This is a genomic window from Shewanella sp., from assembly GCF_013214165.1.
Lineage (GTDB): Bacteria > Pseudomonadota > Gammaproteobacteria > Enterobacterales > Shewanellaceae > Shewanella.
The window spans coordinates 1-57,671 of the sequence record NZ_JABSSM010000010.1 but is presented as its reverse complement, the minus strand read 5'-3'; the positions used below and the strand labels follow the sequence as shown (position 1 = coordinate 57,671).

Below are 57,671 nucleotides of genomic sequence, written 5' to 3'. Positions count from 1 at the left end.
GCCGTGGGCAATGCCATCATCAAGAATAATCCCAATGCCAAAGTGGTCTACATGCATTCTGAGCGTTTCGTTCAGGATATGGTGAAAGCCCTACAGAATAATGCCATCGAAGAGTTCAAACGCTATTACCGTAGCGTCGATGCATTGTTTATCGATGATATTCAATTCTTTGCCAATAAAGACAGATCCCAGGAAGAGTTCTTCCATACCTTCAATGCGTTATTGGAAGGCAATCATCAGGTGATCTTGACCTCAGATAAGTACCCCAAAGAGATCGATGGTGTAGAAGATCGTCTCAAGTCTCGTTTCGGTTGGGGCTTGACCGTAGCTATCGAGCCGCCTGAATTAGAGACTCGTGTGGCCATCCTGATGCGTAAGGCGCAGGAGAGTGGTGTCAATCTACCCGATGAAGTCGCTTTCTTCATCGCTAAGCGATTACGTTCTAATGTTCGTGAACTCGAAGGGGCATTGAATCGAGTCATAGCGAATGCTAATTTTACCGGTCGCCCAATCACCATAGATTTCGTCCGCGAAGCCTTGCGAGATCTGCTGGCGTTGCAGGAAAAATTAGTCACCATAGATAACATTCAAAAGACGGTTGCCGAATATTATAAGATCAAGATGGCAGATATGCTGTCTAAGCGCCGTTCTCGTAGTGTCGCCAGACCTCGTCAGGTGGCTATGGCGTTATCGAAAGAATTAACCAACCAGAGCTTACCTGAGATAGGGGATGCTTTTGGTGGTCGTGACCATACAACTGTGTTACACGCATGTCGTAAAATTGCACAGTTGCGCGAAGAAAGTCATGACATTAAAGAAGATTATGCTAACTTGATCCGTACGCTATCTTCATAAATCTGGGAAATTGAAACTGATGAAATTTTCAATTGATAGGGATGCCCTATTAAAGCCGCTGCAATTAGTTAATGGAGCGGTGGAGAGAAGACATAACTTGCCTATTCTGGCAAACCTCTTAGTTGAAGTGAGTGGTCACTCACTTAAGATGACCGGTACCGACCTTGAGGTCGAATTAGTCGGTCAGGTTCAGTTAGAAGGCGATGTTCGCGAGGGACGTACTACCGTTCCGGCGAAGAAATTTCTCGATATCGTTAAATCACTCCCCGATCAGGTCGAGATAAAGATTGAGCAACAGGAAAATCGCCTGTTACTCAGGTCCGGTCGCAGTCGCTTTACCTTAGCGACACTGCCGGCGGAAGAGTATCCCAATGTCGAGGCGTTCGAGTCTGATATCGAATTTACCATCAAGCAGGGCATACTCAAGTCGATCATAGATGCGACTCAGTTCTCCATGGCTAACCAGGATGTGCGTTATTACCTCAACGGCCTGCTACTGGAAACCGATGGCAATGTACTGCGTGCCATTGCCACCGACGGTCATCGCTTAGCCTTGAGTCATCGTCAAATTGAGGCGACTCTGCCCGAGAAGCAGGTGATCGTGCCCCGTAAGGGTGTCATCGAGCTGCAACGTCTGTTCGAAGGTGAAGATTTAGATGTGACTATCGCCATAGGCGATAATGCCATACGCGCGACGACATCCAGTGCCGTGTTGACCAGTAAGCTCGTTGACGGGCGTTTCCCCGATTATCGTCGAGTCTTGCCTAAGGGGGGCGATAAAGTGGTTATCGCCAGTAGAAACCAGCTTAAACAGGCTCTGCTGCGCGCCTCTATCCTGTCGAATGAGAAGTTCCGTGGTGTGCGGGTACAGTTAGAAAATAACCTGCTTAAGATCACCGCTAATAACCCTGAGCAGGAAGAAGCCGAGGAGATCATCGATGTGGAATATGATAACACTCCATTGGAAATAGGCTTCAATGTCAGTTATCTGTTGGACGTGCTCAATAACTTACCCTCGGACGATGTGCGTATCACGCTTATCGATGGCAACTCCAGTGCGCTGATCGAGAATCATATCGAAGAAAATTCTATGTATGTGGTCATGCCGATGAGGCTCTAGTCTTCATTCGATGGTATAAACCCAAATTAATATTGAAGAGGCTGCTAACGCAGCCTTTTTTGTGGATGAAATCTGCCCTTTGATGTGGTCTGTGGATATGCTAATCTTCTTGGCTATTTGAATTTTACACCTGATGATTTGCACTGTTTTTATCCGTTAAATTACGCGCATCTTGTTAGTTTGCCCGAATAAGTGATTAATGAGCCATAAATGAGTCTGACGCGTCTTCATATTGAAACTTTTCGGAATATCGCCTCTGCTCAACTGCTTCCGGCCGAAGGGATTAACCTTATTTATGGTCAGAATGGCAGTGGCAAAACCAGTATTTTAGAGGCTATCTATTTTCTTGGTATGGGCCGCTCCTTTCGCAGTCATCTTTCTCAGCGCGTGATCCAACATTCGGATGATAAGTTAACCTTATTCGCTAACTTAAAAGTGCAGGATAAAGAGAGCAAGATAGGCCTGAGACGATTTCGCAGCGGCGAGACCGAGGTCAAGATTGACGGCGACAAGGTCAAACGATTATCGACCCTGGCAGAGTCTTTGCCGATACAAGTGATCACTCCCGAGAGTTTTGCCTTGCTGTTTGAAGGGCCTAAATCGAGGCGTCAGTTTATCGATTGGGGAGCCTTCCATTGTGATAAAACTTTTCATTCGGCTTGGATCAATGTAAAGCGGATTTTAAAGCAACGAAATCAGTTGCTTAAAAATGAAGCTAGCTATGCTCAGATTCAATATTGGGATCGAGAGTTAGTGCGTTATTCTGAAGTCGTGACCGATATCAGAACTCAATATGTAAACTCGTTAAATGAGCTACTAAAGGGTATAATCGAAGAGTTTCTACCTCAGGTCGATGTGAAGATTTCGTTTACGCGAGGTTGGGATAGTAAAACAGATTATGCGCAGCTCTTAGAGGCGCAATATCCCAGAGATATATCTAGCGGTAATACCGCTAGTGGTCCCCATAAAGCTGATTTGAGATTACGTGTAGGCAGCTTGCCGGTTCAGGATGCATTATCCCGGGGACAACTGAAATTGTTAGTCTGTGCACTGCGTATTGCACAGGGAAAGTTACTCAAGCAGCAAATAGATAAGCATAGTATTTATCTGGTGGATGATCTTCCATCGGAATTGGATGCGAGGCACAGGCAATTGTTGCTGCAGCAGTTAATCGATACCGGGGCACAAGTTTTTGTTACCGCCATCGATCCTGCAGCGATACTAGATTCGTTAAACACGCCACCGAGTAAGGTGTTCCATGTGGAACAGGGGCGTGTAACGGTAATTGAACAACCGACGAGAGAATAATATGTCAGAGAATAGTTACGATTCTTCGAGTATTAAGGTCCTTAAAGGCCTTGATGCAGTACGGAAGAGACCAGGGATGTATATCGGTGATACCGACGATGGCTCTGGTCTACATCACATGGTATTCGAAGTGGTCGATAACTCTATCGATGAAGCTTTAGCGGGTCATTGTAGTGAGGTTGTCATCACTATCCATGCCGATGGCTCGGTATCGGTGAAAGATGATGGGCGTGGTATCCCAGTCGAAATGCACGAGGAAGAGGGCATTTCGGCCGCAGAAGTGATCATGACCGTACTCCATGCGGGCGGTAAGTTCGATGATAACTCCTATAAAGTTTCCGGTGGTCTTCATGGCGTCGGGGTGTCGGTGGTAAACGCCCTGTCTGAGAAGTTACAGCTGACGATTCGCCGTAACGGTAAGCTCTACGAGCAGTTCTATACCATGGGCGTGCCCGATGCGCCGATCAAAGAGATTGGCGATGCGACGAGCACGGGTACCGAGCTAAGATTCTGGCCAAGCCATGAGACCTTCACTAATAATATCGAATTTCATTTCGATATTCTGGTTAAGCGCGTCCGTGAGCTGTCATTCCTCAACTCGGGTGTAGGCATCCGCTTGCTCGATGAGCGTGATAACCGTGATGAGTTTTTCCAGTACCAAGGTGGCATCAGCGCCTTCGTCGATTACCTGAACGTGAACAAGACACCGGTCAACAAAGACGTGTTCCACTTCATTCATGAACGCGATGACGGCATCACAGTCGAAGTAGCCATGCAGTGGAACGATGGTTTCCAGGAAAATATCTTCTGTTTCACCAACAACATTCCTCAGCGTGACGGTGGTACTCACCTTGCTGGCTTCCGTGGTGCCTTGACCCGTAACCTCAACACCTACATGGAGCGTGAAGGTTATAACAAGAAGGGCAAGACCAGTGCTACCGGCGATGATGCCCGTGAAGGCCTGACTGCGGTGGTCTCGGTTAAAGTTCCGGATCCTAAGTTCAGCTCCCAGACTAAAGACAAGTTGGTTTCAAGCGAAGTCAAGTCGGCGGTTGAGCAGACCATGGGTGAGAAGTTGGGTGATTATCTGATGGAGCATCCAAACGAAGCCAAGTTGATTGTCGGTAAGATTATCGATGCGGCTCGTGCGCGTGAAGCGGCGCGTAAAGCCCGCGAGATGACGCGTCGTAAGGGTGCATTAGATTTAGGCGGTCTGCCGGGTAAACTGGCTGATTGTCAGGAGAAAGACCCAGCGCTTTCTGAAATATACATAGTGGAAGGTGACTCTGCTGGCGGTAGCGCCAAGCAGGGGCGTAACCGTAAGAACCAAGCGATTCTGCCACTGAAAGGTAAGATTCTAAACGTCGAGAAGGCTAGATTCGATAAGATGTTGTCTTCTCAGGAAGTCGCGACCCTGATCACCGCACTGGGTTGTGGTATCGGTCGTGATGAATACAATCCCGATAAGACCCGTTACCATAACATCGTCATCATGACCGATGCGGACGTCGATGGATCTCACATTCGAACTCTGCTGCTGACCTTCTTCTTCCGTCAGATGCCTGAGCTTATCGAACGTGGTTATATTTACATCGCCCAGCCACCTCTCTATAAGGTGAAGAAGGGCAGACAGGAACAGTATCTGAAAGATGAGCAGGCCCTGACAGAGTTTCTGACTAACTTAGCCCTAGACGGTGGTGAGCTGCATTCTTCTGCTGACGCGCCTGCTATCTCAGGTGCACCGTTAGAGAAGTTGGTGTATCAGTATCGCGAAGTCGAAGCTATTTTTGACCGTTTAGATCTGCGTTATCCGACTCTGTTGACCGAGCGCATGCTTTATCATCCAGCCCTGAGTGCAGATGTATTAGCCGATGAGGCTAAGGTTAAGCAGTGGTGTGAAGAATTTATCGCCGATCTAACCGAGAAAGAGTCTGGCGGTGTTATTTATAGTGCCGAACCGTTTTTGGATCCTGAGCGTAAAGTGTATCTGCCCAATGTGCATATACGTAAGCACGGTATCGATACCAGCTATCTGTTTTCTTATGACTTCCTGAACTCCAGCGACTATGAGCGCATGGCTAAGCTCGCTGAGGCCCTCGAAGGACTGATAGTCGACGGTGGTTATATTAAGCGTGGTGAGCGCATGAAGGAGGTTTCTACCTTCGTCGAGGCGCTTAATTGGCTGATGAACGATTCCAGACGTGGCCTCTATATCCAACGTTATAAGGGATTGGGTGAGATGAACCCTGAGCAGCTTTGGGAAACCACCATGGATCCTGAGTCGCGCCGTATGTTGGTCGTGACCATCGAAGATGCTATCGGCGCCGATCAGTTGTTTACCTGCTTGATGGGTGATCAAGTTGAACCGCGTCGCAAGTTTATCGAAGAGAATGCGCTCAACGTAGCGAACCTTGACGTTTAAATAGGTCGTCTAAATAGATCTGCCGCGCATCTCTATTGATGCCACTGTGTGGCAAAAAGATGTTTGAGCTAACGTTTAGTGCTAAAAGCTAAAAGCTAACAGCAAAAGAGAAAAATAAAAGCCCTAGAGAAATCTGGGGCTTTTTTGTACATGGACCTTTTTTATAGAGTGCTTATCCCCGGAGTACAGGAGGTACTAGGAGGGGGTTTATGTCTGGAAGTATTTATCCCCGAGGACCATGGGTGCCAGATGTTCCCGACATCTGTAGCGCATTTCCACCCTCCTTGGTGGTCATGGTCTAGGAGGGGGTTTATGTCTGGCCATTAATGTTCCCTTTGTTTGAAAGTAAAAGGTATAGGCATTCACGGCATGACCCATAGGGATATAGGTAATGTCTTTCAAGCGTATGGACGCTTAAGACAGGGTTTTATTACTTAAAGCATGTTGAATAATATTTATCTCATTGTTATGCTTGTGCTTCTTAATTGTTGAATGGAATCATTGCAATGAAAAAATCGAGTAAATTAGCCATATTATTTTTCTGTTTTGGTGTATTTAATCCAGCTACTGCTGAGCCTGTAGATTTAGATTGTGTCTGTGATAGCGACACCTGTTACTGTCAAGATAAGTGAGGTTAAACCAATGAAAATAACAATCGCTATCTGTTTGTTAGTCGGCAGCGTTATTGGTGGTGCTATTGCTGCGCCAATGACTTGTGAGTCAAGCAAGTGTGATCGAACTCATGGTGGCTGGATTTGCCCTATAGAAGCTTGTAGATAAATGCCGGAAGCGCAACATATGAAATTATTCTCACCTATTATAACTATAACGTTAGCCTTGGTTATCGGGATTGGTTTTATTTATTTTTATCCTGTTAATGAACTAGATAAAAACCTTGAAGCAGCCAAAAATGATGCTAGTGTTCAAGAGGAAGTTGTAGCTGATATCGTCATTAACTCATTGATAATTTATGAGCCTCACACTGATTTTTATGATGTTGCTTCCGCAGCTGCTAATCATCACCTTGAACCCGATCTTCCCAATGATGAACGGGTAGCTGTAGAACTGAAGTCAATACATTTACCTAGAGTTGTTTTAGGTGATGACAAATACCAGCAGTTATTTGAGATTTATTCCTTGAAAAAAGGCCCATTTTTCCATGATGGGGTGATGTATCTGCCGCGTCATAATAACCAGGGGATTGCCTTTAACGGCATGCCATCGGACGTTGCCAAACTGATACTGTCAGATCCAGATCAGTACCTGGAGCTGGTGGTGAGTAGTTTCACTGAGACCGAGGCGAACTGGGTGTCGAATTGGGGGGGGGGATTTGATGAACTGGATATTAATTATCACTACTGTAAGCCATCATCTTGTCTGATCCGCGCGTATCATAATTCTGTATTTGAAACTATTGATTATGTAGAGGCTTTTAAAGTAAGCAACCCAGATCTCGAAGTTGAAGAGCATATTATGCGCAACGGCTCTATGGTATTGGTGTACAGTAAAATCTAAGGGTTGATTTTTTAGTTAAAGCTCGGGAGTTGTCCTGGGCTTTTTTGTATTTTAACGAGGTAGTCTGTATGCTTGGGCTACTGGTATTCCTGTATTTAAGCTCTGCGTCCACAGTCCTAAAGCTAGTTTCTCATTCGTTTAAGCCTCTGGCTTATCAGCTTGGCAAAGCTGAGTGCATGCTCATTATCCCCGTGTATACAGATGCTATCGGCCTTCAGTCGTAACCAGGCTCCATCGAGTGTCGGTAGCGGTTCATTCGCGAGTAACAGCTCAACCTGTGACATGGCTTGAGCATCGTCCTCTATCACGGCGCCCTTCATCTGTCTGGGAGCCAGGCTGGCGTTGGCTAAATATCGCCGATCGGCGAAGGCTTCTTCGATCACATCGAGTCCTTGGTGTCTTGCCAGTTGCACCAGAGGGCTGGCTGCTAAGATCATCAGTTTTAAACTTGGATCTATGCGTTTTATGGCATTAATCAATACTAGGCCTAAATGCTCGCTGAACGCTGCCTGGTTATAAAGCGCACCGTGAGGTTTCACGTGGAACAATTTAGCGCCTTGGGAGTCACATACGGCTTTTAATGAGCTGATTTGTCGTTCGAGTGTGCTCGATAGTGCTTGGTCAGAAATGTCCATGGGCAGACGGCCAAAGTTTTTACGATCGGGAAAGCTGGGGTGAGCGCCAATGTTAACCCCAGAGGCTAGCGCGAGTTTCACTGTGGTCTGCATACTTGATTGATCGCCGGCATGACCTCCGCAGGCGATATTGGCCGAAGTGATCACTCGCAGCAGGGCCGCATCATTGGCGCCACCTTCACCTAAGTCGGCATTGAGATCTATCGGGTAAGCTCTTGGACTCGATGACATGATTGACCGCCTATTGTTAGTTGTAAGCAAGAGTCCTAAACAATTTTCTGTTGCTGTCATCATGAATTTATTTCAGAATTTAGCTTTTAAACTCGTCACCCTCTAGCTTTTCTTTAGCCCGAAGCTAGTAACTCGAGACCTTCTTAGCTATTAGTATCTATCGCTCTTTGGAGGCGATAAAAATACTGCTGCCATTCATAGTTCGCGTCTTCCGCCTGATTTGGACTCACGTGAATAAATTGCAATTTTTGCCCTGGCCTTGTCTGCGCTAGCTTCCAGAGATCGGCTTCAATCACTGTGGCTATCTTAGGATAGCCACCGGTCGTCTGACCATCGGCTAGCAGGACTATGGGCTGACCCGATGGCGGTACCTGAATGGTGCCAGGCATCACAGCATGTGAGTTTAAGCTTTGTGCTTGCTCTAAGTCTAATGCCTCACCGGATAAACGTGCTCCCATGCGGTTACTGTCGTTAGAGACTTGCCACTGACTAGTCCAGAATACTTTACGTGATTGCTGGGTAAACAGGGCCATTTCGGGCCCTGGTAGGGCGCGTACCTCATTAGAATAAGCTCTGTGCACCGCGCCAATAGGCTTAGAAAGTGAGTGTTTCTCTCCTAAGGGGAGATGATCCCCTGCCTTGAGGGCGCGACCTTGGTGGCCGCCTAGTTCGGCGGCTATGAGTGTCGATCTCGATCCCAAAGCAATAGGCACATCTATGCCGCCATCGACGGCGAGATAGCCGCGCATTCCGGATTTTGGTCCTCTTAAGGTGAGGGTTTCTCCGGCGTTAATCTTGCTGCGCCAGCCATGCCATATTCCCCTAGTGCCTATCTTGATCTCATAGTCGGCTCCCGTCAGGCTAAACCAGGCATCACGGTGAAATTTGAGCTCCAATGTTCCCGCCGTGACCTCGAGGCCTGCAGCGTTATCAGGATTAGCGACTAAACGATTGGCCAGCATCAAGGCTTGTGGATCTAATGCGCCCGAGACTGATACGCCTATGTGACGATAACCTGTGCGTCCCAGATCTTGAACTGTGGTGTGAAATCCGGGAGTGAGTACCTCTATCATCTGGGGGACGCCTTATGGTTGGCTGTAGCTTGGTCCGAATGAGTGTACTTGGGACTAGATTGCTCTGGAATAGCTTGCTCCAAAATCGGCGGCTCTGAAATAGAGAGCACCGAGACAAACTGTACCCTGTCTCCGGGGGCCAGCAGGGCACCATGCTCAGATGCCGAATCGAATAGTGTCAAGGTGCTGCGGCCAATCAGCTGCCAGCCTCCAGGAGACTGAGCCGGATATATACCCGTCTGTTCACCACCAATACCGACAGATCCTGCAGGAATCGATAATCTAGGCGTTGCCAACCTTGGGGTAAAGAGTCGCTTATCCAGCCCATCTAAATAGGGGAAGCCGGGCTGAAAACCCAGGAATAGCACCTTGTATTGAGCCGAGGTATGTATCGCTATGACCTCTTGCGGAGTGAGTTTGTGGTACTCGGCAACAGCATTAAGGTCTGGCCCATATTCCCCACCATATTGGACCGGGATCTGGATGAGCTTACCTGGCTTGTCTTGAACCCGTTCATTGGTCCAAAGCGTGTTGATTTGATTGCTCCAGAAGGGGATTTTTTTACTGTCTTTGAAAAAAAACGTGAGATTATTATTACCCGGCACAATATCGTCAAAGTCAGCACTGATTCTGCAAAGATCCGCTATGTGCCAAATTTTTCTCTGTATCTCCAGCCTGCTGCTTGAGGCCGATAGAGAGGCACAATCCAGTACCAGGGCTTTTTCACCGAGGCGGAATAACTTAGGTCGCAGTATGTCGGTCATGGTGTGTTTTTTATCTATTGCAGTAAAGGATCAGCATAATACTTATCAGCTAGTTTGGCACGCTTGTTAATCGATGCTGATCTAAGCCGAGATGAGTTTGAGGTGTTACACGAGCAGCTGAAAGAGATTTAAAGGAACAAGCCTCAGCAAGAGCCGAGGCTTGTTAAGTTTCTAGTTCCTTATTCTTAGCATTTAAGCGTTAGGAACTAGGCCCTTCTTACTGTAGCAAAGATATATCCGCCGCATGGAGGAACTGCTCGCGTAGACTCGAAAGCAGGGCTAAACGGTTGTTCTTCAATGCTTGGTCATCGACCATCACCATGACGTCTTCGAAGAAGGTATCCACGCTCTCACGTAGATCAGCCAGAAGTGCCAGTGCTTCCTGATAGTTTGCCGAGGCAAACAGTGGCGCCAGTTTAGGCTGAAGCTGCTTGAGCTTCTCTGCCAGTGCCTTCTCTGCGGTCTCAGTCAATAAGCTAGCATCGATACTTGCCGGAATATCACCCTCTACTTTAGCCAGGATATTAGCCACGCGCTTGTTAGCGGCGGCCAATGCCAATGCCTGCTCCAGCGTCCTGAAGTGAGCCACGGCCTTGATACGACTATCGAAGTCGGCGGGTGATGTTGGGCGACGAGCCAGTACGGCTAAGATCACGTCGACGCTAACGCCTTGATCTTGATACCAGGCGCGGAAACGGCCCATGAAGAACTCGAGGACCTGTTCGGCAGTGGTATCATTCGTTAAGTTACTGCCATGTAGTGCCTGTGCCTTAGCGATAAGGTCAACCAGATCCAGTGGCAGGTTATTCTCGACGCAGATACGTAAGATACCGATAGCGGCGCGGCGCAGTGCGAATGGATCGGCTGCGCCCTTAGGTGCTTGGCCAATACCGAAGATACCTACCAGAGTATCCAGCTTCTCAGCTAAAGCGACACAGACAGAAATTGCTGCCGTAGGCACGGTATCGCCGGAAAACTTAGGCTTGTATTGCTCTTGCAGAGCCAGAGCAACGGCATCAGTCTCACCATTTAGGCGTGCGTAATGCATGCCCATGGTGCCTTGAAGATCGGTGAACTCCATGACCATGTTGGTCATAAGGTCTGATTTACACAGCAGGCCTGCACGAGATGCTTCCTCGGCATTGGCATCTAGGCTGTTGGCGATAAACCCCGCCATTGCTGAGATGCGTTCGACACGTTGCTTAATCGTCCCCAGCTGCTGCTGGAATACCACGGTTTCTAAACTCGTCAGGCGAGCCTCTAGAGAGGTCTTCTTATCTGTTTCGAAGAAGAACTCGGCATCGGCAAGGCGGGGACGAACCACCTTCTCGTTGCCGGCAATAATCTGCTGTGGATCTTTAGATTCGATATTGGTGACAAAGATAAAGTGAGGCAGAAGTTGGCCCGCTTTGTCGAATACCGGGAAATACTTCTGATCGCCTTTCATGGTGTACACCAGGGCTTCAGTAGGTACGTCGAGGAATTTCTCTTCGAAATTAGCCGTCAATACCACAGGCCATTCCACCAGAGAACAGACCTCTTCGAGCAGCTCGTCTTCAAGATCGGCAATACCGCCAATCTTAGCCGCAGCCGCCTCGGCATCTGTCTTGATGATGGCCTTACGGACCTCGTAGTCGGCGAGTACCTTGCCTTTTTCTTCCAGGGCTGACAGATAGTTATCGGCGTGATCTAACTCGAAGCTGGCTTGACCCATGAAGCGGTGACCACGAATGACGCGATCTGACTCTATGCCCAGTAGCTCACCGGCAATGATCTCACTGCCAAGTAACATGGTCACAGTATGCACGGGACGGATAAACTGAGTGCTGTTGTTACCCCAGCGCATAGGCTTAGGGATAGGTAACTTATCTAAAGAGCGCTGCGCCATGGCGGCAATAAGGCTCTTAGTCTCGACACCAACCACCTTTGCCTGGTGCAGTAACCATTCGCCTTTATCCGTTTTTAAACGGCCGGCTTGTTCAACAGTAATACCGTTACCACGAGCCCAGCCCATGGCTGCTTTGGTTGGGTTTCCGTCGGCATCGAAGGCTTGTGCAACGGCGGGTCCACGTTTTTCAACCACCTTGTCAGCCTGGGCTAAAGCAAGTTGCTTGATGCAGATTGCTAAGCGGCGTGGCGCTGCATGCCAAACTGCAGACTCAAAGTTGAGCTCCGCTTTTTTTAGTTCGTCGGTAAAGTTGCTAAGAAAAGACTCAGCTAACTTACGTAATGATTTTGGAGGCAGTTCTTCTGTGCCTACTTCAATCAGTAAGTTTTCAAAATTCATTTGTTATTCCTCTACTTACACATTGGGAAGCCGAGAGCTTCACGTGATTGATAGTAAGACTCTGCTACACCTTTAGCCATGGTACGAACACGTAAGATATAACGCTGACGTTCAGTAACTGAAATAGCATGGCGCGCATCGAGCAGGTTAAATGCGTGAGAGGCCTTCATGACTTGCTCGTATGCTGGCAGTGCCAGCGGCTTTTCCAGTGTTAGTAGATGCTGGCAAGCTTGCTCACAGTCATCAAAATTTCTGAATAACACTTCAACATTAGCGTGTTCAAAGTTATAAGCTGACTGTTCAACTTCGTTCTGGTGGAAAATATCACCATACATAATCTTGCCCATTGGGCCGTCTGTCCAGACTAGATCGTAGACGTTATCGACTTCCTGAATGTACATAGCGAGGCGCTCAAGACCGTAGGTTATCTCGCCAGTAACAGGCTTACACTCTAATCCACCCACTTGCTGGAAGTAAGTGAACTGTGAGACTTCCATGCCGTTTAACCAGACTTCCCAGCCAAGACCCCAGGCACCTAGAGTCGGTGACTCCCAGTTGTCTTCAACGAAGCGTACGTCATGAATGTTCATGTCGACGCCTGCGGCTGCTAAAGAGCCAATATAAAGCTCTTGAATGTTATCTGGAGACGGCTTTAACACTACTTGAAATTGATAGAAGTGTTGTAGGCGATTCGGGTTGTCACCATAACGGCCATCCGTAGGACGACGACTAGGTTGAACATATGCACAGCTCATTGGCTCCGGGCCTAATGCTCGTAAGAAGGTCATAGGGTGGAAAGTACCCGCGCCTACTTCCATGTCCAATGGTTGAACAATTGCGCAACCTTGCTGCGCCCAGTACTCCTGCAGGGTCATAATGAAACCCTGGAATGTCTTTACGTCATGTTTCGTCGTCATGTCTAGTGTCTACGCCGTCAGGATGATACCAATACCTTGTCTAGATGCTCATTGAGCCACTAGAGCTAGCTTGGAAATATAAAAATGGTTTCGATTATACCTTGTAGAAATACGCATATGTAGGTTATTTTTTATCTGCTAAAGTAAATACCGTGAAAAACTCAAATTAGGAGTAAGTCCATGGACAAGAAGCGCTGCGGCTGGGTCGGCAATGAACAAATTTATCAGGATTATCATGATCATGTTTGGGGCCGGCCCGTGTACGACAGTCAGGAGCTTTTCGCCAAACTCTGCCTCGATGGTCAGCAGGCGGGTCTTGCCTGGATCACCATTCTCAAGAAGCAAAAAAACTATGAAGCGGCATTCGCCAACTTCGATCCTGCTGTGATAGCCACATTCGACGATGCCAAGGTCGAGGAGTTACTCCAGGATAAGGGCATAGTCAGAAACCGGCTCAAGGTTAACTCGATCATCAAGAATGCTCGTGGTTACATGGCCAACTTTTCTGACACCAAGAGTGAGCCGGCTAACGACTTTGCTGAATTTCTCTGGAGCTTTGTCGGCGGCCGGCCGATAGTGAACCACTTCGAGTCCATGGAAGACATTCCTGTGCATACCCCAGAATCTGAAGCCATGTCTAAAGCATTGAAAAAAATGGGTTTTAACTTCGTAGGGCCGACAATCTGTTATGCGTTTATGCAGGCTGTGGGAATGGTCAATGATCATGCAACATTTTGTTTTTGTTATGGTAAATGTAATAAAGAAGGGAGGGTTCCTAGATTCTAGATTCTAAAAAGAGAGTGTTCCACGTGGAACACTCTTTTTCTGTTTTACCTTGGCTGCTTTTTTACATCGCGAAGCGAAATCAAATTATTTTTTAGCTTTTTATGTCAAAAAATAATTTTCATAGAATTAAAGTTTGGCAGTAAAGTTAGCCAGATTTTAAAATTCAAAACAGCAATTAACGTTCAAAGAAGAAAGGTTTTCTCTCCTTGCCTCTGTTTTTGGATCCACCGTTTAGCTGGTTCATGGTTTCGGCATTATAGAGTTTGCCGTTGACCATGGTATAGGTCACTCGATCTGTGACTCGAATATCCGCGAGTGGATCACCATCGATGACGATCAGGTCGGCAAGCTTGCCTGGCTTGATCGAACCTAGTTGATGATCCATGGCGAAGTGCTTAGCCGGATTGATGGTTGCTGTCTTGAGCACCTCGAGATTGCTCATGCCACCCTGGGCAAACATCCACATCTCCCAATGAGCGGCTAAGCCTTCACGTTGACCATGGGCACCTATATTGGGTTTAACACCCAGATCATTCATCTCATTGGCGACACGAGCTACATTGAAATGGTTGTAATGTTCATCCGGTGCGGTGGGGCGTCGCATGGATCTGGCATCCAAGAGGTCGCCTGGTACATACATGGACAGCCTTGGATGTGCCCAAACCTCTGTCTTATCGTACCAATAGTTTTCACCCGAGATCCCGCCATAGGCGACGACCAGAGTCGGGGTGTAACCGACTTCAGTCTGACTCCAGAGTTGCTTAATATCATTGTAGATAGAGGCCGCTGGTAATGAATGTTCGATCCCCGTATGGCCATCGACAATCATGGTCAGGTTATGTTGTAGCAAGCTGCCACCTTCAGGCACTACCATCATCTCGAGTTCACGCGCGGCGGCTATGACTTGTTGACGCTGATCACGACGTGGCTGGTTATAACTCTTCACACTGAATGCGCCGACTTTCTTCAGACGTTCCAGGTGGAATTTGGCATCCTCCAGTGAATCTATGTGAGATGTGTAGCCGGGACCATTGGCGCCATAGAGAATGGTACCGGTCGAGAAGATACGTGGGCCGGCAATATTACCCGCTTTCTGTTGCTCGGAAGCGGCGAATATCTCTGTGGTATCGTTAGACGGATCATGGATTGCCGTGACACCTAAGGACAGGTTCGAGTAGAGTTCCCAGTTTTGCTGAGGGATAATTTCATCTTCACCTTGTGCGCCATGTGCATGGGCATCGAATAGGCCTGGCATCAAGGTCTTGCCCTTGATGTCTATGACTGTCGCTTCACTGGGAATTTCCGTAGATGCGTCCCCGACAGAGATAATCTTATTGTCCTTGACGATCACCACACCATTCTCAATCACCTTGTCATCTTCCATGGTGATGATCTTGCCACCGACGAAGGCAATTGTTCCACGTGGAACATCCGCCTTCTGGGTGAATCCCAGGTCGGTGATCTTAGCTTCGACCTTAGCTATATCTGTTTTAGCTTGCTCATCACCCTTGGTTTTACGCTGATCTTTATATTCTGTATCTACTGGCATCTGATAGAGCTCTGGGCCTAAGGTCCAGTAGAGCTGATCGCTGTTGCCATTCCAGCTAATACTCTCACCGGCACGCACACTCAACTGGCTGACAGGCAAGTTATTTGCCTTGGGACCTATCTCTATGGTCTCGCCGTGCTTAGCGAATGGGGTCACCCAGACCTTGAAGCGTTCGGCGAAAGCGAGCTGTTTACCATCGGGAGATAGGCGAAATTCTGTGCCCAGCTTACTGGTGTAATGAACTCGCTTCTGGAAGCCATCTAGGTTTATCGAGGCGAACTCCGGCGTCTCGCCTTGATCCATAAAATAGACTCGGTCCGAGTCGGCACCAAACTGAGGCTGATAACCGTCTGGGCTGATACGGGTATTTTGTTTGCCCTTGATATCTACCTTATACAGTCCGGTATCCTGGGACCAGGTTTTCGGTGTGATATAACCGCCTCTAGCCTTGCGATAAACCACCAAGGATCCATCGGGAGAGAAGGTGGGTTCTACATATTTACCCGGCTCCTTGGTCAAAGTTTTACTGCGCTTGTTTCTAACGCTGACGACTTTAACCGTGCCTTGGTCCTGATCATCCCAGGTGGTAAATACCACACTTCTGCTGTCACGAGACCACTGGGGATACAGCTCCCTCAGATCTGAATCTAGCCTAGTTAGGCGGCTGTGCTTGTCAGACTTATTAGATAAGTTCTTAATCCACAGCTTGCCCAGGGCCTCATAAACGACTTTGTTACCATCGGGTGAAACCTGAGCCATACGCAGCATCTTGACGTCGAATACATCCTTATCTAGGTCTTGCTTGAAGCGAACCGCAGGTTGAACTGCCAATTCGGTTTTCACCGAGAAGGGGATCTGTTTAACTGATTTGGACTCAATATCCAGTTTGTTAATCTTACCGCCAGCCCAGAAGACTATCTGTTCATTGTCGGCGGTCCAACTCATGGTCGGATAGACACCGTGAATGGCCCAGGTCTCTTGCATGTCTCGGTCTAGATTGCCGTATAGCTTGTCTTTCTTGCCTGACTTGAGGTCGAGCAGGTACAAGGATGACTGGAATCCGTCACGCTTGATATAGGCTAGCTTAGTTCCATCCGGGCTAGGGGTAGGTCTTATGGCGCCACCTGTGCCCTGGACTAATACCTCTATGTCACCGGTTTCGGTATCGTAGCGTTTGATCTTATAGATGCCCTTGACCGAATCTTTCGAGTAGTGGAATGTCTTCCCCGGAGTGGCATCTTGGCTAAAGTAGATGTAGCGGCCATCCGGCGAGTAGGCGGGTTCGCCCAGATCTTTCTGCTCGTTAGGACGCTCGGTGAGCTTAACACCTTCGCCGCCCGCCACATGATATAGCCAGACTTCTCCGGCACCTAGACTGCGAGAACCTGTGTAGTGCTTACGTGCGACCAGGTATTGTGAATCCGGACTCCAGGCTGGACTATTGAGCAGGCGGAATGTTTCGTCGGTGATGGCTCTTGGATTGCCGCCATCGGCATCCATGATCCAGATATTGTCACCACCATTCTCATCCGAGGTGAAGGCGATATACTTACCATCTGGGCTGTATGTTGGTTGCATCTGCCAGGCTATGCCTTTGGCTAATACTTTGGCTTCACCACCTTGCATGGGGATTTGATAGATATCACCTAGCATGTCGAACACGATAGTCTTACCATTGGGGCTGACGCTGATATTCATCCAGGTGCCTTCGGATACATCAATCTTAACCTGTTCAAATGGCGCATTAGCCGGCGCATTGACCTGCCACTTAGGTTCCTTGTCTGAGGTCGATTCGCTCGCCATCATTGGCAAACTTAAGCTAAGTGCGATTGCTGCACATAGCGGGGTTAACGTATGTTTCATCATTTTAATCCCTGATTTATTCTTCTAACCTAAAAACGTTTGGCAATAATTATTCTTGCTTGATTGTGCCGGACTTTTCTTAAAGCGAGATGAGTTGTTATTTTTGTGATGCTGGTGTTTATACCTGTTAATTGCACCTGTCTTTTATCGCATATTTAGGGGACTGATAAAACCAATATCGTGTAGCAAATTGTGAATTTGATTGGATTCAAGGCTTAGTCTACCTAGTATCTTATAGATATATTTTGCGGCGGGTGTGCAGATCGTTTTGAGAGTACGTTTATAGACGAGTTTAATGTATGGGGCTTGCTGCTAGTATGAAGTGATTATGGAGATAACGCTAGGAAGAACAAGAGCAGCAGAGTCGAGCTAACTCGATGCACAGAGCTCAAGCCTGTCATCGAATCTGCTTTTGCCGGTAGGTTTGGTTTAGCTCAGTAGAACGGAATCACCTGCATTGATCACCGCATCGTTCAATACCCGGCAGGTGACGCCGCCGCGCCAATCTGGTCTTAATGCAGCTTCGAGTCCGGCATGGGCTAGTTCCATCTTCTTGCATGGATCTGTCTCGCCGGTGATCTCCAGTTTGAGATCACCTACCTTAAGTATCTTGCCCACATGTGCGGAAGAAAAGCTCAGTCCTTCCACCAGTAGATTAGCTCTACGAGTCGTCCAGGGTAGCAAGGTGTCTAGTTCATCGCAGACGGTTTGCCATTGCTCCTTAGACATTACTGTGACTTGTCGTTTTCCTGGTCGGCCGCAGAAATCCTGTTCGACTCCATGGGAGCAGGTGACACTTGCCTTAGTCACGAGTGTCATAGGCTGCTGTTTAATGGGTTTAAATCCGATGGCAATCAGTTTCGACATAGATGATTCCTTTCTCTAGTTATGGCTGCTGAGTTCAGAGCCCTTTCTGAATTAGATACTGATAAGGCGTTTTATCTGTGTTACTCGAGACTAGCTTATGATCCATAAATTCACAGAAGCTGGGGATGTCCCGTGTAGTGGCAGGATCATCGGCGATGACCAGTAGGGTCTCGCCGGCATCCATCTTGCGGACTGATTTACGTACCATCATAACTGGCTCCGGACATCTCAGCCCAATAGCATCAAGGTGATGGTCGGCCTGGTTCATGCCATCGATAATCGTATCACTCACTCGGTCGCTCATAATTCCTCAACCATATATCTGCCATCAAACCTACTGCGGATCAGAGGTGAGGCGTGCTTGTAAAGAGTGACTAATATTACTCCAGCAAAAAGTTTTATCCAAGCTCTGAGGGAGATTTTGTGAGATTGGATCTAGATGGAACCTATAATCTCGACTCACTCGTGAGGGGAGAGATGTGTGCCTTAGTCATCAGTTGTAACTGCTCTGGTGCTAGTTCGATATCTAAACCTCGTTGACCGCCGCTGACATATATTTGTGGGTGATCTTGTGCACTGATGTCCATGTAGGTCTTGAGAGGTTTCTTCTGCGCTATTGGGCTGACACCTCCCAATTTGTAACCCGTGGATCTCTGCACATCATCGGCATTGGCCATGGTGGCTTTTTTCGCTTTCGCCGCCTTGGCTATGAGTTTCATACTGAGTTTGGAGGCGACGGGAATAATGGCAACCACAAGCTGTTTGCCATCGAGTTGAACGACTAAGGTCTTAAATACCTGTTCGAGTTGCAAACCTAATTTTTCTGCTGCTTCTAAGCCATAGGAGTCACAACCCGGTTGATGGTGATATTCATGAATGGTGAAGTCTATCTTGGCTGTCTTTAGTGCATCGATAGCAGGCGTCATGCTGGTTTTTGCTCTTCGCAAACTTGCTCATTCAGCTTTAATTTCATCACAAGTACATCGACTCCATAAAAATTGGTGAAGCATAGTTTTGACAGATTTTGATTAATTGTTCAAGGGGAGGTCGATCTGTTTGTGGGAAAATTTTCAGGAACTTGCAGTGGAGATGTTCCACGTGGAACAAGTGTTATATAAAAAAGCCTAAGCAAGAGTGCTTAGACTTTTTTAGGTCATCTTGAGCATGTTATCGAGTGCCACAACATTTGATGGCGATTTAATCATTAGTCCAGTTAGCGCATAGGTAATGTTCTCAAGACGATACAATTGTCTTAACTTGTAGCGACTCGCTGTGCTATTGTTGCACCTGTTAATGCTTGCTTGGTTTAGTGGTAAGTCTAGGGAAGGAGTCACCGACATGGATACTTGTACTGCCGAATCAGTTGGCAAGGCTAGTTTTTGGAGTAAATTACAGAGTGTAGCCCTGACTGTGGTCGCAGTCATGTTATCTCTGGGACAATGGAATGATGCTAAGGATGCGCTTAGCTCGGCCTATGCAGCGTTCGTAGCAAATTGGACCAACGATATTGAGTTTAAACAAATATCGACACTACATGTGGGCCAAACCCAAGCTTATGTCACCAGTGTTTTTGGCACTCCCCAGGCATCGAAGAAATCCAAGTCAAACCTAGATGTGAACTTTTTCTACTATGGTCATAAGAAGTACCAACTGACTCTCGCCATCAAGGATGAGCGTTTGTCAGGTTATGCCGTGGTGGGGCTAAGTCCAGATTTCCAAGTCTCCATTCCCTACACAGACAAAGCCCTATTATCGAGCCAGATAGAGAGTCATTTCAGTCAGGTGGAAACCTACTATAGTGATGCAAACAACCTAGAGTATTACGCCGAGTCACACGATTTAGGTAAGAGCGTCATGTTTTATAACCTGATTATAGGCGCGGTAAACTATGGGCATTTTAGCCATAGTGACCAGTCAAAAGTCAGTGATCTTAATGCTGAATTAGACCTAGGTGTTGAAGATGTCAGCGTATCGTTAGCTGCCAGTAGGCAGCTAGAAGCTAATTATTTTGCAATTACTGAGCTTGACCCCCAGGTGATGGTGGAAGGTTTACTGACCCATTTTGAATATAAAACACTGCTAAAAACCCAATAAATTCAAGGATGAAATATGAATCTAAAATTTGTCGCTATGCTCTTGGCGGGCACGCTAGTCGCTGCGTGCCAATCCACCAGTCAAACACCGAATTGGTATCTAAACCCCGACATAACCAAGCCCACGGAATTGGTGGCGGTTGGGCAAGCCATATCTCTCGATAAAGCCAAGCAAAAAGCCATGAGCGCCTTGAACCAGCAGCTGTGGACAGAGGTGAGATCTACCGGTAAAAGCCGAAACATCGCTAATAATATCAATGGTAAAGAACACTACCAGCAAGTGAACGACTTCACCGTGAACACCAAGACGTCAGCACTGGTGCTTAATGGCGTCACGTTCACCAAGGCCCAGCAAGTTGGCGATATCTTCTTTGTTGAGGCTAAGATTGATAAGGCGAATATTAACGCTCAACTTATCGCCGATATTAGCCAATATAATGCACTCGCCCAGTTTGAAATCGATACGCTGGCGCAGACTGACGCCTTAGTCTGGTGGTTACGCAATGCAGATGTGAGTGAGCGAGAAGTGAATATGGCCAGTCGGCAATCTATCTTGTCAGCACTGTCAGGTGCCGAATACGACACGCCGGTTAATGTCATAGTTGAACTCAAAGATAAAGTCGCTCGAGTGCATGCCAGCATTAGGGTGCTCATCTCCGCCGATAAACAAGCACAGTGGATGAAAGAATCAATAACCCGATACCTAACGGAATATCACATTCAGGTTGTCGACAGTAACACTGATGCGTTTACCCATCGATTAATTCTAGACACAGATTGGCGCAACACGCATTTAGCCGATATGTACATCTCTACGGTTCAAGTCAACCTTATCTTGAAGAATAACGCTAACCTGGTTGTTGCCAGTAATGAAATCATTGCCAACGCCAATTCAGTAACCAGTTTTGAACGTGCCAGTGAGGGGGCTTCTCGTCGTTTTTCTACTCTATTGAAGCAGCAGGATTTTTGGAAAGCTTTAGGGCTATAAATTAAATTTTAATATTTGTAATGGATGATATATGTTAAAAAGAATAATTGTTTCGCTGGCCGTGTTAGCCACACTGACCGGCTGTCAGTCAACCGGTCAACATGTTTGTTCTGCGTCTACTAGAGTAGAATTACCTGAAAGTAATCATGTAGTAAATGGCACTTCGAATACAAAAGTTGTGGTGTTTGAGCCTGAGCTAAAATTAGATACCAAGACGGCTAAACGTATTACAGCATCCTTTCATCAAGCATTAATACAGCAGATCGATGTGACCGGTTCTCAAATTGTCGATCGTGACTTAGCCAAGAAATTAAAGACGGAGTTACAAATTGCAGAGGCGAGTGGACGTTACAGCTCAGAGGGTGTACCGATTGCTGACTATGCGATATTTACAGATATTGGTGTGGCAAACTTTTCGCGTGAGTTTCAAGCCGCCCATACCTCCTATGACCCGATAGCAGACAAGCGTATTTACGTCGCTGCGGCATGTGATTTTAAAGCGACCATTGAAGCCAGTACCCGTACCGTATCCTTACCTGACATGATAACAATGGAACAAATACAGTTTGTTGGTGATCAGAGTTTCTCTTTCGACACCACTAACTCTCGTTGCCCTATCTCCCAAGATCAAATCAACAGCATGATCGCTAAGGCAGCCAAGTATGCAGTGACGCGTAACGATGACTTGAAAAACTTGCTCGCACCAAGAGCGAGCGTGGTAGAAATGCGTCAATGTGATACTGGAACCATGGTGCGTATCGATATGGGAAGTAAAAATGGTGTTATGCCTGAGTGGGAGGTGGACTTCATCACCCACGAGAAAGTGACCAACTATGCCGGTGATATAGAAGTCGAGACCAGTGGTTATGGGGAAGGCGTGGTGATCAATAATGCCGAGCACGGTATTAAACCTAATCATGCATGGGTCATTATCGATAACGACATGGCTGGCAAGGTAAAACGTGGTGATACGATAAAAGTTAAGTTTGAGAGTACATGTAACTCAATGGGCTCATTTTTTGCTAGCTTTTGTCATGACGTGGATGAAAAAATCTCGGATATTAGCTTAGGCGACTTCATAAAATTTTAAGGGAATATGATGAAAAAAATATTGATCACAGCAGGTGTAATGGTGGCTCTAGCCGGTTGTCAGAGTAATGACACGGTACAAGATGTTGAGCAACTCGACTGTTTTTATCCGGATGCTGCCACCATGAGTGCGCCGCGTTGGGTGTGTGATGTTATGCCCCATGGCATAGAAATTGGGGCCGTCGGTTATGCAAAAAAGAGTGTGGCAGGCTTGAGTATCATGCGTGACATAGCAACCAATGATGCCCGCGCTAGGTTGGCGCAGCAGTTTGAGTCAAACGTGAATACCTTATTTAAGCAGGCGACCCAGGCTAGCATCATATCGACCACAGACAGGGTGTCTGAAGACGTTAATGAATACTTTGAGTCTGTGACTAAAAACGTGACCAGTCGAACATTATCTAATAGCCGAGTGATAGTGACTCAGCGTAGCCCAGGTGGTGGACTGTACACCTTAGTCGGCATGGATAAAGCGACTTATGATGACAATATCGCCAAGGTTGTGGCTGCTGCAGGTAAGAAGGATCCCGCATTATGGAACAAGTTTAATAACAACAAAGCCGCCGAAGAGTTAGATGCTGTACTGTCTTCATTACAAAAGCTTTAGTACATAGGCAAGAGGGTAAGATCCGCTCTCCCTCTTGCCGAGTTCTGTGGGTGCTATTTTTATGTCATTAAGAAAGGATTCAAAGATGAAGACTCGTTTAACAGGCTTAATGGCCTGCTTATTATTGAGTGTACCCTCAGCGGTTGCTGTCGATAGGTTTTCAGAGCTCGATGCTGAAATAGACAAGGCTAACTTTACCCAAGCGCAAACAGAAAGGGAATATCAGGATTTTGTGTTTGCCTATATGGCAGAATATGAAAGTTGGCGGCTAGAGTATTTACAAGAATTTGATCAATATCGCGCCGAAATCATCGAAAAATGGGGGCTAGGAGATGTCTCTGAACGCCATAAAAACGTAGAGTATTCGGCCGATAAGAGGGTTAAATCTATTATCGATTATGAAAATAATGAAGTCAGGGTATCGATACTCGTCGATCTGAACGTATCGGATGAAGACGCTAAGGCGGAGCTCAGCAAACAGGTGCAGGCGTTAGTCGATAGCGCCGATTCGAATGTTTCTAAGGTGATCACCGCGGTAGAGCCCGAGGCCGTTGCTGAGGTCAAGATCACGCCGGTTACCTTCTCCGTCGACAATGAGCAACAAGCAAAACAACTTATCATTGCGCAAACCAAGGCTCAATTAAGGGAGATTGATAAGGAGTCCGATAAGACCCAGCTGACCAAGACTGACAATCTCTCGATCGACATCATTGAGCAGGTGTCGCTGCAAAAGAAGAAAAAACTGTTAGCGGTCGCAAGAGAACGTCTGGTGACGTTGGGTAAAGATTATGAGCAACAAAGAGCGCAACAAACTGCCCGATTAACCCAGAAGAAGATTGTAGAGTATAAGGTTAACTTGCCCAAAAATGGACTGAGTTCACGCGCGAATGCTGTCATTGGTTTTGCCCAGCAAGAGGGCGAAAAGTGGCACATATCAAGTGCGCTTATTATGGCGGTGATCCACTCAGAGTCGAGTTTTGATCCTAAGGCTAGATCACCCATTCCCGCCTATGGATTGATGCAAATAGTGCCCACGACTGCGGGTTATGATGTCAATAAATTGGTGAGAAAGATTAGCGCGCCGATGTCGTCCAGGGACCTGTATGTTCCGGTTGTTAATGTGGCAACGGGCGCGGCATACCTCAATATCCTCAATAAGCGCTATCTCAAGTCTATTGAAAATGACCAGAGCCGATTTTACTGCATGATTGCGGCGTATAATACCGGTGCCGGTAACGTGGCGAGAGCCTTTAATGATGACGGCGCTCGCAACATCAGAAAAGCGGCTAAGGTGATCAATCAAATGAGTCCGGATGAGGTTTACCAGCATCTCTTAGACCATCTCCCCTATGACGAGACCAAGCACTACCTCGAAAAAGTCAGTGGTCGAATCGAGTTATACCAACACATAATCTGAGTACAGGTATTGAGATAATAAAAAAGCCAGCTTCTGCTGGCTTTTTGTTCTAGCTTAAGAGGTTAAGGTCGTTCGAATATCGTTGCTATGCCTTGGCCTAAACCGATACACATGGTCGCTAGACCATATTTTGCATCCTTGCTTTCCATCAGGTTGATAAGCGTGGTGGAGATACGCGTACCGGAACAACCCAATGGATGACCCAGGGCGATAGCGCCGCCGTTGAGGTTAATCTTCTCATCGACAACATCCATCAGGCCTAGTTCTTTCACACAAGGTAGAGACTGGGCGGCGAAGGCTTCGTTGAGTTCGATAACATCGAGATCATCGATAGTCAGGCCTGCGCGCTCCAGTGCTTTCTTAGTCGCAGGTACCGGACCATAACCCATGATGGCAGCATCACAACCAGCGACAGCCATAGAGCGAATGCGGGCACGGATTGGTAAGCCTAAAGACTTGGCTTTCTCTTCTTCCATCACCAGCATGGCCGAAGCGCCATCGGACAGGGCCGAAGATGTACCGGCCGTTACAGTACCATTGACAGGATCGAAAGCGGGTCTCAGTCCTGACAGAGATTCCATGCTCGTTTCGGGGCGGATAACCTCGTCATGCTCAACCATGATCAAGGCGCCATTGGCATCATGACCTTCGATGGGGTGGATCTCATTGGCGAAGCGACCTTCGATCGTGGCTGCATGAGCACGTTGATGTGAACGTACCGCAAATTCATCTTGCTGCTCACGTGTGATGCCGTGCATCTTCCCTAGCATCTCTGCCGTAAGGCCCATCATGCCCGATGCCTTAGCGATATTACTGGCAAGACCCGGGTGGAAGTCGACACCATGATTCATAGGTACATGACCCATGTGCTCGACACCACCGACGATAAAGGTATCACCTTGGCCTGTCATGATGGCGCGCGCGGCTTGGTGTAGGGCATCCATAGATGAACCACATAAACGGTTAACGGTCACGCCGCCAATCTGCTTAGGCAGACCCGCAAGCAGTGATGCGTTACGGGCGATATTGAAACCTTGCTCCAGAGTCTGTTGCACACAGCCCCAGATCACGTCTTCAATGGTATTAGGATCCAGTTTAGGGTTACGCTCAACTAGGGCCTTCATGAGTTCGGCAGAGAGTGTCTCTGCACGTACATGTCTAAATACTCCAGCCTTAGAGCGGCCCATGGGAGTACGGATGCAATCTACGATAACTGCTTGTTTCATTGTTTTATTCCTTCCCACTTATTTAGACTGGTAGTAGCTGCCATTGTTTGCGGCAAGTTCACGCATGGCATCGGTTACTTGATATAGGCCACCTAGGTGAGCATATTTATCGGCGAGGGCGACGAAGTTTGCTACGCCCATGGTATCTAGGTAACGGAATACACCGCCTCGGAATGGCGGGAAACCTAGACCGTAAACCAGACCCATATCAGCTTCGGCAGGTGAAGCGATAATGCCTTCCTCGAGACAACGCACGGTTTCTATGATCATAGGGATCATAGTACGGGCGATGATCTCATCGGATTCGAATTGCTTAAGCTCACCGAATTCGGCGCCTAGCAGCTCATAGCTAACGGCATCGACATCTTTCTTCGGCTTGCCACGACGGTCGACCGAGTAAGCATAGAAACCCTTGCTATTCTTCTGACCGAAGCGCTTTGCCTCGAACATGATATCGATAGCATCTTTGCCGTCTTTGGCCATGCGATCAGGGAAGCCTTCGGCCATCACAGCCTGGGCGTGATGACCCGTGTCTAAACCGACAACATCGAGCAGGTATGCCGGTCCCATTGGCCAACCGAACTGCTTCTCCATCACCTTATCGATAGCGGCGAAATCAGCGCCGTCGGCGAGTAGGCCGCTGAAGCCTGCAAAGTAAGGGAACAGCACACGGTTAATGAAGAAACCCGGGCAATCATTGACTACGATAGGTGTCTTACCCATCTTGCTGGCGTAGGCAACAACAGTAGCGATAGTCTCTTCCGAGCTATGCTCACCCCGAATAATTTCAACCAGCGGCATCTTATGTACCGGGTTGAAGAAGTGCATGCCACAGAAACGCTCAGGCTTGTTAAGGGCCTTAGCCAGTAGGTTAATCGAGATGGTCGATGTATTCGAGGTGATGATGGCGTCGTCGGCAAGGTGCTGCTCAACTTCGGCCAATACCATAGCCTTGACCTTAGGATGTTCGACAACGGCTTCGACGACGAGATCGACATCTTTGACCGGGGTGTAGTCCAGCGTCGCCGTGATGTTATTAAGCACCTTGGCCATCTTCTCTGGTGTGGAGCGACCACGTTTAATCTGCGCCGCAAGCAGCTTAGATGCCTCACCCAGACCTAACTCCAGCGCTGGCTGTGCAATATCTTTCATGACGATAGGCGTGCCCTTGCTGGCGCTCTGGTAGGCGATGCCGCCACCCATGATGCCCGCACCGAGTACGGCGGCTGTGTCTACTTTCTTAGCCAGTTTACCGGCCTGCTTAGCCTTGCCCTTGACGAGCTGGTCATTGAGGAAGATACCAATCAATGCCTGAGCCACGTCAGTCTTGGCTAGCTTAACAAATGCCTGATGCTCTATCTTGAGGGCTTCATCTCGCTTAAGGTTTGCGGCTTGCTCTATGACGCTGATGGCTGTCATAGGTGCTGGATAATGCTTGCCCGCTATCTTGAACACCATGCCTTTCGCCGTGGCGAATGACATCATGGCTTCTAGCTTAGGCAGTGTAAGTGGTGCCTGCTTGCGAGCACGGCGGTTCTGCCAGTCGAGTTTTTCTGCGACGGCATCTTTAAGCATCTGAATCGCTGCAGCTTGTAAGTTCTCAGGTGCAACGATAGCGTCGATTGCGCCGACGTTAAGTGCCGCTTCGGGACGTTGGTCTTTACCGCTAGTGATCCACTCGAGGGCGTTATCTGTGCCGATTAGACGTGGAAGGCGAACCGTACCACCAAAACCTGGAAGCAGTCCCAGCTTAGACTCGGGTAGTCCCACTCTTGCCGTAGTATCGGCAATACGGAAATCGGTCGCGAGTACGGTTTCGAAACCGCCACCTAGTGCAAAGCCGTTGATGGCTGAGAGTGTTGGAAAGGGAAGATCTTCTAACTTATTAAATACGACATTCGCTGCCGCTATCCAAGGGAGTAGCACGCTATCGTCTTGGGCGAACAAGCCTAAGAATTCAGTGATGTCGGCGCCAACGATGAAGGCGCTTTTCCCTGACGTCAGGACTAAAGCTTGGATGTCTGAATTTTGCTTGATTGCATCGAGTGCAGCGTTAAGAGAGTCAATCGTTTCTCTATCTAGCTTGTTGACTGAGCCCGGTGCGTTAAAGCAGAGCCGAGCGATATTATTTTCAAGTAACTCAACCTGAATCGTAGGACTTTGGTAAATCATTGCTTGCTTCCTTTTGCGTGATACCCGTCTTAACTAGTAGGGGTTATTCTTCTATCTCAGCGCAGGTCATCATCTGACCAGTTACTACTCAGTGTGCGACGATTTTAGATAAATTACAACACCCAATTTAAACACTTGTTTGATTGTTGCTTGGGTGGCGGTATTTTTACGCTTTATGTTAGACTGTTTTTAGATGCTAACCAGGCATAAATAGTCTTGTTAAGTGACGTTAAAAAGCGAGTCAGACACGTATAGCAATCAGAACAACTAATAAAGGAAGTCGCTCATGGATCCGCTAGCTAACCATTATCTTGCTCACATTACAGAACTGAACCGTCGTGTGGCGGACATAGTTACCCGAGAAAATTTATCTGGCCTGGTGATCCATGCGGGCCAACCTCATCGTCAATTTTTAGACGATATGGATTACCCTTTTAAAGTTAATCCGCACTTTAAGGCTTGGTTACCTATTCTGGATAACCCTCACTCCTGGTTGATCGTCAATGGCCGGGATAAGCCGCAATTGATCTTCTTTCGTCCGGTAGACTTCTGGCATAAGGTTGCCGATGTCCCCGACGCATTCTGGAGTGAGCATGTGGAGATCAAACTGCTGACTAAGGCCGATAAGGTTGCCGAGTTACTACCGAAAGATATCGCCAACTGGGCCTATATCGGCGAGCACTTAGATGTAGCCGATGTGCTCGGATTTAAGACTCGAAACCCAGATGCCGTGATGAGTTACCTTCATTACCATAGAGCGACCAAGACCGAATATGAGCTCGAGTGTATGCGCCGCGCTAACGAGATAGCGGTGCGCGGTCATGTCGCGGCTAAAAATGCCTTCTATAATGGCGGCAGCGAGTTTGAGATCCAGCAGGAATATCTGTCTGCTTCTTGTCAGGGCGAAAATGAGGTTCCCTACGGGAATATTATAGCGCTTAACCGCAATGCGTCGATTCTGCATTACACCAAGCTTGAACATGCCAGTCCTCACCCGAGAAAATCTTTTCTTATCGATGCTGGGGCAAATTTTTCGGGTTATGCCGCGGATATTACCCGTACCTATGCCTTCGAGAAAAATATCTTCAGTGAGTTGATCGAGGCGATGAATAAGGCGCAGCTCGAGCTGGTCGATATGATGCGGCCGGGAGTCAAGTATCTTGATTTGCATATTGAGACCCATAAGAAAATTGCGCGGATCATGTTAGATTTCAATATGGCCAGAGGAGATGTCGAGGGCTTAGTCGAGCAGGGCATCACCAGCGTCTTCTTCCCCCATGGACTCGGTCATATGTTAGGGCTGCAAGTCCACGACTTGGGTGGCTATCTTCATGATGAACGCGGCACTCATATTGCCGCACCCGATGCGCATCCCTTCCTGCGCTGCACCCGTACCTTAGCTGTGAACCAAGTGCTGACCATAGAGCCGGGGATCTACATTATCGACTCGCTACTTGATGGCTTGAAACAAGATAAACGTCAGGCGCAGATCAACTGGGACACCATAGATGAGTTACGTCCATTCGGCGGCATTCGTATCGAAGATAATGTCATTGTTCATGCCGATAGAAATGAGAATATGACTCGCGATTGCGGCTTAGGCTAATAGATCTGCTGCGCATCTCTATGTGAGCCACTGCGTGGCGTTTTTTGGGGATCACAGCTAAGCATTTCTATGTGGGCACGGGGTGGTGTTTTTTGGGGATCACAGCTAAGCATTTCTATGTGGGCACGGGGTGGTGGTTTTTTGGGGATCACAGCTAAGCATTTCTATGTGGGCACGGCGTGGACCTGCAATTTGAATTTGTTGGCTTAATAGGTAAGCTATTATTGATGTTTATTTTATGATTGAAGGTGCTCGTATTGATTGATAGTTATCCGATCCCATCTGTCGACTTAATCGTAGCAGAGGAGATAAAGCATAGCCGCTTTATCTCTTTTCTTTTTCACTGCCAGTCTGGCGAAGACATGAAGTGTGCACTTACTAACATTAAGGGCGAGTATCCTGGGGCTAGTCATTATTGCTATGCGTTCGTGAATGCTGCACCGGGTAACAGCATGGCTATCGGTTCCAGTGATGATGGAGAGCCAGCCGGAAGCGCCGGGCGTCCCATGCTAGCCACGTTACAGGGCTCTGGTGTGGGTGAGATAGGTGCCATAGTGGTGCGTTACTTCGGCGGTACTAAGCTCGGAGTGGGTGGTTTAGTCAGGGCCTATAGCTCGGGTATCAGACAAGGCCTGACTCAGTTACAAACTGAGCTTAAACAGATCCGTCATCCTGGTTTATTGGAATGTGATTATGGCCAACTTCAAGATGTGGAGTATCTGCTTAAGCAGTGTGACGGCCTGATATCGGACAGAGACTTTACCGATAGGGTGCTGGTGACCTTCGAGCTTCCTAAGCGGTATCGAGACAAACTCAATACTGATTTGGCCACCATGAGTCAGGGAAAGCTCAAAGCGAATTTTGAGCTCTGAGCCGAGAGCCTTGTTGATGATTGAGCAAGATTATTTGTTCCTGTGCTGAGTTATCGAAATGTGCGAAAATGACAAAATGTGCGTTTTTCTTCGCTCTCATCTTATGGGGAGTGAGTTTCGCTAATGAATAATAGATAGGCCTAGATGCAATATAGAACGATAATAAGAATAACAGGTTTGCTCGTGGGCTTGTTTTCCCTGTCTCTGCTTCCTCCGGCCCTGGTGGCGGTGATCTATAAGGATGGGGGCGGTACTGCCTTCATTCAGGCATTTGTATTGAGTCTATTTCTCGGTTTCATGCTCTGGTATCCCAATCGCAGCCACAAGAAAGATCTTCGCACCCGTGAAGGTTTCCTCTTAGTGGTACTTTTTTGGGCCGTGTTGGGTTCTATCGGTGCTGTGCCTTTTATCTTTTCTAGTCAGCCTGACCTATCCATTACTGACAGCTTCTTCGAGTCTTTCTCGGCCCTAACCACCACAGGTGCCACTGTGATTGTTGGCTTAGACTCTCTACCCAAGGCCATACTCTTTTACCGACATCTGCTGCAATGGCTGGGTGGTATGGGGATCATTGTCTTGGCCGTAGCCATTCTGCCGGTACTTGGTATCGGGGGAATGCAGCTCTATCGCGCCGAGATGCCCGGGCCGGTGAAAGACAGTAAGATGACCCCCAGGATAGCTGAGACGGCTAAGGCTTTATGGTATATATATTTCTTACTGACTGTCGCCTGTGCCTTCGCATACTGGGTGGCCGGAATGAATGTCTTCGATGCTATCTGCCACTCTTTCTCGACTATCGCTATCGGTGGTTTCTCAACCTATGATGCCAGTATCGGCCATTTCGAGAGCACGGCAATCAACATGGTCTGTGTGGTCTTTCTGTTGATCGCAGCGCTTAACTTCAGCCTGCACTTTGCCGCCTTCACTCGTCGAGGTATTAACCTTAGGGTCTACTTCAAGGACGCCGAGTTTAAGGTGCTTATTATCGTGCAACTTGCGTTGACCGCGATCTGCTTCGCGACTCTCTATCACTCGGGGATCTATGATTCTGCGGAAGAGACCTTCGATTACGCCCTATTTCAGGCGGTGTCAATTTCGACAACGGCAGGATTCGGCACCGAGAGCTTCCACATGTGGCCGCTATTCCTGCCTATGTTACTCATCTTCTCCAGCTTTATTGGTGGCTGTGGTGGATCGACTGCCGGCGGTATCAAGGTGATGCGGATGATCTTGTTACTTAAGCAGGGCTCCCGTGAGCTAAAGCGTCTGGTACACCCTAGGGGCATGTTCTCGATACGGATCGGCAATAAAGTCTTACCCGATCGCGTCATCGATGCGGTATGGGGTTTTTTCTCGGCTTACGCCCTGGTTTTTGTTATCTGCATGCTGGCATTAATGGCGATGGGGATGGATAATATCACCGCCTTTAGCGCTACCGCAGCATGCCTGAATAACCTAGGTCCGGGCTTAGGTGAAGTGGCAAGTAACTATGCCAGCATCAATGATGGTTCTAAGTGGGTACTCTTGTTAGCCATGCTGTTTGGTCGACTCGAAGTGTTCACGCTGCTGGTGCTGTTCACGCCTACTTTTTGGCGAAATTAGAGCTTTACCTTATAGCATTATTGGCTACATTTTTATTTAATTAATATAGACTTATGGTCCATGAGTGGCCACTGGTATGTCTACCTTTATTATTCAGGAAATCTGATGAGCAATACGTTAATTATCTACTCAACTGTCGATGGCCAAACAAAAGCAATCTGTGAGCTTGTGCAGGGGATCAGTGAAGGTGCGGGTGATAGTGTGACTTTGGCTTCACTGGAAGAAGCTCAAGGTTTAAACCTGTCTTACTTCGATAAGATCTTGATAGGTGCCAGTATCCGTTACGGTAAGCACAGACCGGAACTGTATCAGTATATCAACCGTCACCAAGCCGTACTCAATGCCAAGAAAAATGCCTTCTTCAGCGTGAATGTGGTTGCCAGAAAGCCGGAGAAGAATACCCCAGAAACCAATCCTTATATGAAGAAGTTTCTATCGCTTTCATTATGGAAACCCCAGCAGCTAGGCGTCTTCGCCGGTAAGATCGATTACCCTAAATATCGATTCTTCGATAAGGCCATGATACGTTTTATCATGTGGATGACCAAGGGACCTACTGATACCAAGGGGACTTATGAGTTTACTGATTGGCAGCAAGTGGAAGAGTTCGGCCAAGCTTTTATTGACAGATAAGGTTAGCGGTTAACAATAAACAGTAGATGACCAAGGGGCGTCAATAGATACCAAGGGCACCTATGAGTGCAAACGAAAATGCCAGTCGAGAGACTGGCATTTTACGTCATAAGCCGACTTAAGCCTGTTCCACCTGACGACTGGGTAGCCACAACTGGACTATCAAGCCAGACACGAACATGGCAATGCCAACAAACCAAAATGGCATTAACAAGTCCTGTGACCACTGGGCCATTATGCCCATAACAAGCGCACCGATGGCATAGCCTGAATCCCGCCAAAAACGATAAATACCCACCAGACTCGCCCGATATTGAGGTGGGGAAAAGTCACCTACCGATGCGCCTAGATTCGGATAAAGCATGGCCATGCCAATGCCGATAAACGCCGCCTCGAGACTCCATAGGCTGATGCCTTGGGTGAAAGGAATGGCGATAATGCCGATGCCGCAAAACCACATGCCCCAGACGATCAGACCCTTGCGTCCAATTTTGTCTGATAATGGCCCTGTGATTAGCTGGGCCGCGCCCCAAACGAGACCGTAAATCGCTATGATAGCGCCCGACTCAATCAGGGTTATCCCTTGGGACATAAAATAAATGGGCAGGAAAATCCACACGATAGCATCGGTAAATTTCTCAACCAAGCCTGCCTGATTCAGCGCAAACAAAGGCTTACTCTCGATGGAAGCCAACTTGAATAATTGACCCAGAGACTTAGTCTCCTCGGTCTTATCAGCGACTCGTGCATTTTGTTGATGTAATTTTGCCCAGGGGAGTGTTTCAACAATCGTCAGCCTGGCCAGAACGAGTCCCAATACGATCACGGTTAAACTGAAATAAAACAGTCCTTCCCTAGGGCCAAACAAGGTCACAATATACGCTGTCACTAATCCTGCAATGCCGACGGCGGCATAACCGGCGAACTCATTCACGCCGTTTACCAGACCTTTTTGGGTGCTTTTTGCCAAGTCTAACTTACTATTAAGTGCCATAGACCAACAGAGTCCCTGGTTAAAACCCAGTAACACCGTGGTAAAAATAATCCAGTTCCAGTTGGGGGCATATAATAGGATGAAAGGGATAGGCAATGCGACTAGCCAGCCCAGGATAAGTATTTTTTTACGACCGTAGGTTTCACTGAGTTTTCCGGCGAACAGGTTCATCACCGCCTTCACGATCCCAAATACCACGACGAAAGAGGCGAGTAAAAAGAATGCCTCGTCTGCCAAACCAAACTCTGACTCAGCCAAACCCGGAATGACAACGCGTGTCATGCCTATGGTTAGGCCCACCAAGAATATCTGTACCAGATTCAGGCTGAACTGTCTTATGTTGGCTTGTATGCCGTGCTCTATAGAAACAGCCTGCTGAGGTTCAAAATGCCCATCGGTGTTTGTTTGACCTAAACTTTGTGGCATGAATTTCTCCAAATGAATAATAGTGTTTGCATAATACCAAACAATATTCTAACATTCAATCAATCAATTGAATGTTTAAAGGTCTGTCTTTATGTTTATGCTACAAAGAGAAATCCCCAGCGATCCTTCTTCTATTTCATATTTATTGGGTTGTGCGAGTCAGGGCAAGGCTATTGCCGTCGATGTACATCTTGATGATATTGAATGGTATATTGCTCAAGCGAAGGAAAAAGAGGTCAATATTCATTATGTGATAGACACCCATGTCCATGCGGACCATTATTCTGGTGGTAAGGCTCTTGCGGCGCTAACGGGCGCCCAATACATGCTGCACGAGTCATCTGAGACCCATTTTGAATTTGTTGCCCTAGCAGACCAACAAATTATCAAGGCTGGTAATGTCGAGGTGAAAGTGTTGCATACACCGGGACACACATTAGATTCGATATGTCTATTAGTGACCGATAGATCCCGTGGTCCGCATCCGTGGTTTTTACTGTCCCAACATACACTTTTTGTCGGCAGTGTTGGTCGACCGGATCTACGCGGTCAAGAGCTAGCAATGGCGGGCCGTCTTTATGACACGATTCATGATAAATTGTTGACGCTGGACAGCCATATCGAAATTCACCCAGGCGCGAAAGCGGGCAGTGCGTGTGGTGCTGGCATTTCAGCTAAACCAGTCTCTACCATAGGATATGAAAAACTCAATAATCCGATATTAAGTTTGTCTAAAGCAGATTTTATTACTGAAGTCATAGCGACTCTACCGCCTCATCCGGAAGATATGACTAAGATTGTAGAGGCTAATATGGTCGGTTAATTTAGATGTTCTGAGTGTCAGCCTCATCGTCGATATTATTTTTGTGGTTATTAGGCTCACATCTCAGAAAATCGATTGTATCTGCAACAGGAATTACTTAACATTCAATTATTATATTGAATATGACTATGAGTATATTTTGAGCGTTATTAAAAAACAATTGTTTGAACAACTTGCCTTGATTGCTCACAGTCTAGGGTCGCCTCAGCGGGTCGAGATGCTTGATTATCTGGCGCAGGCCGAATCTAATGTCGAAGAGTTGAGCCTGTTAGTGGGGCTGACGCTGGCCAATACTTCCAGGCACTTGCATATTCTGAAACAAAATGGCCTGGTGCTGGTGAGGAAAGACGGCAAGAGACGCCTGTATAGGTTAGCCGGTGATGATGTGATTATCTTGATGAGCAGCCTGCGGAAAACGGCCGAGACGCACCTAGCCGAGGTGGATCGTTTAATGCTGCAAATCACCGCTAATACACCCAAAGAACAGACCATATCCAGCAAAGAACTCGTCAGTAAATTTGATGACCAAAAATTATTAATTCTAGATGTGCGCCCCCAAAGGGAATTCTTGCAAGGCCATATCAGAGGGGCAATTAACGTTCAGCCGGAAGAAATTGAGAAGCAGATCCAGGATTTAGCCACCGACAAGATAGTCATTGCTTACTGTCGTGGCCCTTATTGTCTATATTCCTATAAAATGCTTGAATCATTGCGAGAAAAAGGCATCGAGGCGTTCAGGCTAGAAGAAGGATTTCCTGAATGGAAAGCCGCAGGATTACCCTATGTGTGATCTATTTGATTAGTTTGGCTAACTCATTCTGCTGGCCTTCGAATGAAGGCTGATTATATTTTCTGGTTTAGCTTCTGGCTGATTTGGTATTGGGAGGTGTTTTTAGAGGCATACCTTCATGGTTATCTATAGCCTGCAGCGGACTTACGTGCAAATACTTCTACGAGACGCCGCGAGTACTCTGACCTCCATGGACGGAGGAAATGCCAAATTTTGTATGGAACAAAATTGGCCCTGTAAGCTCTGCCAAATCAAACAACGTCCATGTTTAACGGCCAGTTCGGCAAAATATGTCCATATACAAAGGCCAGTTCAGCATCCATGCTTCTCGTTCATAGGCTCGTGGCTATGCCATATTCACCCAGCCTCTCGTTCGGAGAGTATAACTTCGTGATACCTCACCCTGTTTTGGAAGCTCGCAGCCGCATCTACACCTGCTGATTTACAAGATAAGTTGTCTCTTCGATTGAGGTTTTGTGGGCAACTCTAAGCTTGAGTTTGTAACTCATTTTTGCCCTATTCCTCGTTAATACAATTACTCAGTCATTTTTCGTTATCAGAATTCCGCCATAAGAAATCTATCGCTAGAAGCAGTAAATAGCAGGTAACTACAGCTATTTAGCATCGTTTGGAGAATGGATTACTCGATCTCAGCAATCTGTTCCCACCAAGTTCAAGTGCCAAAAATAATATGGGTGTCCACTTATCCATCCACTTACCCAGGCTCATAACCTCACCATATTGATATTTTAATTTAAAATAAATTAATACCTTACAGGCCATTGGGCGATCATAATGTCAGAATAGATATGTGGTGAAATGGCCTGATTTTATGCTAAGTGGCTCGATAAATTTATATGAGATTATCAGTAAAATTGACACATATAGTAAGCCGGTTTACTATATGTGTCATTCATTAACAGGGATTGTACATGATTATCGAAGAAAGCATTGAGGTGAACTCGACTCCACAGCACATATTCTCACTTTATAAAGACGTCGAAAATTGGAATGTGTGGGACAAAGAGGTCAAAAAATCTAGTTTAAATGGTACATTTATAGAGGGAAGTATTGGTAGCCTAACTCCATCAAAAGGCCCGAAATCTAAAATCTTGCTATCAGAAGTAGAAGAAAATAAATCCTTTACTGTCGAGAGTAAATTACCACTTTGTGTTATGTATTTTGAGCATGATTTAATGCCTAAAGGTAATATTGTCTTAGTTACACATAGGGTTAAATTCAAAGGTCCACTTAGTTTTATTTTTGCCCATTTAATAGGTAAGCCGATTAAGCGAGGTTTTCCAATTACACTCAAGGGTCTGAAATATTTAGCGGAGAAATAAGTTATGTTCAAAGCAGATAACCCTACTGCTAGTATCGGATTGCAATTTTGGAATTTATACACCAAATGGAATTATGAAATCACACTAAACCTGAAGCCTTTAGGGTTAACTCATACACAGTTTGTTATTCTAGCAACCACTCTTTGGTGTGAAAAAGAACAAACTAGTCCCTCTCAAACTAAAATATCAGCCTTAACAAGTCTTGATAAGATGACCATTTCTAAGGCATTGAAAAATCTAGTTGAAAAAAACTTGGTAGTAAAAAATAAAGCACCAAATGATTCACGTAGCTTTGTTTTAAATTTGTCTGAAACAGGCCAAAGCTTAACTCTGCAAGCAATCAGTGTTGTTGAAGAGATAGATGACAAAATTTTCGGATCATTAGGATCTGCAAAGAAAGATAAATTCTTATCTTTGATTTTGGAACTTAAAAGCTTAGAAACATAAATTGGCCGCAGTGGGAACTACGGTTTTAAACAAGCTCCGTGTTTAACTGCCAGTTCGCAAATATGTCGCCAGTTTAGCCAATTATTTCCATATAAAAGGCCTGTTCAGCTTCCAGGCTTCTCGCTCATAGGCTTATGGCTATGCTTCTTGTTCGAAGAGCCTCACCCTGAAACTTAAGCTCGCAGCCGCATCTATACTGGCTGATTTATAAAAATAGCGTTTCTTAGATTTAAGTGATGTTAGTTAGCTAATACGGAAATGACACCAAATTATAAACGCAGCTAGCTTGTACTCTGACTCCGATCTATCCGAAAATAATTATGCACAAAACTGCTTATGCATGATCGAGATGATTGCAGTGACCTGCTCATTCTTGAGTGAGTAATAGACCACTTGCGAACTCTTACGTGTAGATACTAGATCTTGAGTTCTTAAGACGGCAAGGTGCTGAGACAGGGCTGATTGGCTCAGCGGGACTGTCGCATTGAGTTGAGTCACACTCAACTCATTATCCAGTAGTAGGCACAAGATCATCAATCGATTCGGATTGGCAATCGCTTTTAACCACTTAGCCGCATTCTCAGCGTTGGTCACCATGGCATTTACATCGATATTGTTTTGCATACCTGTACTCACTTCACTCTTGGATTAGTTTATTCTAATTGAGCCGTTTAGCTAAGACAATGATACTAACTTGGCTACAGATCTCAATTTTGACTTCTATTTATATGAGCTAGCGCTAATTTGTGATCAATTCTTGTGTTTATAAAATGACTTGCTGCAACAATAAGCTCTGAAAATAGTTTTCAATTGGACATATCGATGAAGTCAGTACTGGTACTTTACTATTCCAGAGGTGGTCATACCGCCAGGATCAGCCGCGCCGTCGCCGAACAAATTGAAAGCGGCGGCAACCGATGCACTGTAATGCACATCAGTGAAGCGACGAAAAGCGGCCTGAATTGGTCGCAATATGATTGTGTCGCCTTAGGCGCCTGCGTGCTCTACGGCAGCTATGATAAATCGGTATTCGCCTTTGCCACTGAACATCAAGTAGCCTTAGATAGCCTTCCCAATAGCTTCTATAGCGTCAACGTCGTTGCGCGTAAACCCGAGAAGCGCATCCCGGAGAATAACAAGTATCTGCAGAAGTTCATCGAGCTTTCTCCCTGGAAACCTAAGGACGTCAAAGTGATCGCCGGTAAGGTAGATTACCCCTCATGGCGTTGGTGGGACAGACTCGCTATTCAGATGATCATGAAGATGACAGATGGCCCAACAGACCCTAAGTCGGTGATCGACTACACCGATTGGGATGACGTTAAAGTTTATGCCGATCACTTGGTTAGTCTGGCAAACTAACGTTTAGCTTGGCTTTATTGAGAGTGGGCCTTCAAATGAAGGCCGATTACATTTTCTATGTTGGCTTCATTTGCTAATAGGTAGTTACTTTTCGTCATTCCGGCAGGTATTTTGAGCCGGAATCCAGTGACCTTTGCTGTTGGAATATGTCATTGAAGGTCACTCCTTCGTGGTTATCTATCGCCTGTCCGGCGGGGATTGTGCACTCTTTATTTTGAGAAGGTTCTGCGAGGCGCCGGTTCTTGATTTCATAAGAGTCTTCCCTGTGGGCTCTGCGATTTCCAACAACGTCCATGTTTAAAGGCCAGTTCGGCAAATATGTCCATATACAACTGCCAGTTCAGCCAATTATGTCCCTATAAAAAGGCCAGTTCAGCATCCATGCTTCTCGTTCATAGGCTCATGGCTATGCCATATTCACCCTATCCCTCGCTCAAACAACCAAGACAAACAACCAAGACACCCAGGATTGTCAGATTAAGATCCTTTGACTACGCTTAAGTCAGAGTTGTTGAGGAGGGTTTGTTATGCCAACACCAAGAAAATAATTAGTCAGTTTGGAACTTTTTATTTAACAAGATGATTATTCTACCACTGCGTATCTGGTTGTGTTAGAAAGGTTTTTTTGTGTTTAAAGTCGACTATTGGAACTTGCAGCTGTATTTGCCATTGATATTTGTGCTTACGTCCTCTTAATTCACAAAAATGGGAGTCACCATTTACATCTCGTATTACGTATTGATGTGGAGTATGCCCTGCTTGATGAAGCGGCTGTACAGGCCTGTATGGCCTATGTAGACCACTGTTTATTATAGATAGGGCAATCCGCGCTAAGATGGCGGTTACACCAGAAACCTCAGATTTCACTAGCATCAAACTGCGTATTAAGGCTGCGCTTAACGGTGAGCAGCCCAATACACTATTGCCTTTTGTTGGTAACGAACATAAAGCAATGCCTAAGGGACTCATGTTCAATGCTAAAGATTACCTGCAACTTGTTGATGATACAGGGCGCATCGTTAGAGCTGGCAAGCGAGGCTCTATGAGTCAAGAGTCGGCCAAGATATTAAATAGACTTAATATTCCACCAGAAAACTGGATAAAACTGACCTCAGAATTTACTAAGATTTTCAAAGGTCCCGTAGGTAACACCCAAGAGTTAACAGCGTATTGTGAACACCTTGACCGTAAGCGCCGACAAGGAGCCGCCAACTGTCATCGATGGCTAGATGGCACTTAGTTAAGACCCAGAGATATCCATTTCAAATTATTATATTCAAGCATAACCAAATGGCTGCTTGGTTATTTTTATGTCTGATTTTCAAGTGAATAGTCGAAATTGTACTCATGACAGAATTATTGAGTATTGTATGGCGTGGCAGGAGGGTGGATTTATACAGCAATGAATTTCTCTGGCAATCTGGTTCTAGCTGGCACAGGCCATCTAACAGAGAATAATATTGGGTGTCTTAGTTATTTGGGGTTTAAATTTTTTCTTGGTTTATGTGGCTATAGATATTATGCTACTGTCAAAATAATGGATTTATTCAGTGTAGTGATATGGATGTTAAAGGAATTAATAAAATGTCAAATTTAGTCAGAGTGATTGTACTCAATTTTCTTATAATTACTATTTCCGGCTGTGCTTCTGACACGATAATGCCTTATGTGGAAAATGCTAAAAAAAGCTATCAAGACCGTACGGATTTCTACTATGGTTTGCCTTGTTGTAGTGAAATTAAGGATTTAGTTGTTACTAATTTCGAGAGCGAGTTAACTTTTACGATGGAAGAGAATAAAAGCTTAATAATGCTTAATGGATCGCAAACAAATTACCTTTTATTTGCGTTACCAGAAGAAAAAGGCCTTTATTATTATAACGTTAACAGTTTTGAAGTGGACCATAAATTTTCTTTTATACCAAGGATAAGTTCACTTGATACAGACTTCAATGTAATAAATAGTACCGACCCGAGATTTATCGGATATCGATATGAAAATTTGGTTTGGGATGATACTCATTTTTGGTTATATTTTAAAATTGACACTAGAAAAAACAAAGCAAAGTACTTAATTATTCATCAACAAGAGCATGTAGGCACTAAATTTAAGGCTATATCCAAGATAAGTTATTATGTTGATTCGGTCGTGACTAATGGCATTCCAATCAGCTACGGTGGAACTAGAGCAGCAATTAGTTTGTCTACATTGGTATCACCTTCAGGGGTGTTAAGGCTTAGGAAATTAAATTTTTGGGATAGGCCAATATATGAGAATGTTGTATTCCCGCTTTAGCTTTAATTGTCGTTTTACAAGTGATTTTTGAGCCTATGAATTTCATCTTGGAAGGATTGGTGTGGCTGGGTTTAATATTTTATTGGTTTTTGTGGCTATAGATATTAGTCTACGAAAAGACGGGACAGCCATATCTTTTGTCTTTTCAGTTATCCCCTACTAAGCTTTAAGTTATCTTGATTTAGCTTTTTATGAGGTAGCTTCTATGACTTCAGCTCGACGAACCCTTATCGACCCAGAATCGACTCCGTTTTATCATATAATAAATCGTGTGTTAGAAGAGCTTACCTTTGCGGTGAAGATAAATTGACAGGTAAAAGTTTCGAGCATAGACGCGGCTGGATTGTCGAAAAAGTTAAGGCTCTTTCTGCTATTTTTTGTATCGATGTCTGTGCCTATGCGGTGATGAATAATCACTATCATCTAGTGCTTAAAATTGACCTTGATAGAGCTAAGTCGCTGTCTAACCGCGAGGTGATCACACTTTGGTGTAAGGTGACTAAAGGACATGATGTAGCGACTAAATACATGAATGGCGACACCTTAATCGAGGGTGAGCGTCTACTGCTTGATGGTCTACTTGCTGAGTGGCAGGAACGTTTATCGAGTATTAGTTGGTTTATGAGGTGCCTTAATGAAGAGATAGCGCGCAAGGCCAATCGCGAAGATGAGTGCAAAGGGGCATTCTGGGAGGGGCGCTTTAAGAGCCAAGCCTTACTCGATGAACAGGCGCTGCTAGCATGCATGATGTACGTGGATTTAAATCCTATCAGAGCCGGGATTGCTAATACACTCCAAACATCTGATTTCACTTCTATTCAGGAGCGTATTACCGAACTAAATACCTCTGATAAAAACACTAAACCCAATGATGATAAATCAGCATCAACCTCGAGTGAGCCACTCCAACCCCTTGCCCAATTCGATGGTGCTACTCATCTAGCGACTCAATCAGGTATCCCATTTCATTTCTGTGATTACCTCCAACTTATCGATTGGACAGGCAGAGCCATTAGACCTGATAAAACAGGTTTTATTGATTCAAGCCAGCCTAAATTACTCAATGAACTTGGCATTGCACCCGAGGCTTGGATTACCTCAGCGAAAGAGTTTCGCCGCCAATACAGTGGTATTAGTGGTCGTTGGGATGCTATGTGCGCTTTCAAAAAGCAGCATAACTGTGGACTATGGTGTAAAGGCAAGGCCAGCAGTCATGCACTTCATCCATCTCCTTAGCAAGGTCTTCGGAAAGGCCTTCGCGGCTGAAGCCGCTCCTACGTTAAAAGGCTGGTCGATAAAAGCCGAATCGAAGAGAGCAATAACAGGGTGTGAACTCGGCTGCGAGCTTCCGAAACAAGGCCGTTCTATGACATCCCTGTTATCACGGCATTTGTGAATCCATTCACGTCAGACGTTTTGGCCGAGCCCACAGGGATGTGCTTGCGGTGCCTCGTAGAAGTGTTTACACATGAGCCTGCTGCAAGCAATAAACACCAATGAAGCTATGGTATTCATAAAGCTAACCAAATAACAAAATCAGCCACATGAACCCACAACAGATATTTCAGAAACTTGTTATCCGACAAGTAAACACGTTTATGTCCAGAAACGAGTTACAAACCAGTAGAACTGAAATCGAAGAAGAAACTTTCTCGAAACAAGAACAGGTGCAAACGCGGCTGTGACCTTCGGTTTCAGGGTGAGGTATCACGAAGTGATACTCTCCGAAAGAGAGGCTGGGATGCAAGATAAAGGGGTCGGAACTAATTAGAGGGGTTTCTGATAATTTAAGATGCTTTTTCTAATCATAGTTAGCTTGCTTAAATTCAATACACTAACAAGATTTTGTCCAGAAACGTGTGCCTAGCCAATATAATTCAAATCGAAGAAATAAATACTCAGGTGTGAACGCGGCTGTGACCTTCGAAAACAGGGATGTTTTCGTAGAGCTTACATGGATGTATTTACAGCGTGTCATAGAAGTGTTTGCACATTTAGCGAGCCGCAGGCTATAGATTAGAATGAAGCTATGGCATTCATAAAGCTAATCAAACAAAAAAAACAGCTCAATGAACCCACAACAGATATTTCAGAAACTTGTTATCCGACAAGTAAACAAGCTTTTGTCCAGAAACGAGTTACAAACCAGTAGAACTGAAATCGAAGAAGAAACTTTCTCGAAACAAGAACAGGTGCAAACGCGGCTGTGACCTTCGACAGCAAGGCGAGGTTTCACAGCGTGAAACTATCCGAGCGAGAGATAGGGTGAATATGGCAAGCCATAAGCTCATGAACGAGAAGCATGGTGAATATGGTAAAGCCATGAGCCTATGAACGAGAAGCATGGATGCTGAACTGGCCTTTTTATAGGGACATAATTGGCTGAACTGGCATTTGTATATGGACATATTTTGCCGAACTGGCCGTTAAACATGGACGTTGTTTGAAACCGCAGAGCGTATAGGGACCCTTTCCTTTAATGGAGAGGACAGCGTGTCACAGAACCTTCTCAAAATAAAGAGTGCACATCCCTCGCCGGGGAGGCGTTAGATAACAGCTAAGTCATGGTAATCAGTAAACCAACCAAACCCCAAAACCTGCCCAATGAATCCAATTCGAACTCGAACCAAATACTTCGAACTAGTATTTCCAAAAGCCGGGGTGGAACAAGACTGCCACCGTCAGTATTTCCAAGCGTCCTAACAACATACCGATTGCCAGTGCCCACTTAGCCACGTCGGGCAAGCTAGAGAAATTACCCGCTGGACCGATAATATGGCCCAGCCCCGGCCCTACATTAGTCACCGCCGTGATGGCGCCGGTAAAACTGGTGGTGGGATCGAGTCCCGTCATGACTAATATGACCGAAAGTGTGACTATCACGAACATGAATAGCAAGATAAAGGTCACCAGGGAGCGGACGATATCTTCACCTATGGGGCGGTTATTATAACGTTCCTTGAAGACTCCGTTAGGGTGGAACTGTTGCTTGAGCTGTTCTCGCATGATGGCGATGGCTATCTGAAAGCGGAATATCTTGATGCCACCCGAGGTCGATCCTGAGCAGCTCCCGGCGAACATCAAGAACAGGAAGGTCACATTGGCAAGTGCGCCCCAGGCGGTGTAATCAGTTAGTCCATAACCGGTAGTGGTGACCACTGAGACTACGTTGAAGCTGGCTAGACGCATGGCATCTATCGGGGGGATCTCGCGACTGTTCCAGAGCCAGAACGCCAGGCAAGATGACACAGTAAAGATGAATAGCAGGAAGCCTTTCACCTGGGCGTCGTTCCATACCAGTAAAGATCTCTGCTGAATACAGTTGACGAACATCAGCATCGGCAAGCCGCCGGCGGCCATAAAGACGATGCCGACCCAATGAGCATTATCGGAGAAAGCAGCCATCGAACTATCGGAAGTGGAGTAGCCGCCTGTAGAGAGGGTTGTCATGGCATGGTTGATCGCCGCAAACCAGCCCATGCCTGCCATATGGTAGGCGAATACACAGAATACCGTGAGTAAGATATAGATCAAGAACAGGTTCTTGGCCATGTCTTGGGTACGGGGAATCGCCTTGTCACTCCAGTCGGAGGATTCGGTTCTAAACAGCCGCATACCACCGACATTGAGAAAAGGTAGTACCGCCACGGCCATCACAATAAAGCCAATGCCACCAAGCCATTGTAATAGGGACCGCCAGATCAATATGCTGTGATCCATAGTGTCCAAGCCTGACAATACTGTCGAACCTGTGGTGGTGATCCCCGACATAGTCTCGAAGAAGGCGTCGGTATAGTTGATGCCATGGTAGAGGGTGAACGGCATGGCTGCGAAAATACTGACTATCAACCAAGTCAGGGTTGTCAGTAGGAACATGTCGCGAATATTTAGGCTGAGTTGCTTACTTTTCCCTTGGTGCATGCAAGCGGTAGCCAGCGTGGCCGTGATCAGAGATGAGATCATGAAGGCCCCAACGGTTTCTTCACTATAGAAGAGCGCGAAGAGCAAGGGGATAAACATAAATACCGACAGGGTCGACAAAAATATGCCCAAAATAAACAGCAGCGGCCGAAAGTTCAGCATGACTCAATCCTTTGAAAAACCAACGAGCGGCCGGTCTGTGCAATTTTCAGTAAAACCGAGTGTACAGCCAGGCCGCTATTCAAACGTGTTGTATGGGAAAGATTAAAAGAAGAATGCGCTCGGCTGGAAGAGTTTCTCAACTTCACCGATAAACTTCTTGTTTACCAAGAAGAGGACGACATGGTCGCCTTGCTCTATCACTGTCTTGTCATGAGCCATCAACACCTCTTCGTCTCGCACTATGGCACCGATAGTGGTACCCGGTGGTAGCTTGATATCGCCTATCTTCTTACCTACAACTTTAGAGGTCTTAGAATCACCGTGAGCTATGGCTTCAATGGCCTCGGCGGCCCCACGACGCAGGGAGTAGACGTTACAGATATCGCCCTGACGTATATGGGTCAGGAGTGCTGATATGGTGGCTTGCTGAGGAGAAATGGCAATATCGATATTGGCTTCCTGCACGATATCCACGTAAGCCTCGCGCTGGATCAGTACCATGACCTTTTTGGCCCCCATGCGCTTAGCGAGTAGTGCGGCCATGATGTTGGCCTCATCGTCATTGGTGACGGCGATAAACACATCGGTCTGATCGATATGTTCTTCGAGCAGGAGCTCTTGATCTGAAGCATCACCATGAAAAACAGTGGTGTTATCCAGTCGTTCGGAAAGTTCCTCGGCCCGCTCTTGTCTATGCTCAATAAGCTTGACTGAGTGATTGCGCTGCAGTTGTTTGGCGAGCCCCATGCCGATATTACCACCACCAGCAATCATGATATTACGGTAGGAGTTATCGAGCTTTTGCATCTCACTCATGACTGCGCGGATATGGCGACTATCGGCCAGAAAGAAGACTTCGTCATCGGCTTCGATGATCGTGGTACCGCGCGGCATGATGGGGCGACCTTGCCTGAAGATGGCCGCGACCCGGGTGTCGATATTAGGCATATGTTCGCGCAAGGTCGCGAGGGCGTTGCCCACCAAGGGACCACCATAATAGGCTTTTACCGCGACTAGGCTGAGACGCCCCTCGGCAAATTCTAATACCTGTAAGGCGCCGGGGTATTCCACCAGGCGGCGAATGTAGGAGGTTACTAACTGTTCTGGGGCGATAAGCTCATCGATAATGAAACCACCTCGGGTGCGATTATCACCCTGCTTGGTCTCACTGTTGAAAAACAACTTGTCTTTAATGGCTAGGTATTGCTCCGAACGGATCCGCGCTATCTTAGTCGGTGTTCCGAACAGGGTATAAGCGATCTGACAGGCCGCCATATTACACTCATCGCTGTTGGTCACGGCGATCAGCATATCGGCATCTTCGGCGCCCGCCTCCTTGAGTACATCCGGGTGAGCACCATTACCGTGTACGACGCGCAGATCGTATTTATCTTGCAATGAACGCAAGCGCGCCTTGTCGTAATCGACTATGGTGATGTCATTATTCTCACCGACTAAATTCTCAGCCAGTGTGCCTCCGACCTGACCGGCACCCAAAATGATAATCTTCATGGCCTTGCTTTATCCCTTCATTAGGCGAGCGTAATAGAATCCGTCCATATTCTCTGTGCCTGGGGTGATCTGCCAGCCGATATCGTCGGGATTTGGCTGCTCATCGATAGGAACTAGCTGGGCGTCGTCGGTTCTGGCTAAGAAGGAGCGGATCTGCTGTTCATTCTCTTGTGGGAGAATCGAGCAGGTTGCATACAGGAGTGTGCCACCTGGCTTAAGCCACTGCCAGCAATGATCTAAAATTTTACTCTGCAGTGAGGCTAACTCATCAATATCGGTCTGTTTTCTTAGCCATTTGATATCCGGGTGACGACGTATCACGCCAGTTGCCGAACAAGGGGCGTCGAGTAAGATGCGATCGAACTTGTCACCTTGCCACCAAGAATCGATATCGGCAGCATCGCCATGAACTAGCTTGGCCTTGAGTGATAGGCGGTCCAGGTTTTGTTGCACCCGCTCGAGACGTTTCTCATCGAAATCGACCGCGACCAGTTCAATCTTCGCCAGCTCTAATAGATGGCAAGTCTTGCCACCCGGCGCTGCACAAGCATCGAGTACCAGATCACCATCTTTAGGGGCCAGTAACGTGGCGGCCCACTGAGCCGCACCATCCTGAACCGAGGCGGCGCCTTGTTCAAAACCTGGCAGTTGAGCTACGTCGCGAGGGCTCTCGAGTAAGATAGCATCGCTGCTCTTGCCTGCAGAAGCCGAGATCTCTATTTCCGCTAAGGCGGCAAGATACTCATCCCGAGTCTGTGACTGTTTATTATTGCGCAGCCACATCGGTGGACGCTGATGACTCTGCTCGATAACCTCTTGCCAGTTTTCTGGGTAAGCGGCTTTAAGGCGCTTAACAATCCAGGCAGGGGTGTTGAAGGCTAAGGTGTCGTTATCAGTCGGCAGAGGCTTCTCTTGACGCTGAATGTTACGCAGCACCCCATTAACCACTTTCACCAAGCCTTCAAACTTAAGCTGTCTGCAGGCTTCAGCAGTTTCTGAAATCGCAGCATGGCTGGGAATTCGGGTAAAATAGAGTTGATAGCAACCTATAAGCAGCAGTTGGTGAACGATTCGCTGCTTGCCTTTTAATGGTTTGCTCATGCAGTCGCTGACCAACTTATCCAGCTGGGGCAGGTGGCGCATCACGCCGTAGCTAAGCTCTGCAAGTAGGGCCTTATCTTTGCCACTCTCTAGGTGTTTCTGTTGATCGGGAAGGGCGACGGATAACGAGATGCCTTTCTCAAGCACCTGAAATGCGACTTTTGCCGCCAGTGCGCGCAAGTTCATTAGCTAGCCTCTTTGTTTTTTAAGCGTGTGCCTGGAGTAAACCAATCACCGCGAGAATTTAGTATGTCGCCGACACTCAGTGGCTTCTTACCCGGTAACTGCATGTTCTGCAGACTCAGCACCCCTTCACCTGTCGCTATCTCTATGCCGCTCTTGTCGGCTGAGATGATGGTGCCTGCCGGTGCATCGCTAATAGATCCACTCACCTTAGCCTGTCTGACCTTGATACTGGCATCGTTGTGACTGAAGTGGCTGATAGGCCAAGGATTAAAGGCGCGTATTTCGCGCCAAAGCTGCAGTGCCGATTTATTCCAATCGAGCTCGGCTTCTTCTTTACTCAGCTTGTGGGCGTAGTTCGCCAGAGTTTCATCTTGCTTCTCGGCCTCGAGTTCACCCTTCGCCAGACCGGTTAATGCTTGAATAAGTGCATCTGGTCCTTGTAGTGCCAACTTGTCATAGAGGCTCCCTGAGGTGTCATCATCTTCGATAGTCAGCTTAGTCTTGAGAAGCATATCACCGGTATCCAGACCTAGGTCCATCTGCATTATGGTGATACCTGTCTCTTTATCACCGGCCCAGAGTGCTCTTTGTATCGGCGCAGCGCCGCGCCAGCGGGGAAGGATTGAACCGTGGACATTGATACAGCCTAGTCTTGGGGTATCCAACACCACTTGTGGCAAGATTAAACCATAGGCGACGACCACCATAAGGTCGGCATTTAAGCCGCTTAATTCCTGCTGGGCCGCTTCATCACGTAAGGACTTGGGTTGGTAAACAGGAATGTTATGCTCTAGCGCTAAGACTTTTACCGGACTAGCCTGTAATTTTTTGCCTCTTCCTGCGGGGCGATCTGGCTGAGAATAGACACCAATAACATTATGTTCAGAGTCTATCAGGGCTTGCAGGTGGCGAGCGGCGAAGTCCGGAGTACCGGCAAAAACGATATTTAATGGTTTCAAGATTAGGCTATCCCTGTTTTGCTTCTAGTCGTGCGGCTTTTTCCAGCTTTTGCTTGATGCGCTGACGCTTTAGGGGCGACAGGTAATCGACAAATAACTTGCCTTTGAGGTGGTCTAGTTCGTGCTGTAGACAGATGGCGAATAAGCCATCGGCATCGAGAGTGAACTCATTACCATCTCGATCCAGAGCCTTGATGGTGACATGCTCGGCACGCTCAATGTCGGCATAGATCCCAGGTACAGACAGACAGCCTTCTTCGTTGGAAAAGTGGCCACTGCTGGCTACAATTTCCATATTAATGAAGACCTTTGGTCTCTCTACTTCATCTTGAAGATCCATGATAATCAATTGCCTATGGTAATCGACCTGGGTTGCGGCTAGGCCAATCCCCTTCTCTTCGTACATGGTTTCAAACATATTATCGATTTGAGTTTGCAGGCCAGTGTTAAACTCTGTAACAGGCTTGGCAAACGTGCGTAATCTTTCATCGGGAAAACGTAAAACTTTTAGTAAACTCATACTTAAACTCTTAACAAGTCTGTCAAATCATTATCAGTTGGTTATACTGACTTTAGCTAATGGGTCAATTTTAATCCTTAGTGGCAATCAATAACAGCAAAAGCTCTCTATATCACCAAACTAGTTTTATCTTTCGAGTGCTTCCTGCAAGGGAGAGCGTGTTATATAGAGAACAAAAAGTGTGGGAACCCCGATGAAACGATTAATTTTACTCGGTTTAATTTTATTAAATTGCTCTTTTGTGTTCGCCGATACCCTGACATTGAAATCAGGGCACCCGGACTCCTATGTGGTGGAGAAGGGAGATACCCTTTGGGATATCTCTGCATATTTCCTAAAAAATCCTTGGCGCTGGCCTAATCTTTGGGGGACCAACCCTCAAATCGCTAATCCCCATCTCATCTATCCTGGTGACAGGCTGACTCTAGTCTTTATCGACGGTGAACCTAAATTGGTCGTTAAACCGCATATTCGTAAGTCTCCTCAAGGCAGAATAATGGCTAAAGATGGAGCAATCCCAGCCATCGATCTTGCGTTAATCAGACCATATCTAGTTCAGAACCGGGTAGTAGACAGTGACTGGTTCGGAACTCTGCCTATGGTGTTAGGCGGTGAGAGTGAATCCAGACATCATATCGTTGGCGATGTGATTTATATTCAAGCCGAACTTACCTTAGGTGATAAATTTGGTGTCTATAAGCAAGGTCGTGATTTTGTCAGCAAGGACGGAGACGATCTTGGCGTCGAGGCGATATTAACCGCCAGTGGTCGTGTCATCGAGTCCGGTTCTGTCTCTAAAATTAAATTACTGAGTAATTTTCGTGAGACAGTCGCGGGTAACCGAGTGATGCCAATCGAAGACGATTCATTAATGTCCGCTTATTTTATGCCTAGAGCTGCCGAGCTTTCATCTCCAGCATCTGTGCTAGCCTCTGAGAAACATCTGCGTGAGATGGGGAAACTCGATGTTGTTTATATAGATAAAGGCAGCGAGGATGGTGTCGAGTCCGGTCATGTCTTCTCTATCTATAGAGATGGCTTAGATATCGTGATTAATGGTGATGGTCAGCCCGTAATACCGACAGAGCGAAGTGCATACGAGACTCTGTTGTCGAGTGTGTCTGCCGCTAACGCTATCAAGATGCCGGATATCTATCGAGGCAACTTGATGGTGTTCAAGGTGTTCGACAAGACCAGCATGGGACTCATCATGGTTAACGAGAAGCCAGTTAGAGTAGAAGATAAGCTAGTAACCCCAGATGCGCTCCTTATCGGTGAGTAAAGAGTCAGCGAATGAAGCATTAGAACTGGACAAATAAACTGATTGGCAGTTGAGGGAACACAGATAAGTTTCATTTATATCGTTGCTATCGAGTTCTATTCTTATTATGCAATATAGCGAGTGAGGTGAAAAAATTACCGATAAACTGGTCGACTGGCTGGTTGTTAGTGCTGTATCCGGCCTAGGACCCGCCCGGACCCAACAACTGCTCAACTACATGGATGTAGAGGAACTCAGACAGGTGTTAGAGCATGAACCCGATGCTCTGCCGCTACCTGAGAGTTTACTCAAGCGTTCACTCACTCCCGACTTTTCTCGTGTCGAGTCTGCCTTGTCGTGGCAACAAGCTGCGGATAATCATTATATATTGACCTTAGACGATCCCGACTACCCTTATCTGCTCAAGCAGATAATCGATCCGCCAACGATCATATTCGTCAAAGGAGAGCTGCATGCGTTGAAGTTTCCAAGTATTGCGATTGTTGGTAGCAGGGCCGCATCACAAACAGGACTGCAGATAGCCTATCGGTTGGCTGCTGAGATCACAGGTTTAGGTTTTGCTGTTGTGAGTGGTATGGCTGTAGGCATCGATGGCTCGGCTCATCAAGCATGTATCGATAATGATGGCAGAACTTTGGCAGTTTTGGGGACGGGAACCGATGTTATCTATCCTCGCAGACACAGGGCAATCTATGAAAAAATTCAGCACCATGGAGCCATAGTCAGTGAGTTTTGGCCTGGTACTAAACCTTTCGCCGGTAATTTTCCGAAACGTAATAGGATAATCAGCGGTCTATCTTTAGGTACCCTAGTGGTAGAAGCCTGTAGAAAAAGCGGTTCACTCATTACCGCCAAACAGGCATTGGAGCAAGGCCGTGAGGTGTTCGCGGTTCCTGGTAATATTCTGGCTGGTCAGAGTCAAGGTTGCCATGACCTTCTCAAAGATGGGGCAAAGCTGGTAGAGAATGCGGCCGATATAATCGAAGAAGTTAGCGCTTTATCGGATTTTCACCTTGAAGAACTGAGAAGGCGTCACCATATAGAGGGGGTTAAGGCCATTAATTTGCCATTTGCCTCACTGTTAGCTAGTGTAGGATATGAGACCACAACAATAGATGATGTGGTTGAGCATAGTGGAAAGGCCATAGATTTAGTATTAGAGCAAATGCTTGAACTTGAATTACAAGGTTGGGTCGCTGTAGTACCCGGTGGTTATATAAGACTAAAGAGGAGCTAGCCATGTTTGATATCCTCATGTATCTATTTGAAAACTATGTTCACAGTGAAGTAGAGTTTTTAGTGGATGAAGATGAGCTTACCCAAGAGCTCACCCGTGCTGGTTTTCATCAGTCCGATATAGTTAAAGCCATCTCTTGGCTTGAACATTTAGCCGAGTTACAGGAAGGGGATACGCCTTACCTGTGTGATCATGCTCAACATTCATTCAGAATTTATACTCAGAATGAGATGGATAAGCTAGATGTCGAGTGTAGAGGTTTTCTGTTATTTTTAGAGCAGATAAAAGTGCTAAGCGTTATAACCCGTGAGATGGTCATAGACCGTGTCATGGAACTCGATGAGCCGATGTTAATATTGGAAGATCTTAAGTGGGTCGTGCTTATGGTGTTATTTAATGCGCCAGGTAATGAGTCAGCTTATGAAAAAATGGAAGATCTTATCTTCGAGCAGCCTGACGGTCGATTGCATTCCTAGTTATATCAGCACTAATTATCTGTTTATTTCATGTGATAAAAAAGGAGGCCTAGCCTCCTTTTTTGATTAATAATGCCTGTGAGCATCATCCTTTATCAGGTGTGCCGGGGCTAAGTAATCACGATAGCTGTAGCGGTTCTGTTTGTGCAGTCTAGGCTTAGCGTGATCTTCGCTATCATCATACTGCTCGGCTCGATCCGCTAGCCAGCGGCTGAATTCGTCTTGATGCCGAGTCAGTTTTGCAAGTAATTCATCATAACCCTCGAAGTAGTCTGTCTTAAGATATTGACTCACCATCACTATCCTTCCTCGCGACATTGAGCAGCAAGCCGTAAGCTCTAAGCGTCTCCCATAGGGCGTAATCATGTTCTGCATCACTGGCACTCTTAGCGAGTTGGATGAATTGATTATCGAGAAGGGGGCTCAATCTTGCTAGTGCACTCGCTTGCTCGTTGTTGGCGTAGTAGCGATATAGCGTGACGGCAAACTGCTCTTGCAGTCTGGCTGATGCAACGAAAACCTCAGTAGAGGCTAAATTGCTTAATCCAGATGTTAGCAAGGCAAAGCTATAGTCATCTAATTCATCTACTGGGCCGAAGTAGCTAAAAGCTCTTAAATAGTAGAGTAAGCTATTGGCTTCAGATAAACTGGCTGTGGTATATAATCTGGCTGCAGCTTGCTCGAAGGCACCTTGAGTAAGCAATGGGCTACTGGCATCGAATAGACTTTCGTCTGAGGCTTGAGTAATTTTTTGTAACAGTCTCGTGTCGGTGATGATTTGAGCTGAGGTACTGCAGGCCGTTAGCCCTACAAGAGTAGGCTGAGCTATCGCAAGAGCCAAAACTGACTTGCGCAACATAAGACTCATTCCATTTTTGCATACAATATACTTACATTGTTTATATAAACCTAGTGCTATTTAATCTTCTAAGACATTTCCCTGTATTGGCTTTGCTTGGTAAAATGGCTGATAGCCGATTTTACCGAGAATTCCATGTCTAAAATTGATGATCAATTGTTTAGTTCCCATGAACATGCCTTAGAGAAAGAGTATGAGCTCTGCCCTAAGTGCGGCAGTGAGCTATCGGTTCGGCATAGTAAACATGGCGGTTTCATTGGCTGTAATAGTTATCCTGTATGTGATTACACCAGGCCGTTAGTGCAACATGAGTCTATTGATACTCAAGTCATCCCTGGCTCAGAGTGCCCCGAGTGTGGTCATGAGCTGGCGGTAAAGTCTGGACGATTTGGCATTTTTATCGGCTGTACAAATTACCCTGATTGTAAGCATATTGAAAAGCATGATAAGGAAGAGCCAGAAGATCAGATAGCTTGCCCAAGTTGTAAAACGGGGAAAATTGAGCATAGAACCAGTCGCTTTGGTAAAAGTTTTTATGCCTGCAGTGGCTACCCTAAGTGTAAGTTTTTAGTGAACTATCGACCCGTAGCCGAAGCGTGTCCCGAGTGTGGTTTCGGTATCTTGGTAGAGAGGAAAGGGGCCGCAGGATCACGTGTGGAGTGCCCGAAGAAGACTTGCAAGTATAAGAGAGCAATCTAAGTAATTTCTTATCGCTTTGAAACTATGATGGATTTTATCGGCTTTAATGCCTATTCATATATTCGTCTCCACAATCTCTGTATAATCCACCCGATCGAGTGATGGGGCGGTGAGTTCTTTTATGGCTAAATTATTGAATTTGATTGAAGGTAACGATACATGTTGCACTTAGACCCATCAGAAATTTCTGAGGTGATTGAAAATGGAGGAGTGATCGCCTATCCAACCGAGGCTGTGTATGGCTTAGGCTGTGATCCTGATAATGATGTAGCGATAGAGAAGTTACTCGGATTGAAACAGCGTCCTTGGCAGAAGGGATTGATCTTAGTCGCCAGCGATTATTCTCAGCTCGCCCCCTATCTCGATGACACTCAGTTGACGAGAAAACAGCTTGAGTCAGTGTTTTCTAAATGGCCCGGCCCTTTCACCTTTATTATGCCTATAAGATCCGATATTTCTAAGCTACTCTGTGGCAGCTTTAATTCATTGGCGGTTAGGGTTTCCGCCCATCCTGGAATACATGCTATCTGCAACAATTTGGGGAAACCTCTGGTGTCTACCAGTGCAAATATTACCGGTCAACAACCAGCAATGAGTTTGGATGAAGTGACCGCACAATTTGAAGGTGTGATAGCAGGCGTAGCCACTGGAGAATTAGGCTTGGATACAAGCCCTTCGACGATAATCGACGCCATCAGCGGCAAGGTCTTACGCTAAACACTTAAATAAAAGGCGCTACATAAGTGCCAGCTTATAAATATAAAAGAAAAGGAATCCATATGTCAGTACCTGACATCAGTGCAGTAAAATTATTTTTACTCGGCCTGCAGCAGCAAATCTGTGAAGGTCTGGAACAGCTCGATGGCAAGGGAAAGTTTAAGGCTGACTCCTGGGAGCGAGAAGAAGGTGGCGGAGGCACGAGCCGGGTACTAACCAAGGGTGCCGTATTCGAGCAAGCGGGTGTTAATTTTTCCCATGTGACAGGCGCTTCAATGCCAGCATCGGCAACGGCCCATCGCCCGGAACTTGCAGGCCGTAGTTTCGAGGCTATGGGGGTGTCACTGGTCATTCATCCTAATAACCCCTATATTCCGACGACTCATGCGAACGTGCGTTTCTTCATCGCATCTAAACAGGGAGCCGATCCGGTTTGGTGGTTTGGCGGGGGATTCGATCTGACTCCATATTACCCATTCGAGGAAGATGTCATTGAGTGGCACCAACATTCAAAGTCGTTCTGTGATCCATTCGGTGATGAGGTTTACCCTAAATATAAGCAGTGGTGTGATGAATACTTCTATTTGCCCCATAGAGATGAGACTCGCGGTGTCGGTGGGCTCTTTTTCGATGATCTTAACCAAGAAGGTTTCGATACTAGCTTCGAATTCATGCAAGCGGTCGGTACTGGCTTCTTAACCGCCTATGCCCCAATCGTTAAGCGCCGTAAAGATACTGAATATGGTGAGAAGGAACGCGACTTCCAACTTTACCGTCGTGGCCGCTATGTCGAATTTAATCTCGTGTATGACAGAGGCACCTTGTTCGGACTGCAAACTGGTGGCAGGACCGAGTCAATCTTGATGTCAATGCCCCCCTTGGTCCGTTGGGAGTATATGTACACACCAGCAGCTGGATCGCCCGAAGCCTTGCTTTATACCGACTTCCTTAAGCCGAGAGACTGGCTGGGTTTGAATAAGTAGATAGTTAACTAGGTGTAACCAGTGAGCCATATTTAGCTTGTTGGTTACGCATATTATCGGCTAATACATTGATAGCTGATAAATTGCTTGCCAATGGTTTAATCAGATTGGATTCGACTCTGGAGATAAACGATGACAGACAGATATGCCGTTTTTGGCAACCCGATAGCCCACAGTAAATCTCCATTTATACATGGTTTATTTGCCGAAGAGACGGAGCAAGCATTAGTGTATGAGGCCTTGCTGGCCCCTATCGATGGTTTCGAAAAAAGCCTGTCGGCGTTTTGGCTCAATAAGGGCAAGGGAGCCAATGTTACCGTCCCCTTTAAAGAGCAGGCATTTAAATTATGCGATGAGTTGAGTGAATTGGCTCAGTTGGCGGGAGCGGTTAATACCTTAACCTTATTAGAGAACGGCGATATTCGTGGTGACAATACCGATGGTCTAGGTCTGGTAGCCGATCTGCAAGGTAACTTTGGTAGCTTAGTCGGAAAACGAGTGCTGCTCTTGGGGGCCGGTGGAGCGGCAAGGGGCTGCATTTTGCCGCTGTTAAATACCGAGATTGCCGAGCTCTGTATCCACAACAGAACTCATCAGAAAGCGCAAGTGCTAGCGGAACTGTTTGCTGAATATGGAAACATCAGGGCTATAGCGACTAATGAGCTGACAGCTTCATTCGATATCATCATCAATTCTACTTCTTCAAGCTTATCCGGTGATGTTCCACAGATCCCCGAGTCAGTCATAGATGCAGACACAAGGTGCTACGACATGATGTACAGCAAGCAGATGACTTCGTTTAATTCTTGGGCCTCATCCTTGGGAGCGAGTGCTGTGGTCGATGGCTTAGGTATGCTAGTAGGGCAAGCTGCTAAGAGTTTTGAATTATGGCGTGGTGTTAGGCCCAAGGTGACAACAGCTTTAGCTGCATTAAGAATAAAGTTGGATGCAGAATGAATCAGAGTGTTTTATTTCCGGACTTACAAGATTGGGATGACACTAAGCAGCAGGTTATTTTTCCGGCTCAGGTTCAGGGAGTTAATATACAATGTCGAATAAGTCTATCAAGATTAACTAAGCTGCATGGTGAGGAGTTGACGGGGGAAGCCGAAGTGCTCGCTGCCTTCGAAGCATGCCGTTTCGATATCGAAGACTATATAGAAGAGCTCATCGAACAGGAGATGTTCGATGAGGATGGAGCAGTGAGTTGGCGCTAATTGCCTTGTTATTGCTAAAGGCTTGGCCTAGCTCACTGAGGGGCATGTTGCCTTTAACTAGACTGGAGTGACTATCTCTTCATCTAGATACTCATTCTTGAGTCGAACATAATTATCGGCTGACTGTGGTAGAAATTGCAGTTCTGCTTCGGTCAGGGCTCGGACTTGTTTTGCCGGGCTACCTACATATAAGTGGCCACTCTTTAGTACCTTGCCAGGAGGAACTAATGAACCCGCGCCTAAGATCACATCATCTTCTAATATGGCACCGTCCAGAATGATGGCTCCCATACCGACTAAGATACGATTGCCAACGCTGCAACCATGGAGCATAGCCTTATGTCCTATGGTGACGTCATCGCCTATTAATAGAGGGTGGCCGTCAGGATTGGCGGGAGACTTGCGCGTGACATGAAGAATTGCCCCGTCTTGTACATTAGTCCTCTTGCCTATTCTCATGTGATTCACATCACCGCGCGCGGCTACTAAAGGCCAAATACTAGCATCAGTATCTAAAAATATGTCGCCGACTAGTACACAGGCATCATCTAGGTATACAGAATCATCGAATTGAGGGCTTACCCCTTTGTAGGCTCTTAATGAAACAGGCACTGAAACTCCTTAAATATAGGTTTGAAGCGTAATACAGGCATTATAATGCTTAAAAAGTAGGAGGTCAGGCTAAATAACATTCAAACGGATAAGAAAAGGGAATTAACTCAATATTAGCCCTTGCGCTCTGGGCTGACATCCCTATAATGCGCATCCACTGACACGGCAACCCAGTCTTGTTAAACCAAGCTGAAACGCAGTCAGGGCAACAAGTAAGCTTGTTTTTTCATCGTTTTAAACGATTGAAATTA

The 57,671-nt window shown here is 46.6% G+C and carries 51 protein-coding genes and 2 pseudogenes (1 of these 53 running past the window's edge); 31 read left to right on the top strand and 22 right to left on the bottom strand.

Going from position 1 to position 57,671, the window contains the following annotated elements; all coding sequences use genetic code 11:
- From dnaA to HRU42_RS04585, 5 genes are all read left to right on the top strand, one after another.
- A protein-coding gene (dnaA, locus tag HRU42_RS04605; protein ID WP_295029167.1) for a chromosomal replication initiator protein DnaA crosses the window boundary here: on the top strand, nucleotides 1-855 show its 3' portion. 534 nt of this gene lie to the left of the window's left edge; 855 of the gene's 1,389 nt are visible here — the last part of the coding sequence; the start codon falls outside the window, past its left edge; the stop codon is at nucleotides 853-855.
- A 19-nt stretch (nucleotides 856-874) separates the two neighbouring features.
- A complete protein-coding gene (dnaN, locus tag HRU42_RS04600) occupies nucleotides 875-1,975 on the top strand; it encodes a DNA polymerase III subunit beta (protein ID WP_295029166.1) in 1,101 nt (366 codons plus the stop codon).
- A gap of 210 nt (nucleotides 1,976-2,185) precedes the next feature.
- On the top strand, nucleotides 2,186-3,283 hold the full coding sequence (gene recF / locus HRU42_RS04595) for a DNA replication/repair protein RecF (RefSeq protein WP_295029165.1): 1,098 nt from the start codon (nucleotides 2,186-2,188) through the stop codon (nucleotides 3,281-3,283).
- Nucleotide 3,284: 1 nt separating this feature from the next.
- Nucleotides 3,285-5,705: a DNA topoisomerase (ATP-hydrolyzing) subunit B gene (gene gyrB, locus HRU42_RS04590; RefSeq protein ID WP_295029164.1), complete on the top strand. Its 2,421-nt coding sequence runs from the start codon at nucleotides 3,285-3,287 to the stop codon at nucleotides 5,703-5,705.
- A 780-nt stretch (nucleotides 5,706-6,485) separates the two neighbouring features.
- The gene (locus tag HRU42_RS04585; RefSeq protein WP_295029163.1) at nucleotides 6,486-7,220 is read left to right on the top strand and encodes a hypothetical protein; all 735 of its coding nucleotides are present in this window, start codon (nucleotides 6,486-6,488) and stop codon (nucleotides 7,218-7,220) included.
- A gap of 122 nt (nucleotides 7,221-7,342) precedes the next feature.
- Here the strand turns inward: HRU42_RS04585 and pxpA are convergent, their stop codons facing one another.
- From pxpA to glyQ, 5 genes are all read right to left on the bottom strand, one after another.
- Nucleotides 7,343-8,086 carry a 5-oxoprolinase subunit PxpA gene (gene pxpA, locus HRU42_RS04580; RefSeq protein WP_295029162.1) on the bottom strand — a complete coding sequence of 248 codons (744 nt, stop codon included), beginning with the start codon at nucleotides 8,084-8,086 and terminating at the stop codon, nucleotides 7,343-7,345.
- A 143-nt stretch (nucleotides 8,087-8,229) separates the two neighbouring features.
- Nucleotides 8,230-9,159, bottom strand: a complete 930-nt coding sequence (locus HRU42_RS04575; RefSeq protein ID WP_295029161.1) for a biotin-dependent carboxyltransferase family protein — start codon at nucleotides 9,157-9,159, stop codon at nucleotides 8,230-8,232.
- Nucleotides 9,156-9,923, bottom strand: coding sequence for a 5-oxoprolinase subunit PxpB (pxpB, locus tag HRU42_RS04570; RefSeq protein ID WP_295029160.1), 768 nt, complete (start codon nucleotides 9,921-9,923; stop codon nucleotides 9,156-9,158). Before pxpB ends, HRU42_RS04575 begins: the two co-directional genes overlap by 4 nt.
- Nucleotides 9,924-10,140: 217 nt before the next feature.
- Complete coding sequence (glyS, locus tag HRU42_RS04565) at nucleotides 10,141-12,210, bottom strand: glycine--tRNA ligase subunit beta (RefSeq protein ID WP_295029159.1); 2,070 nt, start codon at nucleotides 12,208-12,210, stop codon at nucleotides 10,141-10,143.
- Between the two features lie 11 nt (nucleotides 12,211-12,221).
- On the bottom strand, nucleotides 12,222-13,127 hold the full coding sequence (glyQ, locus tag HRU42_RS04560; protein WP_295029158.1) for a glycine--tRNA ligase subunit alpha: 906 nt from the start codon (nucleotides 13,125-13,127) through the stop codon (nucleotides 12,222-12,224).
- Nucleotides 13,128-13,307: 180 nt separating this feature from the next.
- Between glyQ and HRU42_RS04555 the strand changes: the two genes are divergently transcribed.
- A complete protein-coding gene (locus HRU42_RS04555) occupies nucleotides 13,308-13,913 on the top strand; it encodes a DNA-3-methyladenine glycosylase I (protein ID WP_295029157.1) in 606 nt (201 codons plus the stop codon).
- A 175-nt stretch (nucleotides 13,914-14,088) separates the two neighbouring features.
- On the opposite strand, the gene HRU42_RS04550 is transcribed toward HRU42_RS04555, so the two are convergent.
- The 4 genes from HRU42_RS04550 to ybaK all read right to left on the bottom strand — a co-directional run bounded on the left by HRU42_RS04550 (nucleotide 14,089) and on the right by ybaK (nucleotide 19,118).
- Nucleotides 14,089-17,328 carry an amidohydrolase family protein gene (locus HRU42_RS04550; protein ID WP_295029156.1) on the bottom strand — a complete coding sequence of 1,080 codons (3,240 nt, stop codon included), beginning with the start codon at nucleotides 17,326-17,328 and terminating at the stop codon, nucleotides 14,089-14,091.
- A gap of 426 nt (nucleotides 17,329-17,754) precedes the next feature.
- Nucleotides 17,755-18,192, bottom strand: coding sequence for an MOSC domain-containing protein (locus tag HRU42_RS04545; RefSeq protein ID WP_295029155.1), 438 nt, complete (start codon nucleotides 18,190-18,192; stop codon nucleotides 17,755-17,757).
- A 34-nt stretch (nucleotides 18,193-18,226) separates the two neighbouring features.
- Complete coding sequence (tusA, locus tag HRU42_RS04540) at nucleotides 18,227-18,460, bottom strand: sulfurtransferase TusA (RefSeq protein WP_295029171.1); 234 nt, start codon at nucleotides 18,458-18,460, stop codon at nucleotides 18,227-18,229.
- A 178-nt stretch (nucleotides 18,461-18,638) separates the two neighbouring features.
- Nucleotides 18,639-19,118 carry a Cys-tRNA(Pro) deacylase gene (gene ybaK, locus HRU42_RS04535; protein ID WP_295029170.1) on the bottom strand — a complete coding sequence of 160 codons (480 nt, stop codon included), beginning with the start codon at nucleotides 19,116-19,118 and terminating at the stop codon, nucleotides 18,639-18,641.
- Nucleotides 19,119-19,530: 412 nt separating this feature from the next.
- On the opposite strand from ybaK, the gene HRU42_RS04530 reads away from it, so the two are divergent.
- From HRU42_RS04530 to HRU42_RS04510, 5 genes are all read left to right on the top strand, one after another.
- Nucleotides 19,531-20,286, top strand: coding sequence for an ETEC_3214 domain-containing protein (locus tag HRU42_RS04530; RefSeq protein ID WP_295029154.1), 756 nt, complete (start codon nucleotides 19,531-19,533; stop codon nucleotides 20,284-20,286).
- A gap of 15 nt (nucleotides 20,287-20,301) precedes the next feature.
- Nucleotides 20,302-21,273, top strand: coding sequence for an LPP20 family lipoprotein (locus tag HRU42_RS04525; RefSeq protein WP_295029153.1), 972 nt, complete (start codon nucleotides 20,302-20,304; stop codon nucleotides 21,271-21,273).
- A gap of 31 nt (nucleotides 21,274-21,304) precedes the next feature.
- Nucleotides 21,305-22,363 (top strand): hypothetical protein, encoded by a 1,059-nt coding sequence (locus HRU42_RS04520; protein WP_295029152.1) that lies wholly within the window; start codon nucleotides 21,305-21,307, stop codon nucleotides 22,361-22,363.
- A 9-nt stretch (nucleotides 22,364-22,372) separates the two neighbouring features.
- A complete protein-coding gene (locus HRU42_RS04515; protein WP_295029151.1) occupies nucleotides 22,373-22,969 on the top strand; it encodes an LPP20 family lipoprotein in 597 nt (198 codons plus the stop codon).
- Between the two features lie 85 nt (nucleotides 22,970-23,054).
- The gene (locus HRU42_RS04510) at nucleotides 23,055-24,386 is read left to right on the top strand and encodes a transglycosylase SLT domain-containing protein (protein WP_295029150.1); all 1,332 of its coding nucleotides are present in this window, start codon (nucleotides 23,055-23,057) and stop codon (nucleotides 24,384-24,386) included.
- A 62-nt stretch (nucleotides 24,387-24,448) separates the two neighbouring features.
- On the opposite strand, the gene fadA is transcribed toward HRU42_RS04510, so the two are convergent.
- Together fadA and fadB are read right to left on the bottom strand one after the other, a co-directional pair.
- Nucleotides 24,449-25,612, bottom strand: coding sequence for an acetyl-CoA C-acyltransferase FadA (gene fadA / locus HRU42_RS04505; protein WP_295029149.1), 1,164 nt, complete (start codon nucleotides 25,610-25,612; stop codon nucleotides 24,449-24,451).
- 18 nt (nucleotides 25,613-25,630) lie between these two features.
- Nucleotides 25,631-27,784, bottom strand: a complete 2,154-nt coding sequence (gene fadB / locus HRU42_RS04500) for a fatty acid oxidation complex subunit alpha FadB (protein WP_295029148.1) — start codon at nucleotides 27,782-27,784, stop codon at nucleotides 25,631-25,633.
- 286 nt (nucleotides 27,785-28,070) lie between these two features.
- Here fadB and pepQ point away from each other — a divergent pair, with 286 nt between their 5' ends.
- The 4 genes from pepQ to hemG (HRU42_RS04480) all read left to right on the top strand — a co-directional run bounded on the left by pepQ (nucleotide 28,071) and on the right by hemG (HRU42_RS04480) (nucleotide 32,497).
- Nucleotides 28,071-29,390, top strand: coding sequence for a Xaa-Pro dipeptidase (gene pepQ / locus HRU42_RS04495; RefSeq protein ID WP_295029147.1), 1,320 nt, complete (start codon nucleotides 28,071-28,073; stop codon nucleotides 29,388-29,390).
- A 257-nt stretch (nucleotides 29,391-29,647) separates the two neighbouring features.
- Nucleotides 29,648-30,262, top strand: coding sequence for a YigZ family protein (locus HRU42_RS04490; RefSeq protein WP_295029146.1), 615 nt, complete (start codon nucleotides 29,648-29,650; stop codon nucleotides 30,260-30,262).
- A 144-nt stretch (nucleotides 30,263-30,406) separates the two neighbouring features.
- A complete protein-coding gene (locus HRU42_RS04485; protein ID WP_295029145.1) occupies nucleotides 30,407-31,864 on the top strand; it encodes a TrkH family potassium uptake protein in 1,458 nt (485 codons plus the stop codon).
- A 105-nt stretch (nucleotides 31,865-31,969) separates the two neighbouring features.
- Entirely contained in the window at nucleotides 31,970-32,497 is a 528-nt protein-coding gene (hemG, locus tag HRU42_RS04480; RefSeq protein ID WP_295029144.1) for a menaquinone-dependent protoporphyrinogen IX dehydrogenase, read from the top strand.
- Between the two features lie 118 nt (nucleotides 32,498-32,615).
- On the opposite strand, the gene HRU42_RS04475 is transcribed toward hemG (HRU42_RS04480), so the two are convergent.
- The gene (locus tag HRU42_RS04475; RefSeq protein ID WP_295029143.1) at nucleotides 32,616-33,917 is read right to left on the bottom strand and encodes an MFS transporter; all 1,302 of its coding nucleotides are present in this window, start codon (nucleotides 33,915-33,917) and stop codon (nucleotides 32,616-32,618) included.
- 91 nt (nucleotides 33,918-34,008) lie between these two features.
- Here HRU42_RS04475 and HRU42_RS04470 point away from each other — a divergent pair, with 91 nt between their 5' ends.
- The 4 genes from HRU42_RS04470 (at nucleotide 34,009) to HRU42_RS04455 (ending at nucleotide 37,320) form a co-directional block, all read left to right on the top strand.
- A complete protein-coding gene (locus HRU42_RS04470) occupies nucleotides 34,009-34,740 on the top strand; it encodes an MBL fold metallo-hydrolase (RefSeq protein WP_295029142.1) in 732 nt (243 codons plus the stop codon).
- Nucleotides 34,741-34,879: 139 nt separating this feature from the next.
- Nucleotides 34,880-35,530: a metalloregulator ArsR/SmtB family transcription factor gene (locus tag HRU42_RS04465; RefSeq protein ID WP_295029141.1), complete on the top strand. Its 651-nt coding sequence runs from the start codon at nucleotides 34,880-34,882 to the stop codon at nucleotides 35,528-35,530.
- 932 nt (nucleotides 35,531-36,462) lie between these two features.
- Nucleotides 36,463-36,873, top strand: a complete 411-nt coding sequence (locus HRU42_RS04460; RefSeq protein ID WP_295029140.1) for a polyketide cyclase — start codon at nucleotides 36,463-36,465, stop codon at nucleotides 36,871-36,873.
- Between the two features lie 3 nt (nucleotides 36,874-36,876).
- A complete protein-coding gene (locus HRU42_RS04455) occupies nucleotides 36,877-37,320 on the top strand; it encodes a MarR family winged helix-turn-helix transcriptional regulator (RefSeq protein WP_295029139.1) in 444 nt (147 codons plus the stop codon).
- Nucleotides 37,321-37,638: 318 nt separating this feature from the next.
- Here HRU42_RS04455 and HRU42_RS04450 read toward each other — a convergent pair whose 3' ends face one another.
- Complete coding sequence (locus HRU42_RS04450) at nucleotides 37,639-37,944, bottom strand: metalloregulator ArsR/SmtB family transcription factor (RefSeq protein WP_295029138.1); 306 nt, start codon at nucleotides 37,942-37,944, stop codon at nucleotides 37,639-37,641.
- Between the two features lie 198 nt (nucleotides 37,945-38,142).
- Here HRU42_RS04450 and hemG (HRU42_RS04445) point away from each other — a divergent pair, with 198 nt between their 5' ends.
- On the top strand, nucleotides 38,143-38,682 hold the full coding sequence (gene hemG / locus HRU42_RS04445) for a menaquinone-dependent protoporphyrinogen IX dehydrogenase (protein WP_295029137.1): 540 nt from the start codon (nucleotides 38,143-38,145) through the stop codon (nucleotides 38,680-38,682).
- Nucleotides 38,683-38,776: 94 nt separating this feature from the next.
- Here the strand turns inward: hemG (HRU42_RS04445) and HRU42_RS04440 are convergent, their stop codons facing one another.
- Nucleotides 38,777-38,977 carry a hypothetical protein gene (locus HRU42_RS04440; RefSeq protein WP_295029136.1) on the bottom strand — a complete coding sequence of 67 codons (201 nt, stop codon included), beginning with the start codon at nucleotides 38,975-38,977 and terminating at the stop codon, nucleotides 38,777-38,779.
- A 274-nt stretch (nucleotides 38,978-39,251) separates the two neighbouring features.
- Here HRU42_RS04440 and HRU42_RS04435 point away from each other — a divergent pair.
- The 3 genes and pseudogenes from HRU42_RS04435 (at nucleotide 39,252) to HRU42_RS04425 (ending at nucleotide 42,213) form a co-directional block, all read left to right on the top strand.
- Nucleotides 39,252-39,922: pseudogene (locus HRU42_RS04435) on the top strand (hypothetical protein).
- Nucleotides 39,923-40,266: 344 nt separating this feature from the next.
- Nucleotides 40,267-40,977 carry a hypothetical protein gene (locus HRU42_RS04430; protein ID WP_295029135.1) on the top strand — a complete coding sequence of 237 codons (711 nt, stop codon included), beginning with the start codon at nucleotides 40,267-40,269 and terminating at the stop codon, nucleotides 40,975-40,977.
- A 205-nt stretch (nucleotides 40,978-41,182) separates the two neighbouring features.
- Nucleotides 41,183-42,213, top strand: a pseudogene (locus HRU42_RS04425) (transposase).
- A gap of 1,404 nt (nucleotides 42,214-43,617) precedes the next feature.
- Here HRU42_RS04425 and HRU42_RS04420 read toward each other — a convergent pair.
- The 5 genes from HRU42_RS04420 to def form a co-directional block, all read right to left on the bottom strand.
- Nucleotides 43,618-45,060, bottom strand: a complete 1,443-nt coding sequence (locus HRU42_RS04420; protein ID WP_295029134.1) for a TrkH family potassium uptake protein — start codon at nucleotides 45,058-45,060, stop codon at nucleotides 43,618-43,620.
- Between the two features lie 102 nt (nucleotides 45,061-45,162).
- The gene (gene trkA / locus HRU42_RS04415; RefSeq protein WP_295029133.1) at nucleotides 45,163-46,572 is read right to left on the bottom strand and encodes a Trk system potassium transporter TrkA; all 1,410 of its coding nucleotides are present in this window, start codon (nucleotides 46,570-46,572) and stop codon (nucleotides 45,163-45,165) included.
- Nucleotides 46,573-46,581: 9 nt separating this feature from the next.
- Complete coding sequence (gene rsmB, locus HRU42_RS04410) at nucleotides 46,582-47,859, bottom strand: 16S rRNA (cytosine(967)-C(5))-methyltransferase RsmB (RefSeq protein ID WP_295029132.1); 1,278 nt, start codon at nucleotides 47,857-47,859, stop codon at nucleotides 46,582-46,584.
- Complete coding sequence (gene fmt, locus HRU42_RS04405; protein WP_295029131.1) at nucleotides 47,859-48,818, bottom strand: methionyl-tRNA formyltransferase; 960 nt, start codon at nucleotides 48,816-48,818, stop codon at nucleotides 47,859-47,861. The genes rsmB and fmt overlap by 1 nt, the downstream gene beginning before the upstream one ends.
- A 7-nt stretch (nucleotides 48,819-48,825) precedes the next feature.
- Complete coding sequence (gene def / locus HRU42_RS04400) at nucleotides 48,826-49,338, bottom strand: peptide deformylase (protein ID WP_295029130.1); 513 nt, start codon at nucleotides 49,336-49,338, stop codon at nucleotides 48,826-48,828.
- A 181-nt stretch (nucleotides 49,339-49,519) separates the two neighbouring features.
- On the opposite strand from def, the gene HRU42_RS04395 reads away from it, so the two are divergent.
- The 3 genes from HRU42_RS04395 (at nucleotide 49,520) to HRU42_RS04385 (ending at nucleotide 52,333) form a co-directional block, all read left to right on the top strand.
- A complete protein-coding gene (locus HRU42_RS04395) occupies nucleotides 49,520-50,620 on the top strand; it encodes a LysM peptidoglycan-binding domain-containing protein (RefSeq protein WP_295029129.1) in 1,101 nt (366 codons plus the stop codon).
- A gap of 217 nt (nucleotides 50,621-50,837) precedes the next feature.
- A complete protein-coding gene (gene dprA / locus HRU42_RS04390; protein WP_295029128.1) occupies nucleotides 50,838-51,857 on the top strand; it encodes a DNA-processing protein DprA in 1,020 nt (339 codons plus the stop codon).
- Between the two features lie 2 nt (nucleotides 51,858-51,859).
- Nucleotides 51,860-52,333 (top strand): DUF494 family protein, encoded by a 474-nt coding sequence (locus tag HRU42_RS04385; protein WP_295029127.1) that lies wholly within the window; start codon nucleotides 51,860-51,862, stop codon nucleotides 52,331-52,333.
- 66 nt (nucleotides 52,334-52,399) lie between these two features.
- Here the strand turns inward: HRU42_RS04385 and HRU42_RS04380 are convergent, their stop codons facing one another.
- Together HRU42_RS04380 and HRU42_RS04375 are read right to left on the bottom strand one after the other, a co-directional pair.
- Nucleotides 52,400-52,627 carry a hypothetical protein gene (locus HRU42_RS04380; protein ID WP_295029126.1) on the bottom strand — a complete coding sequence of 76 codons (228 nt, stop codon included), beginning with the start codon at nucleotides 52,625-52,627 and terminating at the stop codon, nucleotides 52,400-52,402.
- On the bottom strand, nucleotides 52,611-53,192 hold the full coding sequence (locus HRU42_RS04375; RefSeq protein ID WP_295029125.1) for a hypothetical protein: 582 nt from the start codon (nucleotides 53,190-53,192) through the stop codon (nucleotides 52,611-52,613). Before HRU42_RS04375 ends, HRU42_RS04380 begins: the two co-directional genes overlap by 17 nt.
- A 135-nt stretch (nucleotides 53,193-53,327) precedes the next feature.
- Between HRU42_RS04375 and HRU42_RS04370 the strand changes: the two genes are divergently transcribed.
- From HRU42_RS04370 to HRU42_RS04350, 5 genes are all read left to right on the top strand, one after another.
- Nucleotides 53,328-53,891: a topoisomerase DNA-binding C4 zinc finger domain-containing protein gene (locus HRU42_RS04370; protein WP_295029124.1), complete on the top strand. Its 564-nt coding sequence runs from the start codon at nucleotides 53,328-53,330 to the stop codon at nucleotides 53,889-53,891.
- 159 nt (nucleotides 53,892-54,050) lie between these two features.
- On the top strand, nucleotides 54,051-54,608 hold the full coding sequence (locus HRU42_RS04365; protein WP_295029123.1) for an L-threonylcarbamoyladenylate synthase: 558 nt from the start codon (nucleotides 54,051-54,053) through the stop codon (nucleotides 54,606-54,608).
- Nucleotides 54,609-54,670: 62 nt separating this feature from the next.
- Nucleotides 54,671-55,591, top strand: coding sequence for an oxygen-dependent coproporphyrinogen oxidase (gene hemF / locus HRU42_RS04360; RefSeq protein WP_295029122.1), 921 nt, complete (start codon nucleotides 54,671-54,673; stop codon nucleotides 55,589-55,591).
- Nucleotides 55,592-55,723: 132 nt separating this feature from the next.
- The gene (gene aroE / locus HRU42_RS04355) at nucleotides 55,724-56,548 is read left to right on the top strand and encodes a shikimate dehydrogenase (RefSeq protein ID WP_295029121.1); all 825 of its coding nucleotides are present in this window, start codon (nucleotides 55,724-55,726) and stop codon (nucleotides 56,546-56,548) included.
- Nucleotides 56,545-56,808: a DUF1488 domain-containing protein gene (locus HRU42_RS04350; RefSeq protein ID WP_295029120.1), complete on the top strand. Its 264-nt coding sequence runs from the start codon at nucleotides 56,545-56,547 to the stop codon at nucleotides 56,806-56,808. Before aroE ends, HRU42_RS04350 begins: the two co-directional genes overlap by 4 nt.
- Nucleotides 56,809-56,865: 57 nt before the next feature.
- On the opposite strand, the gene HRU42_RS04345 is transcribed toward HRU42_RS04350, so the two are convergent.
- Complete coding sequence (locus HRU42_RS04345; protein ID WP_295029119.1) at nucleotides 56,866-57,420, bottom strand: gamma carbonic anhydrase family protein; 555 nt, start codon at nucleotides 57,418-57,420, stop codon at nucleotides 56,866-56,868.
- Between the last annotated feature and the right edge of the window lie 251 nt (nucleotides 57,421-57,671).

Excerpts from the sequence above, each read along its gene's own strand:
- hemG (WP_295029144.1), top strand. The coding sequence starts at position 31,970 with ATGAGCAATACGTTAATTATCTACTCAACTGTCGATGGCCAAACAAAA.
- glyQ (WP_295029158.1), bottom strand. The coding sequence starts at position 13,127 with ATGACGACGAAACATGACGTAAAGACATTCCAGGGTTTCATTATGACC.
- fadB (WP_295029148.1), bottom strand. The coding sequence starts at position 27,784 with ATGATTTACCAAAGTCCTACGATTCAGGTTGAGTTACTTGAAAATAAT.
- recF (WP_295029165.1), top strand. The coding sequence starts at position 2,186 with ATGAGTCTGACGCGTCTTCATATTGAAACTTTTCGGAATATCGCCTCT.
- pxpA (WP_295029162.1), bottom strand. The coding sequence starts at position 8,086 with ATGTCATCGAGTCCAAGAGCTTACCCGATAGATCTCAATGCCGACTTA.
- HRU42_RS04520 (WP_295029152.1), top strand. The coding sequence starts at position 21,305 with ATGTTAAAAAGAATAATTGTTTCGCTGGCCGTGTTAGCCACACTGACC.
- HRU42_RS04575 (WP_295029161.1), bottom strand. The coding sequence starts at position 9,159 with ATGATAGAGGTACTCACTCCCGGATTTCACACCACAGTTCAAGATCTG.
- HRU42_RS04430 (WP_295029135.1), top strand. The coding sequence starts at position 40,267 with ATGTCAAATTTAGTCAGAGTGATTGTACTCAATTTTCTTATAATTACT.
- HRU42_RS04375 (WP_295029125.1), bottom strand. The coding sequence starts at position 53,192 with ATGTTGCGCAAGTCAGTTTTGGCTCTTGCGATAGCTCAGCCTACTCTT.
- def (WP_295029130.1), bottom strand. The coding sequence starts at position 49,338 with ATGAGTTTACTAAAAGTTTTACGTTTTCCCGATGAAAGATTACGCACG.
- HRU42_RS04420 (WP_295029134.1), bottom strand. The coding sequence starts at position 45,060 with ATGCTGAACTTTCGGCCGCTGCTGTTTATTTTGGGCATATTTTTGTCG.
- HRU42_RS04475 (WP_295029143.1), bottom strand. The coding sequence starts at position 33,917 with ATGCCACAAAGTTTAGGTCAAACAAACACCGATGGGCATTTTGAACCT.
- HRU42_RS04525 (WP_295029153.1), top strand. The coding sequence starts at position 20,302 with ATGAATCTAAAATTTGTCGCTATGCTCTTGGCGGGCACGCTAGTCGCT.
- HRU42_RS04550 (WP_295029156.1), bottom strand. The coding sequence starts at position 17,328 with ATGATGAAACATACGTTAACCCCGCTATGTGCAGCAATCGCACTTAGC.
- HRU42_RS04385 (WP_295029127.1), top strand. The coding sequence starts at position 51,860 with ATGTTTGATATCCTCATGTATCTATTTGAAAACTATGTTCACAGTGAA.
- pxpB (WP_295029160.1), bottom strand. The coding sequence starts at position 9,923 with ATGACCGACATACTGCGACCTAAGTTATTCCGCCTCGGTGAAAAAGCC.
- fadA (WP_295029149.1), bottom strand. The coding sequence starts at position 25,612 with ATGAAACAAGCAGTTATCGTAGATTGCATCCGTACTCCCATGGGCCGC.
- glyS (WP_295029159.1), bottom strand. The coding sequence starts at position 12,210 with ATGAATTTTGAAAACTTACTGATTGAAGTAGGCACAGAAGAACTGCCT.
- HRU42_RS04470 (WP_295029142.1), top strand. The coding sequence starts at position 34,009 with ATGTTTATGCTACAAAGAGAAATCCCCAGCGATCCTTCTTCTATTTCA.
- rsmB (WP_295029132.1), bottom strand. The coding sequence starts at position 47,859 with ATGAACTTGCGCGCACTGGCGGCAAAAGTCGCATTTCAGGTGCTTGAG.
- HRU42_RS04585 (WP_295029163.1), top strand. The coding sequence starts at position 6,486 with ATGCCGGAAGCGCAACATATGAAATTATTCTCACCTATTATAACTATA.
- HRU42_RS04485 (WP_295029145.1), top strand. The coding sequence starts at position 30,407 with ATGCAATATAGAACGATAATAAGAATAACAGGTTTGCTCGTGGGCTTG.
- dnaN (WP_295029166.1), top strand. The coding sequence starts at position 875 with ATGAAATTTTCAATTGATAGGGATGCCCTATTAAAGCCGCTGCAATTA.
- HRU42_RS04545 (WP_295029155.1), bottom strand. The coding sequence starts at position 18,192 with ATGTCGAAACTGATTGCCATCGGATTTAAACCCATTAAACAGCAGCCT.
- HRU42_RS04365 (WP_295029123.1), top strand. The coding sequence starts at position 54,051 with ATGTTGCACTTAGACCCATCAGAAATTTCTGAGGTGATTGAAAATGGA.
- dprA (WP_295029128.1), top strand. The coding sequence starts at position 50,838 with ATGGATGTAGAGGAACTCAGACAGGTGTTAGAGCATGAACCCGATGCT.
- gyrB (WP_295029164.1), top strand. The coding sequence starts at position 3,285 with ATGTCAGAGAATAGTTACGATTCTTCGAGTATTAAGGTCCTTAAAGGC.
- HRU42_RS04455 (WP_295029139.1), top strand. The coding sequence starts at position 36,877 with ATGTTCAAAGCAGATAACCCTACTGCTAGTATCGGATTGCAATTTTGG.
- HRU42_RS04440 (WP_295029136.1), bottom strand. The coding sequence starts at position 38,977 with ATGGACGTTGTTGGAAATCGCAGAGCCCACAGGGAAGACTCTTATGAA.
- HRU42_RS04460 (WP_295029140.1), top strand. The coding sequence starts at position 36,463 with ATGATTATCGAAGAAAGCATTGAGGTGAACTCGACTCCACAGCACATA.
- aroE (WP_295029121.1), top strand. The coding sequence starts at position 55,724 with ATGACAGACAGATATGCCGTTTTTGGCAACCCGATAGCCCACAGTAAA.
- HRU42_RS04450 (WP_295029138.1), bottom strand. The coding sequence starts at position 37,944 with ATGCAAAACAATATCGATGTAAATGCCATGGTGACCAACGCTGAGAAT.
- HRU42_RS04530 (WP_295029154.1), top strand. The coding sequence starts at position 19,531 with ATGGATACTTGTACTGCCGAATCAGTTGGCAAGGCTAGTTTTTGGAGT.
- HRU42_RS04370 (WP_295029124.1), top strand. The coding sequence starts at position 53,328 with ATGTCTAAAATTGATGATCAATTGTTTAGTTCCCATGAACATGCCTTA.
- HRU42_RS04510 (WP_295029150.1), top strand. The coding sequence starts at position 23,055 with ATGAAGACTCGTTTAACAGGCTTAATGGCCTGCTTATTATTGAGTGTA.
- pepQ (WP_295029147.1), top strand. The coding sequence starts at position 28,071 with ATGGATCCGCTAGCTAACCATTATCTTGCTCACATTACAGAACTGAAC.
- HRU42_RS04350 (WP_295029120.1), top strand. The coding sequence starts at position 56,545 with ATGAATCAGAGTGTTTTATTTCCGGACTTACAAGATTGGGATGACACT.
- trkA (WP_295029133.1), bottom strand. The coding sequence starts at position 46,572 with ATGAAGATTATCATTTTGGGTGCCGGTCAGGTCGGAGGCACACTGGCT.
- HRU42_RS04555 (WP_295029157.1), top strand. The coding sequence starts at position 13,308 with ATGGACAAGAAGCGCTGCGGCTGGGTCGGCAATGAACAAATTTATCAG.
- ybaK (WP_295029170.1), bottom strand. The coding sequence starts at position 19,118 with ATGACGCCTGCTATCGATGCACTAAAGACAGCCAAGATAGACTTCACC.
- HRU42_RS04515 (WP_295029151.1), top strand. The coding sequence starts at position 22,373 with ATGAAAAAAATATTGATCACAGCAGGTGTAATGGTGGCTCTAGCCGGT.
- hemG (WP_295029137.1), top strand. The coding sequence starts at position 38,143 with ATGAAGTCAGTACTGGTACTTTACTATTCCAGAGGTGGTCATACCGCC.
- hemF (WP_295029122.1), top strand. The coding sequence starts at position 54,671 with ATGTCAGTACCTGACATCAGTGCAGTAAAATTATTTTTACTCGGCCTG.
- tusA (WP_295029171.1), bottom strand. The coding sequence starts at position 18,460 with ATGAACCAGGCCGACCATCACCTTGATGCTATTGGGCTGAGATGTCCG.